This is a genomic window from Jiangella ureilytica (assembly GCF_004348545.1).
GTDB classification, from domain to species: Bacteria; Actinomycetota; Actinomycetes; order Jiangellales; family Jiangellaceae; genus Jiangella; species Jiangella ureilytica.
The window spans coordinates 1-57,534 of sequence record NZ_SMKL01000036.1 but is presented as its reverse complement, the minus strand read 5'-3'; the positions used below and the strand labels follow the sequence as shown (position 1 = coordinate 57,534).

Sequence of the window (57,534 nt, the reverse complement as noted above, 5' to 3'; positions counted from 1 at the left end):
CGCGAGGCCGGCGACGTCGCCGCGTGGAGCCGGCACGCCGAGGCCGCCGCCGACCTCGCACTCGAGGCCGGCGAGGACCGCGCCGCCGTCGTCCTGCTCACCGATCTGCTCACGGCCGCCGAGCACGATCCCGAGCACGAGCCGGAGCGCGAGGCGCGGCTGGCGCACAAGCTCGGCCAGGCCGCCACCTGGGGCGTCGCCGCGCTCGGCGAGCTGGCGCTGGCCGTCACGACGACCCTGGCCGCCGCGCTGGACCGGCTCGACCGGCCGGACCTGCCGGCCGACCGGCGCGGCGAGCTGCGGCTGCTGCTCGGCCGCCTCTGGCTGCAGCTGGGCGACTTCGACACGGGCATCGAGCAGGTCGAGGCCGCGGCCGGCGAACTGGCCGGGCGGCCCGAGCTGGCCGTGCGAGCGATGATCTCGCTGGCCCACCCGCGCGGGCAGGTCTGGCCGGTCACCCGGCACCGCGAGTGGCTCGACCGCGCGACAGCGCTGTTCCCGCAGGTCTCGGCCGAGGAACGGACCTGGCTCGCGGTCGATCGCGCCAGCGCGCTGCTGATGATGGGCGAGGCCGAGGGCTGGACGGCGGCGCGGGAGCTCGACGTCGCCACCGACAGCCTGTTCGAGCGCCGCCAGCTCGGCCGCTGCCGCATGAACGTCGGCCATACCGCGATCGGCTGGGGTCGCGACGCCGTCGCCCGGCGGCAGCTGGACGGCGCCGTCGAGCTGCTCGACGCCACGGGCTACCAGCGGCTGATGAACTCCGCGCTCATCACGCGAGCCAACCTCGACTGGCACGGCGGCGGCTGGGACGGGCTGGCCGCGCAGGTCACCGAGCTGGCCGGATCCGCCGACACGCTGCCCGAGGCGCTGCTCGAGGCGCGGATGATCCTCGGCCTGCTCGACCTCGCCGCCGGCCGCCGCGACGACGCCGCCGACCAGTTCCGGGTGGTCCTGGCCGAGTCCGTGCGGCGCGGCCTGGTCGATGTGCAGACCGGCCCGGCCGGCGCGCTGGGCCGGCTGTTCCTGGCCGACGACGCCGTCGACGACGCGCTGCGGGTCACCGAGCCGGCCATGGCGATGGTGGTCCGCAAGGGCATCTGGCTGTTCGCCACGGAGCTGGCGCCCGTGCACGCCGACGCGCTGGTGCGGTCCGGCCGGGCGGGCGAGGCGGCCGAACTGGCCGAGCGGTTCGCGGCCGGGCTGGGCGACCGCGCGGCGCCCGCGCCCCAGGCCGCGCTGCTGGTCTGCCGCGGCATCGTGGCCGGCGCGTCCCGCGACGACGGCGACCGCTCACGTGCCGCCGAGCTGTTCGGGGGCGCCGCGGCCGCATGGGCCGAGCTGCCCCGTCCCTACCAGGAGCTGCTCGCGCTCGAACGGCAGGGACTCGCGCTGCTGCCGGACGGTGCCGCGCTCGAGCTGCTCGGCACGGTGCAACGGCGGCTGCGCGATCTCGGCGCTCGCTGGGACGCCGACCGCGTCGCCCAGGTGCTGCGCTCGCACGGCGTCGACGTCGCGCGGGCCTGGCGGGGCGGGCGCCGCGGGTACGGCGACCAGCTCTCCCCGCGCGAGCTCGAGGTCGCCCTGCTGGTCGCTCAGGGCCGGACCAACCGGCAGGTCGCCGAGGCGCTCTTCCTGTCGCCGCGCACCGTCGACCGGCACCTCAGCGCCGCCATGCGCAAGCTCGGGGTGTCGTCGCGGACGGCGCTTGCGGTGGCGGTCTCGACCGACGCCGCAATGGACGATCCGGCATTGAATGGGTGATCCACCCACTCGCGAACCGGGCACCGCTGACCGACCGTGGCCTCATGCAGGACACCGAACCGTCCGGCCCCGCCGAGACCGGCCCGGAGGCCGCGCCCGACACCGTCCCTGCCGAGCCCGAACCGGCCGACGGCGAGCACTGGGAGCCGCTCTGACGCCGTCCGCCCGCGCATAAATGGGTGATTCGCCCAATCGCAACGGCCGGCGCCGTACGGGACGGTGAACGCACGGCGATCCCCCGCCGCGGAACCCCGCCGCCCGCCAACCCCGTCGGGCGGCGGGGCCGCGGCCCCGAGGAGACGAGGTCCCATGCCCCGCACGATCCTGTCCTGGCATCGCGCCCGCACCCGGCTGCTCGCCCCGATCGCCGCGACCGCCCTGCTGGCAGGGGCGGGAGCCGCGACGGCGCCGGCTGCGACCGGTGCGGCGCACGGCGCTGCGCCCGCCACAGCCACCGGGTCGGCCGCGACCGGCCACACGTACCAGCTCACCCTGTTGACCGGCGACGTCGTGGGCCTGCACGTCGCGCCCGACGGGCGGCAGGCGGCGTGGGCGCAGACGAACGCCACCGCCCGCCCGCCCCGGTTCGTCGAGCGCGACGGCCACGTGCTGGCGCTGCCGGACGAGGCCGTGCGCTACGTGCAGGACGGCGTGCTGGACGAGCGGCTGTTCGACCTCACCCACCTCGCCGAGTCCGGCTACCACGACCTCGCCCGCGACGACCTGCCGCTGCTGGTGTCGGCGCCGGACGGTCCCGGGATCCGCAGCGTGCCCGAGGCGCCCTCGGGCACCCGGGCCGAACGCGCGCTCGCCAGCATCGGCGCGCTCGCGGTGAGCGCGGCCAAGGACGACGTCCGCTCGGTGTGGGACGCCGTCGTGTCCGGCGAGGTCGGCCGGGTCTGGCTGAACGGCCGGGTCGGTGTCGCGCTGGACGAGAGCGTGCCGCAGATCGGCGCACCGGAGGCGTGGGAGCAGGGCCTCGACGGCACCGGCAGCACCGTCGCCGTCCTCGACACCGGCTGGGACCCCACCCACCCGGACCTCGCGGGCCAGGTGGCCGCGGCACACAACTTCACCGAGGACATCGACCCGGAGGGACAGACCGCCGTCGACGGCCAGGGCCACGGCACGCACGTCGCCGCGACGGTCGCCGGCACCGGGGCCGCGTCGGACGGCACCCACCGCGGCGTCGCGCCGGGCGCGGACCTGCTGATCGGCAAGGTGCTCGACGACAGCGGCTCCGGCTACGAGGACTGGATCATCGCCGGCATGGAGTGGGCGGTCGCGCAGGGCGCCGACGTCGTCAGCATGAGCCTGGGCACCGACTGGGCCAGCGACGGCACCGACGCCATGAGCCTGGCCGTCGACCGGCTCAGCGCCGAGTCCGACGCGCTGTTCGTCGTCGCCGCGGGCAACATGGGCCCGGCCGAGGGCACCGTCGGCTCGCCCGGCGCGGCCACCTCGGCGCTCACCGTCGGTGCCGTCGACAAGCAGGACCGGGCGGCCGGGTTCTCGTCGCGCGGCCCGCGGGTGGGCGACGGCGCCGTCAAGCCGGAGATCGTCGCGCCGGGCGTCGGCATCGTGGCGGCCCGGGCGGCCGGCACCGCCCTGGGCAACCTGCTGGACGAGCACTACACGTCGCTGAACGGCACCTCGATGGCCACGCCGCACGTCGCCGGCGCGGCCGCGATCCTGGCCCAGCAGCACCCGGACTGGGACGACCAGCAGCTGAAGCAGCGGCTGGTCTCGTCCAGCCTGCCGCTCGACGACGAGCCGGTGACGTTCCGCGGCGCGGGCCGTCTCGACGTCGCCGCCGCGGTGGGCGAGACGGTCGCCGTCGACCAGGGGGTCGTCGACTTCGGGCACCTGGCCGCGGACGCACCCGCGGTCAGCCGCACGCTGACGTACCACAACCCGACCGACCGGCGGGTCACGCTGCGCATCAGCGCCGAGGTCACGCGGCCCGGCGCCGGGCCCGGCCGGCCGGCGATGCGCGTGCGCAACCCCGTCCTGAGCATCCCGCCCGGCGGCAGCGCCGGCACCCGCGTCGAGGTGTCCGCCGAGGCCAGCACCGGCGGCAGCTACAGCGGGCAGATCGTCGCCCAGGACCCGCGCGACCGCGACACCGTCATCCACAGCGTCACGACGTTCACGATCCAGCGGCCGGTGCATGAGGTCACCGTCACGGCGACCGGCCGAGACGGCGCCCCGGCGACCGGCCCGGTCGACCTGTGGAACATCGAGACCGGTGAATGGGTGCGCCGGTTCATGAGCAGGGGCACCGTCACCGCCGAGGTGCCCGAGGGCGACTACACCGTGGTGACGGCCATCGAGGCCGAAGGCCCCGACCTCGCCGCCGACAGCGTCGTGCTCGCAGCGGAGCCCGAGGTCCGCGTCGACGGCGACCTCGCCCTGACCTATGACGGGCGCGACGGCGAGCCGGTCGAGGTGGTGACCCCACGCGACGGCGCGGACAACGGGTTCGACGTGATCTGGGAGCGCCGGGTCGGCGAGCAGTCGATCCGCGAGACCGTCGCCCAGAGCTGGGGCGGCACCGAGCTGTACACGATCGAGTCCGGTCCCGTCCGCACCGGCACGTTCGAGCTGACGACGACGTGGCTGCGCACCCAGCCGCTGCTCGAGGTCAGCCTGCACGGTGAGGACCTGCCGGCGCCGTTGCCCGCCACCCCGTCGGGCCCGTACACCGGCTCGGCGACGCTGCCGGTGGCCGACGCCGGCACCGGCACGGCAGCCGAGTTCGCCGCCGTCGACGCCCAGGGCGCGATCGTGCTGGTCACTCGACGCGGGGACGGCGCCGACACCACGGAGCAGCTGCAGCTGGCGGCCGCGGCCGGCGCGGCACTCGTGGTGCTGGTGGACAGCGGGCCCGGGCCGTGGCTGCCGTCGTTCTGGACCGCACCGCTGCCCGCCTACGCCGTCGACCGCGAGCTGGGCGCCCGGCTGCGCGCCGAGCTCGCCGCCGATCCCGGGCTGGAGCTCGACGTCACCGGCCGCAGCGACGCCGAGTACGCCTACCATCTCGTCTACACCGAGGACGGCCTCCCGGGCGGTGTCACGTACCAGGCGGACCACGCCGAGCTGGCCACCGTCGAGTCGGAGTACCGGCAGGTCTCGGAGCGCCAGGGCACGCGCGAGGGCTGGATCCCGTTCACCGGCAGCGCCAGCTTCGGCACGACGCTGGGCCTGCAACGCAACGGTCCGGTGCACCGCACCGAGTACCTGACCGCCGACGGCGTCGAGTGGCAGCGGTTCGGCCAGCCGCACCAGGAGTTCCTCAACATGTACTGGACGTGGTCGGCCATCGAGCCGTACACGGCCGGCAGCACCAGCGAGCAGCTCTGGTGGGGCCCCCTGACCGCCCCGGGCATGCCGGCGCTCACCGGCTCCGAGGAGTACGGCCTGCCCGCCGCCCGGTTCCGCGACGCCATCCGCGTATCACTCCCGCAGTACCTCTACGGCCCGTCGACCTACGGGTTCATCCAGGAGCAGATGGGTGACACGTCGGAGCTGGTGCTGCGCCGCGACGGCGTCGAGGTGGGCCGCGCGGCATGGTCGGAGGCGCAGTTCACCGTGCCGGGCGCCCCGGGGGACTTCGAGCTGTCACTCACGACGACGCGAGGCCCGGGCAACTTCTCGGACCTGTCGACGCGCACGGAGACGACCTGGGGCTTCCGGTCCGCGCGGCCCGAGGGAGACCGCGAAGTGCTGCCGCTGATCCAGCTGGCCTACGACCTGGAGGCCGGGCTGTACAACGAGGTCGCCGCCGCGGTGGCCTACCCGCTGGAGATCCGGCCCACCTATCCGGCGGGTGTCGCCGGGCCGGGCGGGTTCACCGCGACCGCCGAGGTGTCGTTCGACGACGGCGCCAGCTGGCGGCCGGTGCCGGTGACGGCGTCGGGCGATCTGCTGACGGCGCAGGTCCCGGCCGCCGACGGCGGGTTCGCGTCGCTCCGGGTGACCGTCACCGATGCCGGCGGCAGTACCGTCCGCCAGGAGATCGACCGGGCCTGGCGGGTCGGCGCGGCGTAGCCGCCGCTCCTGGCCGTGCCCGGCAGTGGGGTGTGCCGATCCCTCCCAGGCCCCCATTGCCGGGCACTGTCACGTGTGCCGTCGGGTCGGCTGCGCCCGCGGGTCGCCGGCGGGTGAGGTGTCAGTTCGTGGTGATCCGCAGGCTCATGCCCATGTGGCCGTCCTCGAGCTGCATCGACAGCCCGATGGCCTGCAGCGCCTCGATGGACTGCGTCTCGGCCTCGGTGAGGTTGCCGCCGGCGGCCGCGAGGACGTGCTCCTCGACGGCGTCGAAATCGACGTACAGGACGGCGTCGGCGTCGGTGCCGCCGCTGACCGCCGTCCGGTAGGCGTCGGTGTCGGCCAGGCCGCCGCCTTCGAGCAGCTGCGCCGCGTAGTCCTCGGAGGTGGCCAGGACGTAGCCGTCGTCGGTGGTCTGCAGCGGCAGGTCGTCGAGCGGCATGCCGTAGTCGGCCGCCAGGCCCTGCACCTTCTCCCACAGCTCGGCGAAGGCCTCGGGGTCGGTGACCACGCGTGCGCCGGCGTCGATGCTGGAGAAGTCGCCGTACTGGGCCAGCGCCTCGATGTCGACGTCGCTCGCGTCGACGGCGACGACGAGGTTCTCGCCGAACAGGGTGGCGAGGTCGTCGGGGAACACCAGGCCGGTCTGCTCCTCGAGCTGCGCCATCATCTCCTCGCCGTCGGGCAGCGACTCGACGCCCGCCGCCCAGCCGTCGCGGATGTAGTCGCTGGTGTGGCTGCTGCCCAGGAAGAGCGTGGTGGAGTCGGGCACGTCGGCCGCCACGCCGCCGCCGTCGACCGCCTGGTAGGCGCTGCCGGTGACGACGGAGGCCAGCTCGGCGTACCGATCGTCGAAGCGGACCGACATGGCGACGCCGCGGTACTGCGAGTCGATGAGGCCGCGCGCCGCGTCGATCGAGGACTGGCCGTTGCCGGACGCGCCGGCGCCGATGCCGAAGGCGCTGGCCGAGCCGTCGAACGCGTCGAACATCGCGGTGCCGGAGAACCATGCCGACGCGATGCCCTGCTCGCCGAGCAGGTCCATGGCCTCGATGAACTCGGCGTTGTCGGCCAGCGAGGAATCCGCCGCGGCGGCCGCGTAGGCGTCGGCGTTCTCCTGGGTGTCGGTGAGCAGCAGGTAGCCGTCGGCGTAGGCGCGCCCGATGGCGCCGGCCTCGTCGCCGGATCCGCCGCAGCTCAGGATGCGGTCCATGGCGGCCGTCGCGTTCTCCTGGTCGCCGGCCTGCAGCGCGACGACGTAGCCGGGCTCGCTGCTGTCGCCCGACGGCGGGAGCATGGCGGCGCCGACGCGCTCGCCCACCCACGGCTCGACGTCGGTGGCGAAGTCGATGTCGCAGCCGGTGGCCGACGCGAACTCGTCGATGAACAGCTCGCGCAGGTCGACGTTCTCGTCGGTGATGCCGGTGGCCTCGCTCAACAGCGGGAACTTCTGCAGCAGCCGGAACGCCTCGATCTTCTGCCCGGCGGACGGGTCGAGGTCGAGGCGGACGTAGCCGATGGCGTCGGCCGGCAGGACCTCGTGCGGCTGCGTGCCGCCGCCGTCGAGCGCCTGCCAGGCGAACACCGCGCCGGACCCCGCCACCAGGACGGCCGCCGCGATGCCGCCGGTGAGCAGGCCCCGGCGCTTGCGCGCCACGATGGCCGGCCCGTCCTCGGCGTCGTCGAGGTAGGCGAGCGGCCGTGTGGGGTCGGCGGACGGGGTGGCGTCGAAGGGCGCAGGGCCGGATGGCGGAGGCGGGACCGGGCCCGGTTCCTGCCCGTCCGGACCCGTGGGCGAGCCTGGGTACGACATGCCGACCTCCGCGTTTCCCCCGGTGAGATGCCGGACTCATGCCGACGGCGCCAGGGTAGCGGAAAGTCCGGATTGATGCCTTGTGTCAACGTGTCGACCGGGTGGCCGGCCGATGGCCGTCAGGTGGACCGCAGCTCGGGGAGCACCTCGTCGCGGTAGAAGCGGAAGAAGCCGTCCTGGTCCGGCCCGATCTGGTTCACGTACACCTCGTCGAAGCCGGCGTCGACGTACTGCGTCAGGAAGTCGCGATGGGTGCCGGCGTCCGGCCCGGCCGCGACGGAGCCGGCCAGGGTTTCGCGCGTGACCAGGGACGACGCCTGCATGAAGTGCTCAGGAGTGCGCAGCACCTGGGCGAGCTCGCCGGGCAGTCCCTGATTCGGCCAGCGGCGCAGCACGATGTCGAGGCCCTCGTCCGCACTGGGTGCGAAGCACACCTTGGCACCGGCCTGCTTCGGCTTGCCGGCGCCGCCCGCCGCCTCGAAGCGCTTCGCGGTCTCGGCATCGGGTGAGGTGGAGATGAAGCCGTCGGCGATGCGGCCGGCGAGGTCGGCGGCCTCCGGCCCGAACGCCGACATGTAGATCTTCGGCGGCTCGTCCGGGAGCGTGTAGAGCCGGGCGTGCTCCACGTCGTAGTGCGGCCCGCGGTGGGTGACCACCTCGCCCGTCCACAGCGCGCGCATGATCTCGACCGCCTCCTCGAGCATGTCGAGCCGCTGCTCGGCCAGCGGCCATGGCGCCCCCGTGACCTGCTCGTTCAGCGCCTCGCCGCTGCCGACGCCGAGAGTGAACCGGCCCGGCATCAGCGCGGCCGTGGTGGCCGCGGCCTGCGCGACGATCGCCGGATGGATCCGCACGGTCGGGCAGGTGACGGCGGTCGTGACGGGCAGCGAGGTCTCGAAGGCCAGTGCACCGAGCACCGTCCACACGAACGGCGCGTTGCCCTGCTCGTCGGTCCACGGGTGGAAGTGGTCGGAGATCCAGAGGGCGTCGAACCCGGCCTCCTCGGCCAGCGTCGCCTGCCGGATCAGCTCGCCGGGGTCCCAGTCCTCGGTGGAGAGGAAGTATCCGTAGCGCGTCATGGCTCGCCCATACCCACGACTCGCGTCCAGCATCGCCACAGGCGAACATGAGAACCGTTGTGCCAATGCTCCCGGGTCTCGTACGCACCACTTCTGAACAGTAGACTCGTCCCACGAACCTGACTCGCCCCGTTGTGGGGCGTTGGAGGAGAACGATGCAGGGAAACAACCCGATCTTCAGCCGGGCTGAGGGCTTCAACGGACGGCACGCGACCTATGACGCCGCCGCGCCGAGCGCTGAAGAACTGCAGAACATGTACGCCGCTCCGTCGGCGACGCCCGTGCAGACCGGGCGTATGACCTACGACGACGTCGTCATGAAGACCGGCATCACCTTCGCGGTGCTGCTGGCAGGCGCCGTCATCGGCTGGATGAACACGGGCCTGACCTTCATCGGTCTGATCGTCGGCCTCGTGCTCGGCCTGGTCAACTCGTTCAAGCGCAACCCGTCGCCGGTCTTGATCCTGCTCTACGCCGGGTTCGAGGGGCTGTTCGTCGGAGGCATCAGCAACTTCTTCGAGAACACCGCCATCTCGGGCCGCCCGCTCGACGGCATCGTCGCGCAGGCCGTGCTCGGCACGCTGGGCGTCTTCGCCGCGACGCTGCTGGTCTACCGCAGCGGCCGCATCCGGGTGACGCCGAAGTTCCAGCGCGGCGTCATGATCGCCCTGGTCGGTTACGCGATCTTCAGCCTGGTCAACCTGCTGTTCATGTGGTTCGGCTCGTCCGACACCGCCTTCGGATTCCGCGACGGCTGGTTCGGCGTGCTGATCGGCCTGTTCGCGGTCGGCCTGGCGTCGTTCTGCCTGATCCTCGACTTCGACTTCATCGACAAGGGCGTCAAGGCCGGGCTGCCGGCCAAGTTCGCCTGGACGGCGGCGTTCGGTCTCACCGTCACGCTGGTCTGGCTCTACATCGAGATCCTGCGGCTGCTCGCCATCCTGCGTGGTGAATGAGCGCCCGTACGTAGTACCCGACGCACACGCGAGCGGCCCGCCCCTGCGGCAAGGGGGCGGGCCGCTCGCGTTGGTGTCCGTCCGGCCGACGGGCCGGGGCCGCGTTCGGGCGCGGACGGACGTCGGTGGGCGTCCGTCTCAGGAACGCTGAAGGACGCTGCTCAGCCGAAGTTGCGGGCAGCGCGGCGCAGGTCGGCCTCGTGCACGATGGCCGTCGCATGGCCGTGCGCCAGGCCGTGCTCGTCGCGGAGCCATCTCACGCGGTCGTCGAACCTCAGGAAGGACGGTCCGGCCTCGAGGGCCTCGAACCACTCCGGGAGTTCTCGTCCGGTGACGCTGGGAACCCGGGCGAGGAGGTTGCGATGGGTTTCGTCGGAGTGGTTCAGGCTCATGGCTGCCTCCGAGGGCGATAGAGGTCTCCGTACATTCGACTGTGCCGCAGGACTCCCCTCGACACAACCCCTTCGGGCAAGACCATCGCCGGAACGGACCCGCTGTTGATCAGCAACGATGCAGGTCGGGCCCCTGCGGGACGTCAGCCGAGGCGCTCGAGGATGATCGCCATGCCCTGACCGCCGCCGACGCACATGGTCTCGAGCCCCAGGCTGGCGTCGCGGGTCTGCAGACCGTTGACCAGTGTCGTCATGATGCGCGCGCCGGTGGAGCCGAACGGGTGGCCGAGCGCGATGGCGCCGCCGTGCACGTTGAGCTTGTCGTAGTCGATGCCGAGCTGCCGCGCGCTGGGGACCACCTGGGCGGCGAACGCCTCGTTGATCTCGACCAGGTCGATGTCGTCGATCGTCAGGCCGGCCCGGGCCAGCGCCCGCCGCGAGGCCTCGACGGGGCCGAGCCCCATGATCTCCGGCGAGAGCGCTGACGCCGCCGTGGCGACGATGCGGGCCAACGGCGTCAGTCCGAGCTCGCGGGCCCGGGTGTCGGACATGATGACGACCGCCGCGGCGCCGTCGTTGAGCGGCGTGCAGTTGCCCGCCGTGACCGTGCCGCCGGGCCGGAACACGGGGTCGAGCGCCGTCAGCTTCTCCAGCGTGGTGCCCGGCCGCGGGCTGTCGTCGATGTCGACGACCTGACCGTCGGGCCGGGTGACGGGTGTGATCTCGCGGGCGAAGAAGCCGTCCTTGATCGCCCGCTCGGCGCGCGACTGCGACAGCAGCGCGAACTCGTCCTGGTCGGCACGGGTGACGCCGACGGCGGTGGCGACGTTCTCGGCGGTCTGGCCCATCTGGATGTAGATGTCCGGCAGGTGCCCGTCCTCGCGCGGGTCGTGCCAGGTGTCGTTGGTCTCGGCGTACCGGGCGGTCCGCGCCCGGGCCTCGCCGAACACCGGGTTCTGGGTGTCGACCGGATCGACGCCGGCGCCGCCGAACCCGGCGTAGCGCGACACGCACTCGACGCCGGCCGACACGAACACGTCGCCCTCGCCGGCCCTGATCGCGTGGAACGCCATGCGCGCCGTCTGCACCGACGAGGCGCAGAACCGGTTGACGGTCGCCGCCGGGACGCCGTCGAGCCCGAGCTGGACGGCGATGCGGCGGGCGACGTTGCCGCCCTGCTCGTCGCGCGGCTCCGCACACCCGACGTAGAGGTCGTCGATGGTGGTGGGGTCGAGGGCCGGGATCTGGTCGAGCGCCGCCCTGATGGTCGCGACGGCGAGGTCGTCGGGTCGCACGTCGACCAGCGATCCCTTGAACGCGCGCCCGATGGGCGACCGCGCGGTGGCGACGATGACTGCCTCGGGCATGGCGGGCTCCTTCGGCCGTGGTTACTCGTGGGTAACTCCAGGATACCCGTCGGCTGTCGGTGCTCGCGCGTCAGGTGGCCACCCACCCTGACGGGCGGGCACCCCACCCTGACGGGCGGGAACCGCACTCTCACGGGCGGGAACCCGCCGCCGTCCCGCCGTCAGACCCGCTCGGGCGCGTCGGGGAGGGGCCGCCGGCGGCGGTGGCGGAGCTGGACCCAGCGGCCGCGCGGACCGCGGGCCCGGCCGCCCACCGTCGCGGCCGCGACCTCGGTGCCGGCGTGGTCGGCGGCGGCGACCGCGGCGATCGAGATGGGCAGGACGCTGTCGCCGCGGACCATCTCGGGGGAGTCCTCGCCGGGCGCCCACAGGCCGAGCGCCCCGATCAGCGACGGCAGCGCGGCGGCGGCCGCGTGCGCGTAGCCGGCCGACGACGGGTGGAACTGGTCCTCGCTGAACAGCTCGCCGGGGGCGGCGGCGAACTCGGGCCCGAGGATCGAGCCGAGCGACACCGTCCGGCCGCCGGCCTCGACGACCACGAGGGTCTGGGCGGCGGCCAGCTGGCGGCTGGCGCGCCGGGCCAGCCAGCGCAGCGGCGGCCGGATGGGGCGGATGGTGCCGAGGTCGGGGCACGTGCCGACGACCACCTGGCACCCGGCGTCGCGCAGCCGGCGCACCGCCTGGTCGAGCAGCGCGACGGAGTCGGTGAGCTTGATCTGGTGGGTGATGTCGTTCACCCCGATGATCAGCAGCGCGACCTCGGGCTCGGCCACCAGCGCCTTGTCGAGCTGGTCGGCGAGGTCGGTGGTCTGCGCGCCGACCTGCGCGACGGTGGTGAGGACGACCGGCCGATGCGCGATCTCGGCCAGCCCGGCGGCGAGCAGCGCGCCGATGGTCTCCTCCGGCGTGTCGACGCCGTAGCTCGCCGCGGCGGAGTCGCCGATGACGACGAAGGAGAGCGGCGGGCCGTCGCCGCCGCCGTACACGCCGTCGGGGTCGGGCGGGCCGCCGAGCGGGCGGCCGGTGATGGTGCGCCGGGCCAGCTTCGCCTGCAGCCGGAGCAGCCCGTAGCCGGCGGCGCCGAGCAGGCTGAGCCCGCCACCCCCGTACGCGGCGGCCGCGGCGAGACGTCGTGCCGTCCGAGCGCTGACCATGCCGACCACGGTTCGACTCTAGCGAACCCTCGAGCGATCCTCTGGCAGTCCAGGGGGCTCGGCTAATGTCATCAACGTGGAGTACTACGAGAACGTCCTCGACCTCATCGGCGACACCCCGCTGGTCAAGCTGGGCGCCGTCGCCGCCGGGCTGCCGGCCACCGTCCTGGCCAAGGTCGAGTACCTCAACCCGGGCGGCTCGGTGAAGGACCGCATCGCCACGCGGATGATCGAGGACGCCGAGAAGGCCGGGCTCATCGGCCCCGGCGGCACCATCGTCGAGCCCACGAGCGGCAACACCGGGGTCGGCCTCGCCCTGGTCGCGCAGCGCAAGGGCTACCGCTGCATCTTCGTCTGCCCCGACAAGGTGAGCGAGGACAAGCGCAACGTCCTCAAGGCCTACGGCGCCGAGGTCGTCGTGTGCCCCACGGCGGTCGCGCCCGAGGACCCCGACTCGTACTACTCCGTCTCCGACCGCCTGGTCCGCGAGACCCCGGGCGCCTGGAAGCCCGACCAGTACTCCAACCCGGCCAACCCGCGCTCGCACTACGAGACCACCGGCCCGGAGCTGTGGAAGCAGACCGACGGGCGCATCACGCATTTCGTGGCGGGCATCGGCACCGGCGGCACCATCAGCGGCGTCGGCCGCTATCTCAAAGAGGTGTCCGGCGGAAAGGTGCAGGTCATCGGCGCCGACCCCGAGGGCTCGGTGTACTCCGGCGGCACCGGCCGGCCGTACCTCGTCGAGGGCGTGGGAGAGGACTTCTGGCCCACCACGTACGACACCGAGGTCTGCGACGAGATCATCGCGGCGTCCGACAAGGACTCCTTCGACATGACCCGGCGGCTGGCCCGCGAAGAGGGCCTGCTGGTCGGCGGCTCCTGCGGGCTGGCCGTCGTGGCGGCGCTGCGGGTGGCCGAGCGGGCCGGCCCCGACGACGTCGTCGTGGTGCTGCTGCCCGACGGCGGCCGCGGCTACCTCTCCAAGGTCTTCGACGACGCCTGGATGACGTCGTACGGCTTGCTGCCGCCGGTCGAGGGCGTCACCGTCGGCGACGTCCTGCGCGGCAAGTCCGGCGAGATGCCGGCGCTCGTCCACACCCACCCCGGCGAGAGCGTCGCCGACGCCGTCCACATCCTGCGCGAGTACAACGTGTCGCAGATGCCGGTCGTGCGGGCCGAGCCGCCGGTCATGGCGGCCGAGGTGGCCGGCGCCGTTGTCGAGCGCGACCTCCTCGACGCGCTGTTCACCGGCGCCGCGCACCTGACCGACCGGGTCGAGCAGCACATGTCGAAGCCGCTGCCCATGGTCGGCGCCGGCGAGGCCGTCAGCGCCGCCGTCGACGCCCTGCGCTCGGCCGACGCGCTCCTCGTGGTCGACGACGGCAAGCCGGTGGGCGTGCTGACCCGCACCGACCTCCTCGGCTACGTCGCGACGACCTGACACGCAGACCCGGCGGCGCTCAGACGATGAGCCCGCCGGTGACGCGGAGGTTCTGGCCGGTGATCCAGCGCGAGTCGGGCCCGGCCAGGAACGCCACCACGTCGGCGATGTCGGCGGGCCGACCCAGCCGTCGCAGCGCGGTGACCGACGCCGTCCACTCCAGTGCCTCGGGAGGGTTGGTGGAGCGGAGCAGTGCGGTGTCGACGGCGCCGGGCGAGACGGTGTTGACGGTGATGCGCCGCGGTCCGAACTCCCGCGCCGCGACGGCCGTGAACCGCTCGAGCGCGGCCTTGCTGGCGGTGTAGAGCGCGCCGCCGGGACCCGGAACGACGGTGTTGAGCGTGGAGATGTTCACGATGCGGCCGTCGTCGCGCATGGTTCGGCCGGCGTACTGCATGGCGAAGAACGGCGCCTTCGCGTTGATCGTCATGACGCGGTCGAAGTCGTCCTCCGTCACGTCGTCGATGGCCCGCGGCTCGCTGGCGGCGGCGTTGTTGACCAGGATGTCGAGGCCGCCGAGCCGCTCGGCCGCGGTGTCGAGCAGGGCGCGAACGGCGTCGAGGTCGCCCTGGTCGGCGCGGACGGCGTGAGCGGTCCCGCCCGCCCCGCGGACGGCGGCGACGACGGCACCGGCGGCCTCCTCGTCGTGGCGATAACTGAACAGGACACGGGCACCGTCACGGGCCAGCCGCTCGACGATGGCACGGCCGATGCCGCGCGACCCGCCGGTGACCAGAGCGGCCTTCGCGCGCAGCGGCATCAGGTCTCGTCCAGCACCATGGCGGTGGCGCCGCGGATCTCGACCACGCCGACCGTGTCGCCCGCCTCGAAGGTGGAGCGGCCGTCGTAGCTGCGCGCCGACCAGGTCTCGCCGGCCAGCTTGATGAGGCCGCCGTGGCCGTCGACGCGCTCGATGACGACGCCGTTCTGCCCGACCAGCGCGGCTGCTCCGAACGACGACGGCGTGGGCTTGAGCAATCGTTTCTTCGCGATGGGCCGCACGACGCCGAGCAGGGCGACGCTGACAACGACGGCCACCAGCAGCTGCACCAGGAACTCCGCGCCCAGGCCGGCGGCGACCGCGCCGCTGGCCGCGCCGATGGCCAGCATGAGGAAGAAGAAGTCGAGCGTCGTGAGTTCGATCGTCCCCAGGATGAGGGCGGTGCCGGCCCACGCCAGCACCCACGCGTGCTCGCTGAACCAGTCCCACATCGACTGCATGGCCGCAGTTTATTGATAACCGCCGCATTTGTGTCTATTGCAGCGATGGCGCGGTGTCGCGGGACCAGTCGCGGACGAATCGGGACATTGCCCCGCGAGCCGCCGGGGGACCGAGAAATTCCTGGTGAGAACCGTGATGTCGAGGTCGCGACGGGGACCGCTTCCGGTACCGTTCGCGGCGGTTCCGGGGTAGGGCGAAATCGGGTGGGGGGCCGTTCTCGAGCGCCGTCGTGCCGCTCCGGCGAACAGTGATCATCGAATGTGAATCCTTGCGCCGAATCGGAGAGAATCGTTGCGTTACCACCTGCGCCACAGCGTCCGCGCCGCGGGCGTCCTGCTGGCCACAGCACTGGCTGGTGCCGGTCTGCTCGGCACCGCCCAGGTCGCGTCGTCGGATGAGACTCCTGACACCGCGGTGAACCTGCTCGACCAGACCTTCGAGGCCCTCGACGTGCTGCCACGGATCGTCGGCGGCGAGCCCGCGGCCGAGGGCGACTACCCGTGGATGGTCCGTCTCGACATCGCCGGCGGACTGTGCGGCGGTGCCCTGTACCAGCCCGACCTGGTGCTGACGGCGGCTCACTGCGTCTCGCCGGGCACCGGCCCGAACACCGACATCACCGCGCTCATCGGCTCGGTCGACCTCGCCGGCGAGGACATCGTCGAGGTCGGCGGCAACCACGTCTGGTCGGCCAACGCCGAGGGCATCGGCGGCGGCTATCCGGACTGGGCGCTGATCCAGCTCGACGAGCCGGTCGAGGGTGTCCCGACCCTGCCGATCGCCACGACCGGCGAGTACGACGAGGGCGACTTCACGGTGGCCGGCTGGGGCGCCGACGCCGAGGGCGGCGACCAGCAGCAGTTCCTGCTCGAGGCCGAGGTGCCGTTCGTCGGCGATGCCGAGTGCCTGGCGTCCTACCCGGACGACGAGGGCTGGGGCTTCGTCGGCGAGATCGAGCTGTGCGCCGGCTACGCCGAGGGCGGCATCGACAGCTGCCAGGGCGACTCCGGCGGCCCCCTGTTCCGTGACGACGACGAGGGCGAGCCCGTCCAGGTCGGCATCGTCAGCTGGGGCAACGGCTGCGCCCGGCCGGACTACCCGGGCGTCTACACCCAGGTGAGCGCCGTCGCCGCGGCCATCGACGAGACGGCGGAGCTGCGCACCGCGCCGGAGGTCGACGCCACCTCGGCCGAGACCACCGTCGACACACCGGTGCGGATCGAGCTGTCGGGCACCGACCCGGAGGGCGACGACCTGGAGTTCAAGGTCTACGCGCCCGAGTTCGGTGAGCTGTCCTACGAGGACGACCCGGCCGTGCTGACCTACACCCCGGCGGCGGGCTTCGAGGGCGAGGACACGTTCTACGTCGTCGTCAACGACGGCAAGATCGACTCCGCGCCGGCGGCCGTGACGGTGACCGTCGAGGGCCAGCCGCCGACGCCGGAGCCGACCCCGACGCCGACGGAGGAGCCGACCGCCACCCCGACCGACGACCCGGGTGACGACGACGGCGACGGCGAGGAGCTGCCCGACACCGGTGCGGGCTCCGGCACGGGCATCGCGCTGGCGCTGCTGCTCGCCGGCGGTGCGGCCGCGGCGTTCGCGGCCCGGCGGCGGCTCGCGGCCCGCAGCTGACGCGGTCGGTCCGATGCGGTCCTGATCCACGCTGAACGACGGCGGTGACGCCCACTCCGGTGGTGCGTCACCGCCGTCGTTCTCGTGTGCGCCGCGCTGAGATCGGTCTGAGAACCGTATGAGAACATGATCCGCATGGGCTCCGGAGTGCGTCGTGCCGGTCATCGCGATCGGGGCCGGCGCCGGGTGCTACCCGCGCGCTCGGGCGGAGCCCGCGGTCGCCGGCTCGGCAGCCTGATCCTGGGCGTGGCCACCCTCGGCGCGGTCGGCTGGGCGGTGGTGCCCGACGGCGCCCCGGCTCCGCAGGGTGCCGCGCTCCCGCTCGCCGGCGAGCCCGCCGACGACGCCGTGGACGATTCTGCCGGCCCGTCCAAGACCGTCGTGGCGGTGCCCATCGAGCGGCCCGTCCCGAACCCGTCGGACGCCCCGGCCGTCACCCCGCCGCCGCAGATCGCCGCCACCGGACCCGGCACGTTCGCCGTCACGCCGGGGCAGAGCGGCCGGGCCGGCACCGAGGGCTCGCTGCTCACCTACACCGTCGAGGTCGAGACCGGGCTGCCGTTCGACCCCATCGAGGTGGCCGCCGTCGTCGACGCCACGCTGGCCGACCCGCGCAGCTGGATCGCCGACGGCCGGCACTCGTTCCAGCGGGTGCCCCACGGTGGCGACATCCGAATCCTCGTCGCCACGCCCGGCACCACCGACGAGCTGTGCGCGCCGCTGCGCACCCGCGGCGAGGTGTCGTGCCGCAACGGCCAGAACGTCGTCCTCAACGCGCTGCGCTGGGCGTCCGCCGTGCCGCACTACGGCGGCGACGTCGCCGGCTACCGCCAGTACGTCGTCAACCACGAGGTCGGCCACGCCCTCGGTGAGAGCCACGTCGACTGCCCCGCCCCCGGTGCCGTCGCGCCGGTCATGCTGCAGCAGACGTACGGCCTCGAGGGTTGCGTGGCCAACAGCTGGCCCTACCCCTGAGTCACCCGCTGGTGACGGCCGGGTACACCTGAGCCCCTCCCTGCCCACGTCGATCTTGGGGAAAGCGGGGAATCGATCGGACGACGAGGGCCGCAACTGCCCCCTTCCCCAAGATCGACGTGGAGGGGGCGGCACGCACGGCCTCCGGGCGGCAACGGAACGGCCCCGCGACCGGGGGTGGTCGCGGGGCCCGATGCGGTGAGGCGTCAGAGCGACGTGCCCGTGCCGACGGGGCAGGACACGCCCGTGCCGGCCAGGCCGCAGTAGCCGTTCGGGTTCTTCGCGTCGCTCAGGTACTGCTGGTGGTAGTCCTCGGCGTAGTAGAGCTCGCCGAGCGGCTCGACCTCGGTCGTGATCTCGCCGTGGCCGGCGCCCCGCAGCTTCGAGTCGTACGCGGCCCGCGCGGCGAGCGCCGTCTCGAGCTGCTCCGGCGACGTCGTGTAGACCGTCGAGCGGTACTGCGAGCCGATGTCGTTGCCCTGGCGCATGCCCTGGGTGGGGTCGTGCTCCTCCCAGAACGCCTTCAGCAGCGACTCGTAGCCGATGACGGCCGGGTCGAAGACCACCCGGACCACCTCGGCGTGCCCGGTGCGGCCGGTGCACACCTCCTCGTACGTCGGGTTCGGCGTGTAGCCGCCGGCATAGCCGACCGCGGTCGTCCAGACCCCGGGCAGCCGCCAGAAGATCCGCTCCGCCCCCCAGAAGCAGCCCATGCCGAACACGGCCTCCTGGAAGCCCGTGGGCGGCTCGGCCTCGATGGGGGTGCCCAGGACGGTGTGCGTCCCGGTCAGCGCGAAGGGACGGGTGTCACGCCCCGGCAGCGCCTCGTCCGGGCCGACCTTCCTCGTCTTCACCAAGCGATCGAACAGCGACATTCACATGCACCTCCATACACCTGAACAGCGCAGGGGCCCTGGGCGTTCCCGGGGACCGTCAGGCGACGGCGTCGACGGTGTCGGCTGCGGGCCTGCCGCCCGCGGCCACGGTCCGGAACGCCTGCTCGAGGGAGTCGACGGCGGCGGCGAGCACGTCCGCGGGGTGGGCGTACGGCAGCCGGAGCCGCTGCTCGAACGCGCCGTCGACACCGAAGCGCGGACCGGCCGCGAGCCGGATGCCGTGCCGCTCGGCCGCCACGACCAGCCGGCTCGACACCGGACGGCCGAGGTCGCACCAGAGCACCAGCCCGCCGGCCGGCACCCGGGCCCGCCAGGCCGGCAGTCGCGAGGCCAGCGCCGCGAGCAGTGCGTCGCGCCGGACCCGCAGCTCCGCACGCCGGGCCGGCAACAGGGCGTCGAGGCCACCCATCAGCTCCACCATCGCCAGCTGCTCGACCACCGCCGATCCCATGTCGACACCCGCGCGGACGGCCGCGAGCCGGCGGATGAGCGCGGTGCCGGCCCGCGCCCAGCCGATGCGCAGCCCGCCCCAGAGGGTCTTGCTGGCGCTGCCGATGGTCACCGTCAGGTCGCCGGGCAGGTAGGTCGCCAGCGGAGGCGGCACCGGCCCGTCGAGCGACAGCTCGGCCAGCGTCTCGTCGACGACGGTGAGCGTGTGGCCGCGGGTCAGCGCGGCCGCCAGCGCGCGTCGTTCGCCGTCGGACGCGAGCAGCCCGGTCGGGTTGTGGAAGTCGGGCATCAGGTAGGCCAGCCGGGGCGCGGTCTGCCGTACGGCGGCGGCGACGGCGTCGAGGTCCCAGCCGTCGTCGGCCAGCGGGACGGGGACCGCGCGAGCGCCGTGGCGGCCGATGGCGTCCAGCGCGTTCGGGTACGTCGGCTGCTCGACCAGCACGCGGTCGCCCGGGCCGGTGACCAGTTGCAGGACCAGCGAGAACGCATGCTGCGCACCGTTGGTGACGAGCACCTGCTCCGGCACGGTGGGCAGGCCGCGTGCCGTCAGCCGGTCGGCGACCGCCGCGCGCAGCTCCGGCAGCCCGAACACGTGGTAGCCGGAGCCGGGAAGATGCCGCGGCAGCTGGTCGAGCGCCGCGTCGAAGGCGCGGCGCACCTCGGCCGGTGCCTCCGGGGCGGCGTGCGCGAGATCGAGCAGGTCCGACCCGTCCGCCGCCCACGGCGTCCAGGTCGGTCCGGTGCGCGACGGCGGCAGCGCGGTTCGCGTGCCCGACCCCTGCCGGCTGACGGCGTACCCGCCGGTCCGCAGCTCGTCGTAGGCGGCCGTGACGGTCGTCCGGCTGACGCCCAGGGCCGTCGCCAGCTCGCGCTCGCCGGGCAGCCGGGTCTCCAGCGGCAGCCGGCCGTCGAGGACCAGCAGCCGGACGGCCGCCGCGATCCTCGCGTAGGCCGGGCCGCCGGTCTCGGACCAATCGCCGAGAAGCGTCGCCAGTTGCGGACCACTCACAGTGCGCATCAGGCCACTGTGGCACAAGTGGCTATGGATTCACAGGCCACCGGTGCCTGAGGATGGGGCGTGTGATGACACGACGCCTGATCCAGCTCTTCGCCGGCCTGCTGCTCTACGGCTTCAGCATGGCGCTGCTCGTCGAGGCCGGCCTGGGCCTCGACCCGTGGGACGTCCTTCACCAGGGCATCGCCGAGCGGACGGGGCTCACCATCGGCACCGTGGTCATCGCGGTGGGCGCGCTGGTCCTGCTGTTGTGGATCCCGCTGCGGCAGAAGCCGGGCATCGGGACCGTCGCGAACGCCATCGTCATCGGGCTGGTCGCCGACGCCTCCATCTGGCTGCTGCCCGCGCCGGACCCCATGGCCGCACGGATCGCCTTCATGGTCGCGGGCGTGGTGCTCAACGCCGTCGCCACGGCGGCCTACATCGGCGCGCGGCTCGGCCCGGGCCCGCGCGACGGCCTGATGACCGGCCTGGTCCGGCGCACCGGCCGGTCGGTGCGAGTGGTCCGGACCTCGATCGAGGTGACGGTGCTGGCCAGCGGCTGGCTGCTCGGCGGAACCGTCGGCGTCGGGACCGTGGCCTATGCCCTCGCGATCGGCCCGCTGGTGCACGCCCTGCTGCCGAAGTTGCAGGTCCGTGAGCCGATTCGCGTCGCTCCCGTGACCTCGGCGTCGTAGAGTCGCATGTCGTGCACGGATTCGAGACGCGAGCCATTCATGCGGGCCAGGACCCCGACCCTCGCACCGGGGCGGTCATCACGCCCATCTACGCCACCAGCACGTACGCCCAGGACGGCGTCGGCGGGCTGCGCGAGGGGTACGAGTACAGCCGCACCGCCAACCCCACCCGCACCGCGCTCGAGGAGTGCATCGCCGCGCTCGAGGGCGGCGTCCGGGGGCTCGCGTTCGCCAGCGGCATGGCCGCCGAGGACACCCTGCTGCGCGCGGTCCTGAAGCCGGGCGACCACATCGTCGTCTCCGACGACGCCTACGGCGGCACCTTCCGGCTGGTCAGCAAGATCGCCGAGCCGTGGGGCATCAGCTGGTCGGCGGCGCCGGTCACCGACACCGCCGCCGTGCGCGCGGCGGTCCGTCCGGAGACCAAGGTCATCTGGATCGAGACGCCGACCAACCCGCTGCTCAGCGTCGCCGACATCGCCGGCCTGGCCGCCGTGGCCCACGACGCCGGCGCGCTGCTCGTCGTCGACAACACGTTCGCGACGCCGTACCTGCAGCAGCCGCTCGCGCTCGGCGCCGACGTCGTCGTCCACTCGACCACGAAGTACTGCGGCGGCCATTCCGACGTCATCGGCGGCGTGCTGGTCGTGTCCGACGCCGCGCTCGGCGAGGAGCTCGCCTACCACCACAACGCCATGGGTGCCGTCGCCGGCCCGTTCGACGCCTGGTTGGTGCTGCGCGGGCTGAAGACGCTCGCCGTCCGCATGGACCGGCACTGCGACAACGCCGAGCGCGTCGTCCAGCTGCTCGAACGGCATCCGCGGGTCTCGCAGGTCCTCTACCCGGGCCTGCCCGGACACCCCGGCCACGACGTCGCCGTCAAGCAGATGAGCCGCTTCGGCGGCGTGGTCTCGTTCCGCCTGGCCGACGGCGAGCAGGCGGCGGTCGACGTCTGCGACCGGGCGAAGCTGTTCACGCTCGGCGAGTCGCTCGGCGGCATCGAGTCGCTGATCGAGCACCCGGGACGCATGACGCACGCCAGCGCCGCGGGCAGTCAGCTCGAGGTCCCGGGCGACCTCGTCCGGCTCTCGGTCGGCATCGAGACCGTCGACGACATCCTCGCCGACCTCAGCCAGGCCCTGGGCTGAGACTTTCCCCGGTGGCCCGGCGCCGAGTAGGTTGAGCCGTCGCCGTTTGGATCGGGGGAATGCATGAGCTACTACGACCACCCGGACCGGCAATGGGACACCGCCCAGTGGGCGCCCCAGCCGCCGGCCGGTGAGCCGTCCGGGCTGCGTGGCCTGCGCATCGCGCTGACGGTGTTGCTCGTGCTCGTCGCGCTGGCCGGCCTGCTGTCCGTCGTCGCGTTCGCCGGCCGGGTCGCCCTCATGGTCGACTACCTCGATACCGGGCTGCTCGATCAGTCCGAGGCTCAGAGCGCCGACGACTTCGTGAACGGGAGCGAGGTCATCTGGGGCCTGCTGTTCGTCGCGATCGTCGTGGTGTTCATCGTATGGCAGTACCGGCACGCGAAGAACGCCCGCCTCCTCGGCGCGGCCCAGGACGGCGTCGCGGGGCCCGGCTGGGCCATCGGCGGCTGGTTCATTCCGTTGGCCAACTGGGTCATCCCTGCGCGCAACCTCTACGTCACCGGCCGGGCCTCCGACCTCGAGGGGCAGCGGGCCGGCACCGGCGGGCGGGGTCCGGGCATCGTGATCGCGTGGGCCATCTGCTTCGGGCTCGCCGCCCTGCTCAGGGGCATCGCCAACGCCGCCCGGCCGATCGCCGGCGACCCCGACTTCGCCGAGCTGCTGCAGGCGTCCGACGCCTTCTCGCTGATCGCGCACCTCGGCCTCATCGTGGCGGCTGCCCTGGCCGTCGCCATGGTGCACCTGCTCACCTCGCGGCAGGAAGCGGCGCTCGCGACTCGGGCGTCGATGATCGGCGGGCAGCCTGCGTACGGCTCCTGGCCGGCTCCGCCCGGAGTTCCGTACGGCCAGCCGCAGTACGGGCAGCCGCAGCAGGGACCCCAGTGGGGACAGCCCCAGTACGGGCAGCAGGCCTACGGCCAGCCGCAGTACGGTCAGGAGCCCGCCGGTCAGCAGCCCTACGGCGACTCGCCCTACGCGCAGCCGCCCGCCGGTCAGCAGCCCCACAGCGACTCGCCCTACGCGCAGCCGCCGGCCGGCGGCGGGTACAGCCGGCCGTCGTACAGCCAGCCGTCGTACATCGAGCCGTCGTACGGCCTGCCCGCGTACGGCCCGCCGCCGTCCGGCCCGCCGAACGAGCAGCCCGTGCCGCAGGGCCAGAACCCGCCGCCGTCGCCGTTCGCGCCCGCCTCCGGCGGGTCGTCGTTCAGCCAGCCGCCCGCGGACGATGCCGCGCCGGCCGACCAGCCCTCGTCGAACGCCGACGGACCGCAGGCCCCGCCCGCACCCCCGCCGCCGGTGCCGCCGTCGTCAGCGCCCTGACGACCCGGGGGACACATGAGCTTCTACGACCAGCCCGACCACGGGCAAGGCGGCGTCGCCTGGGCGGCACCGCCCGCGCCCGAGTCGACCAGCCTGAGCGGCCTGCGGACCGCACTGACGGTGCTGCTCGGCGTCGCCGCCCTGATCGGCCTCGTCACCGTCGTCGCATCGGGGGTTCGCATCCGGGTCGTCGGCGACTTCATCGCCGGCAGTGCCGATGTCGAGCGGCTCGACGCCGCGGACGACCTCGTCGTGATCAGCGGCTGGCTGTGGATCCTGATCGTGCTGGCCATCGCGCCGGTGTTCATCGTCTGGCAGTACCGGCACGCCAGGAACGCGCGGGTCCTCGGCTCGACCTCGTGGGGGCCGGGCTGGGCGATCGGCGGCTGGTTCATCCCGATCGCCAACTTCGTCCTTCCGGTCCGGCAGCTCTGGGTGGCCAGCAAGTTCTCCGATCCACGGCAGAACGGCGCGGGCATCGTCATCGCGTGGGGTATCACGTGGGCCATCACCACCACGGTGTCGCGGGCCGCCGGCAGGCAGGAGACCAACACGCTCGAGGACTTTCGCTCGATGGACACCACCAGCCTCGTGGGCGGGGTGCTGGGCATCGCCGCGGCAGGGCTGGCGATCCTGATGGTCCGCGAGCTCACCCGTAAGCAGGAGACGATGCTGTCCGAGCGGCTGGCGCTGCTCGGCCGGCCGGCCCAGGCCGCCTGGCCGCCGCCGTACGGCCGGCAGCCGTCGCCGGCCTGGCAGCCGCACGCCGGGCCGGCGCCGTACCCGACGCCGCCGGTGAACCCGGTGACCCCGCCCGCCGGTCCGTCCCCGTTCGCGCCGCGCCCCGACACGGCACCGGGGAACCCGGGCGCACCCCGGACGCCGCCCGCCCCGCCGCCGGTGCCGCCATCGTCGACCCCGTGACACGCCGACGGCCGGCGGCCCCCCGGTGGGTCGCCGGCCGTCGCCGGCCGCAGGGAAGGGTCAGGAGTCGGCGGCCTTGCGCAGCGCCGGCAGCACCTCGGCGCCGATGCGCCGGATGGTGTCGGCCGGATCGGCGCTGGCCACCTGGATGGCCACGTAGTCGGCGCCGACGTCGGTCACCAGCGGCAGGTACGCCTCGGCGAGCTGGTCGAGGTCGCGGACGATCGTGTACTTGCTCAGGATCTCCTGGCGGTCCATGGCGTCGGCGCGCTCGCGCAGCACCGCGGGGTCGGCCACCTCGAGCCGGCCGGGCGCGCGCAGGCCGCGCATGGAGACCAGCGCTTCCCACGCCTCGTCGTCGTTCGCCGCCAGCACGACCCAGCGGGTCGCCATGACCGTGGTGTCAGCGCCTCGGGCCGTGGCCGCGTCGCGGTACGGGGTGATGATCTTCGCGACGGTCTCGGCGGGGTCCTTGACGCTGGTGATCAGGCCCTCGCAGGTCTCGCCGGCGAACGTCGCCGACTTCGGGCCGCCGGCGGCCATCCAGACCGGCACCCGTCCCGTCGGCGGGCTGTACAGCTTCGCCGTGCGGGCCTGGTAGAACTCGCCGTCGAAATCGAGCTTCTCGCCGTCGAGCAGGCCGTGCATGATGGTCAGCGCCTCGCGCATGCGCGCGATGCGTTCACCGTAGCCGGGGAACGCGTACCCCAGCGGCGCCTCGTTGATCGCCTCGCCGGTGCCGACGCCCAGGATGAACCGGCCGTTCGAGAGCCGGTCTACGGTGGCGGCGGCCTGCGCGATCAGCGCGGGATGGTAGCGGAAGAGCGGGGCCGTGACACTGGTGGCCAGCTCGACCCGGGACGTGGCCTGTGCGACCGCGCCGAACCAGGTCCAGACGTAGCTGGCGGCCGAGACGTCGTCGACCCAGGGGTGGAAGTGATCGGCCCCCGTGACCACGTCGAATCCCACCTGTTCGGCGAGGACGGCGTGCTCCAGCAGGACCTCGGGCTGGTAGGACTCATGGCTGCACAACCAGGCTAGTTTCACGGGATCACTCTATATCCAATATCTACGCGCGCCTAGATGGTCGCGCCGGGCATGGGGCTGGGGCGATCATAGGCACGCAGGTGACAGGATCGACCCCATGAGTACTGTCTCGATGGCAGACGTGGAAGCCGCGCGCGAGCTGCTGCGCGACGTCGTGCGGCCCACTCCGCTCGAGGACTCGCGCTGGCTGGCCGGACGGGTCGGCGGGCGGGTCCACCTGAAGTGCGAGAACCTCCAGCGCGCCGGATCGTTCAAGATCCGCGGCGCGTACGTGCGCATCGCGCGGCTGTCCGAGCAGGAGCGCGCCCGCGGCGTCGTGGCCGCCAGCGCCGGCAACCACGCCCAGGGCGTCGCGCTCGCGGCCAGCATGCTGCACACCAAGGCGACGGTGTTCATGCCCGAGGGCGCGGCCATCGTCAAGGAGAAGGCCACCCGGGCCTACGGCGCCGACGTGCGCTTCGCCGGCACCAGCATCGACGACGCCCTGCTCGAGGCGCGCGCGTTCGCGGCCGAGACCGGCGCCGTGCTCATCCACCCGTTCGACCACCCCGACATCGTGGCCGGCCAGGCCACCGTCGGCATGGAGATCCTCGAGCAGTGCCCCGACGTGCGCACCATCGTGGTCGGCACCGGCGGCGGCGGGCTGACGGCGGGCATCTCGCTCGCCGTGCACCACCTCAAGCCGGGCGTGCGCGTGGTCGGTGTCCAGGCCGAGGGTGCGGCGGCCTACCCGACGTCGCTGGCCGAGGGTCGGCCGGTCGCGCTCGAGCGGATGTCGACCATGGCCGACGGCATCGCGGTCGGCTGCCCCGGCGACGTCCCGTTCGACATGATCCGCCTGTACGTCGACGCCGTCGTCACCGTCTCCGAGGAGTCGCTGTCGCGGGCGCTCGTCCTGCTGCTCGAGCGGGCCAAGCTGGTCGTCGAGCCGGCCGGAGGCGCCGCCGTCGCCGCCCTGCTCGACGACCCCGCCGCCTACGAGCCGCCGGTCGTCGCCGTCCTGTCCGGCGGCAACATCGACCCGCTCCTGCTGTTGCGGGTCATCCGGCACGGCATGGCGGCCGCCGGGCGGTACCTGTCGCTGCGGGTCCGGGTGCCCGACGCGCCCGGCGGCCTGGCCCGGCTGCTGTCCGAGCTCGCCGCCGTCGACGCCAACGTGCTCGACGTCGTCCACGAGCGCACCGGGTCCACGCTGTCCATCGAAGAGGTCGAGATCGCGCTGCAGCTCGAGACCCGCGGGCCGGAGCACTGCGACCGGGTGCTGGCCAAACTGCGCGAGTCAGGCTATCCGGTTTCCATTTCTGGAGATTGAACTATCAATCCGTGAAGTCGACTTGACGTTCTGATAGATCCGGCGCCACCATGGAGGCATGAACACCCTCAGCGTGCGCGAGATCCTCGAGCAGGTGGCCGACGGCCGGCTCGACCCCACCCGGGCGGCCGTCCTGCTCGACCGGATCGAGGACGAGAAGGCCGGTGCGCCCGCCGATGCCGTGACGGACGATCCCGTCGACGCGTCGGTCTCCGCGACGGCCGCTGCTCCGGGGCCGACGGCGTCAGCCGCCGGTTCCGCCGGGGCCCGGTCCGCCGGTCCCGCCGGTGGGGCGGCCGGCCCGGTCACGCCGCAGCAGATCACCAGGGTGCAGGTGCGGGCCACCTCGCGGCGGGTGGTCATCGTCGGCGACCCCAGCGTGGCCACGGTGGCCGTGAACGGCCAGCACACCGTGCGGCGCGACGGGGCCGTCCTGCACGTCACCGGCGAGTCCGAACTGGTGCCCTCCGACGGCGCGTTCGTGCTGCTCGCGGGCGGGCGATGGCGCGACTTCGCCACCCGCCTGCAGAACCCCGGTCAGCTGCTCGACCTGCATGTGCGGGTCAATCCGGAGCTGTCCGTGGGCGCTGAGGTCATCGCCGGCTCGCTCCAGGTCGACCACGTGCCGGCGCTCGACCACGTCCGGGTCACGGCCGGCTCGCTGCGGGTGCGCGGCCTCGAGAGCCCGGTCGACCTGCTGGTCCAGGCGGGGTCCGCGCAGGTCGAGACCCGGCAGTTGGCCGGCCACTCGCGCATGCGCTGCGAGTCAGGGTCGCTGCAGCTCACCCTGCTCGAGGGGTCCGACGTCCGGATCCGTTCCGATGTCCAGCTCGGCCGGTTCCGCTCGGTGCCCGAGCGCACCGGGCGCGACCGCGACCGCGACATCGTCCTCGGCACCGGTGCCGCGGAGATCGACGCCGAGGTCGTCATGGGCGACGTCACCGTCACGCTGCCCACGGGCGGTGACCGGTGATCGGCGACTTCGGTCAGCACCTGCACCAGGCACCGTCCGACTGCCCGGTGTGCGGCGTGAAGCTGCACGTCACCCGGCTCGGGTGCGAGTCCTGCGGCACGGAGCTCTCGGGTCGGTTCGCGTCCTGCCCGTACTGTTCGCTGAACGCGCAGGACCAGAAAATCCTTGGCACGTTCCTGGTGTCGAGGGGCAACATGAGGGAGCTCGCGCGGGAGCTGGGCGTGAGTTACCCGACCGCGAGGCAGCGGTTCGCCGAGTTGCTCGAGCGGCTCGGGCTCGAGGCGCCGGCCGACCCGGGCGCGCTGCAGGCCGGCACCGTCGACCGCGAGGAGGTCCTGCGCCGGCTGGCCGCCGGCGAGCTCGACCTCGATGAGGCGACCGCACTGCTCAGCTGAGCCGTTTGATAATATCAGGCTCGACTTATATAAGAAGTCACCGGCAGTGGCAGCTGGTGGGTCGGTGCGTGCGACATCGTCGCGCCGACCCTGTCAGGGGCGCCTGCCACGATGCCTCCACCCAACAGGAGAGGACACCACCGTGAACGCCATCACCGCCGAGGGTCTGGTCAAGACCTTCGGCTCCGGGGAGAAGGCCGTGAAGGCCGTCGGGGGCGTCGACCTCGTCGTGCCCGAGGGCACCGTGGTCGGTCTGCTCGGGCCCAACGGCGCGGGCAAGACCACCACGGTACGCATGCTCACCACCCTGCTCGCGCCCGACGCGGGCCGGGCGGTCGTCGCCGGTCACGACGTCGTCAGGGAACCACAGGCGGTGCGGTCGAAGATCGGCCTGTCCGGTCAGTACGCCGCGGTCGACGAGAACCTCACCGGGCGCGAGAACCTCTGGCTGTTCGGCCGGCTCTACCAGCTGTCCAGCAAAGAGGCGTCGAAGCGGGCGGCCGAGCTGCTCGAGCAGTTCAACCTCACCGACGCCGCCGACCGCACGCTCAAGACCTACTCCGGTGGCATGCGCCGCCGGCTCGACCTCGCCGGCAGCCTCATCGTGCGGCCGCAGGTGCTGTTCCTCGACGAGCCCACCACCGGCCTCGACCCCAGCAGCCGGCTCGACCTCTGGGACGTCATCCGCGAGCGGGTGGCCGAGGGCTCGACCATCCTGCTGACCACGCAGTACCTCGAAGAGGCCGACGCGCTGGCCGACGACATCGTGGTCATCGACCACGGCGTCATCATCGCCCAGGGCACGGCCGACCAGCTCAAGGCCCAGATCGGCGGCGAGCGCATCGAGGTCATCGTGCACGACCCCGAGGCGCTCGGGAAGGCCGAGCAGGTGCTCAACCTCGGCAGCGGCGGGCAGTGCCTGCGCGACGACCACACGCGCAAGCTCACCGTGCCGACGCACACCGGCTCCAAGGGCCTCATCCAGGTCATCCGCGACCTCGACGAAGCAGGGGTCGGCATCGACGACATCGCATTGCGCCGGCCCACGCTCGACGACGTGTTCGTCAAGCTCACCGGCCGCCACGCCGAAGACGAGACGCAGGCCGAGACGGCCCAGGGGAGGGCATCGTGACCACCGACGTCGCGCCGACCGCGGCCGCGCCCAGCCGCGTCGGGCTCAACCAGGCGTTCGCCGACGCCATGACCATCACCTGGCGCAACATCCGGGCCGGCTGGCGGGTCCCGGACAACCAGATCTACATGTTCATCCAGCCGATCATGTTCGTGCTGCTGTTCGCGTACGTGTTCGGCGGCGCCATCAACGTGCCGGGCGTCGACTACGTCGACTTCCTCATGGCCGGCATCTTCGTGCAGACCATGGCGTTCGCCTGTGCGCCGGCCAGTGTCGGGCTCGCCGACGACATGCAGAAGGGCCTGATCGACCGGTTCCGCTCGCTGCCCATGGCGCGGTCCGCGGTCATCGCGGGGCGGGTCATCGCCGACCTGGTGAACCAGCTCATCGTGCTGGTCATCATGATCGTCTGCGGCTTCATCGTGGGCTGGACGTTCCACAACGGGTTCGGCCAGTTCCTGGCGGCGGTCGGGCTGCTCATGCTGTTCGCGTTCGCCATGCTCTGGGTCGGCGCGCTCATCGGCCTGTCGGTCGGCAGCCCCCAGGTCGCCGCGTCGGCCGGGCTCATCTGGCTGTTCCCGGTGGTCTTCATGTCCAACGTGTTCGTCGACCCGTCGTCCATGCCGTCGGTGGTCCAGGCGATCGCCGAGTGGAACCCGGTCAGCGCCATCGCGTCCGGCGCCCGCGAGCTGTTCGGCAACCAGAGCCTGGTCCAGTCCGAGGCCTGGCCGATGCAGCACCCGGTGGCGGCCGCGCTGCTGTGGTGCCTGCTGATCATCGCGGTCTTCGCGCCGCTGGCCGTGCGCAAGTACAAGAAGGCGTCCAGCAAGTAGCGCCTGCGGCCGAAACGACGCCGCCCGCCGGGTCCACGCGGGACCGGGCGGGCGGCGCCGCGTTCCGTGCGCCCCCGCGTCCCGCTGATCGCCGTACGTGTCGCAGTGGTCGCCCTGATCCCGTCGGTCTCAGAGGGCCCGGCTCGTTCCGCCGGCCGCAGCCCGCTCACCGCGCTGGTGGGCGTCCCCGCATCGCCACGCGGCCATGCCGAAGTCGATCGTGGAGTTTCTGCGGTGTCGATCGGGCATATCCGTCCGCAACTGCGCCGGGACTCCACGATCGACTCGGCGGGCGGGCCGGGCGGAGGTTCGACCGGTCCGCCCGACGCTCCGGCAGAAGCGACGCCGCCCGCCGGGTCCACGTGGGACCGGCGGGCGGCGTGTGCGCGTGGCGCGCCGGCGTCAGGAGCCGTAGGGCTTCGCGCTGACGACCTCGACGGTGATGGTGCTGCCGTTGGGCGCCTGGTAGGACGCCTTCTCGCCGACCTTCTTGCCGCTGATGGCGGCGCCCAGCGGCGACTTCAGGGAGTAGACGTCGATGTCGACGGAGTCGTCGAGGGAGGCGAGCTCGCGCGAGCCGAGCAGGAACCGCTCGACGTCGTCGTCGCCGTCGAACTTGATCTCGACGATCATGCCGGGCTCGACGACGCCGTCGTCCGGCGGCTCGCCGACCTGCGCGCGCTGGAGCAGCTGCTGAAGGGCGTGGATGCGGGCCTCCTGCTTGCCCTGCTCCTCCTTCGCCGCGTGGTAGCCGCCGTTCTCGGAGAGGTCGCCCTCGGAACGGGCCTCCTCGATCCGCTTCGCGATCTCGAGCCGGCCGGGTCCCATCAGGTGCTCGAGCTCCTGCTTGAGGCGGTCGTACGCCTCCTGGGTGAGCCAAGCAACGTTGTCGCTGGTAGCGGTCACGGCAACTGCTCCTCGGGTGTCTATCGGTCGCGCCGCACGCCGCGTGGGTGTGCTTCGCCGCCGGGCAATTCGCCCGGTCCAAGTGCTGACGGGGAAAGAACTAGGATACAAGCAATGTGGCAAGCCGACGATTGTCGCAGGTCAGCTGCGTGGTTCGCGGCGCGAAGGGCTCAGTCGGCCGGTGCGCAGCCGCGCAGTTCCGGCGCCACGCCGTCGCCCTCGAGGGGGATGTCGGCCGGGACCACCAAGTGCTCGTCCGGGCCGGCCGGCACCTGCAGCTCGAGCTGCCCCACGATGATGCGGCGCAGGTCGACGGCCACGAGGTCGCAGGTGACGGCCATGCCGGCGTCGCGGCGGATCTCGACGCGCGCCGTCAGCACGCCGTCGCGGGGCTCGTCCCAGCCGAGCAGCTCGGCGTCGAGCGTGGTGCCGCTGGAGCGCACGATCAGCCAGACCACGACGGCCGCCACCAGCGCGACGCCTGCCGCGACGCCGACGAGCACGCCGCGCGATTCGCGCCGGCTCCGCCGGCCGTAGCGTTCGGCCAGCAGGTCGCGCTGTGCGGTGTCGTTCTCGGCCATGCGGGAATGTCCCCAAGGGGCTGGACGCGTTGTTGTCGGTGTCGTGCGGCACCATTATCCCCGTCGGCGGCGGCCGCGATGAGCCGCCCCGTGCGGGTGGTGCGGTCTCGGGCAGCGGAGGCCGGCCGGTGGCCGCCGGCGCGCACACAGAGGTTTCCGACCGATGGGGTTTCCGGTGTCCGAGCAGCTGCGGCTGATGCACGTCCACGCTCATCCCGACGACGAGTCCAGCAAGGGGGCCGCGTCGACGGCCCGCTATGTCGCCGAGGGCGTCGACGTCCTCGTCGTCACGTGCACCGGCGGTGAGCGCGGGTCCATCCTCAACCCGAAGATGGACCGTCCCGACGTCCTCGCCAACATCACCGAGATCCGCCGGGAAGAGATGAACGCCGCCCGCGAGATACTGGGCATCCGGCAGGAATGGCTGGGCTTCGTCGACTCCGGGCTGCCCGAGGGCGACCCGCTCCCGCCGCTGCCCGAGGGCTGCTTCGGCCTCATGCCGGTCGAGAAGGCCGCCGAGCCGCTGGTCGAGATCATGCGCCGGTTCCGCCCGCATGTCGTCACCACCTACGACGAGAACGGCGGCTACCCGCACCCCGACCACATCATGTGCCACAAGATCACCGTCGCGGCGTTCGCCGCCGCCGGCGACCCCGCCCAGTACGCCGGCAGCGGCGAGCCGTGGCAGCCGCAGAAGCTCTACTACCACCACTCCTTCAGCCGCATGCGCCTGCTCGCCCTGCACGAGGCCATGGAGCAGCGCGGCCTGACCTCGCCCTACACCGAGTGGCTGGCCGAGTGGGACGGCGACAAGAGCTGGGACGACCGCGTCACCACCCGGGTCGAGTGCGCCGAGTACTTCCCGGTCCGCGACCGCGCGCTGCTGGCGCACGCCACCCAGATCGACCCCGACGGCTCCTGGTTCGCCGTCCCGCTCGAGGTGCACCAGCAGGCCTGGCCCACGGAGGACTACGAGCTGGTGACGTCGCACGTGCCCACGCAGACGCCCGAGGACGACCTCTTCGCGGGACTGCGGTGAGCACCATCGCCGCCAGCGGTGCCACAATGGAGGTCCGGGGGATGACACGAGGAGAGTCAAGGGTCTGATGGGCATCCTGCGAGCGGTGGCGCTCACCGCGGCGGAGACGGAGCCGGACAACTCCGAGATCGGCCCCGGCCTGTACGGCTTCCTGGTCGTCGTCTTCCTCATCCTGGCGCTGGTGATGCTCTACCGGAGCATGCGCAAGCAGATCCGCAAGGTCGACTTCGATCCCGAGGGCACCTCCGACGCCGAGCGCATGCACGGCCACCAGGAGCCGCCGGAGCGATGAGCGCCGGGTCGGCGGCCGTCGACACGCTGGTCGCGGTGCGCCGGGCCCGCGACTTCATCGACCGGAACTACGCCGATCCGCTCGAGCTGGCCGACATCGCGGCCGCCGCGGGCTACTCGCGGTTCCACCTGGTCCGGGCGTTCAAGGCCGCCTACGGCGAGACGCCGGGCCGCTACCTGCAGCGCCGCCGGGTCGAACGGGCCCAGGAGCTGTTGCGCGTGGCCGACCTCAACGTCACCGAGATCTGCCACGTGGTCGGCTTCACCAGCCTGGGCTCGTTCAGCCGGCTGTTCTCGGAGCTGGTCGGGGTGTCGCCGTCGCAGTTCCAGCGCGACGCGCACGCGGCCGGCGCGCCGCTGATCCCCGGCTGCTACATCCTCATGTGGGGCCGGCCGCTGCCGAGGCAGACGCCGAAGACAGCAACCACGGAGAAGCCCCCGGCGGCCCACCCCTCCTAACGTCGAGGACACCAAGCGATCGACCGACAGGGAGCCACGATCATGATCACCAAGCTGGGTGTCGCGACGGCGTACGTGAGCGACTACGACCAGGCGCTCGACTTCTTCATCACCAAGCTCGGCTTCGAGCTGCGCACCGACGTGACCATGGAGAACGGGTTCCGCTGGCTGACGGTGGGGCCGCCGGCCAGCCCGGAGTTCCAGCTGAACCTGACGGTGCCCGGCCCGCCCATGCACGACGAGGCCACCGCGGCCGCGCTGCGCGAGCTGATGGCCAAGGGCGCGCTCAGCGCCGGTGCCTGGAACACCGACGACTGCCGCAAGACCTTCGCCGAGTACACCGCCCGCGGGGTCGAGTTCATCCAGGAGCCGGCCGAGCGGCCGTACGGCGTCGAGGCGGTCTTCCGCGACGACTTCGGCAACTGGTACAGCCTCAACGAGCTCAACGACAAGGCCCTGGACCAGCAGGCGATGGCGGACGCCTTCGGCTCGAGCACGGAAACCCCTTGACGCATCGTGACCGGACTGTAACCCTGGGCGGGCTTGCGCCAGAGGATCAGCCTCACGGGGGGCGCTTGCGCGGGAAATCGGGGGGTTTCTCATGGTGCGTACGTCGCGTGCGCGAACAACAGCAGTCCTGGCCACCGGCGTTATCGCCGTGTCGGCGGTGTTGACCGCTCCGGCGGCGGTCGCGAGGGGCTCGTCCGAGCCGTCGCCGGTGGTGGAGCTCGACGGTCCGCGAGGAGTGGACGTCGACCACGCCGGCCGCATCGTGGTGAGCGAGGCCGACGGCACGGTCAGCATCGTCACCGATCGCGGCCGACACCCGAAGGTGCACGAGATCGGCTCCGTGCCGGCGGGCTTCCTCGCTCCGGCGGTGGCGGTCGGCCGGTCCGGCCGCGTGTACGCCCTGACTCCGGGCGGCGAGCCGGGCACCGGCGCGGCCACGCTCTACCTGCTCCGGCACGGCAAGCCCGCGAAGCCGATCGCGGACATCGCGGCCTACCAGCAGGACGACATCGACCCCTACAACATCGAGGGCGTGCCGGAGGAGTCGAACCCGTACGGGGTCGCCGCGCTGAAGGATGGCAGCGTCCTGGTGGCCGACGCCGCCGGCAACGACCTGCTCCGCGTGTACCCGGACGGCGACATCGTCACGGTCGCCCGGCTGAAGCCGCGCGTCGTCCCGGTGCCGGAAGAGCTGCCCGACGATGTCGAGGGAGAGCCGCTACCGCCGGCCGGGACGCCGATCCCGGCCGAGGGTGTCGCGACCTCGGTGACGGTCGGCTCCGACGGCTACTGGTACGTCGGCGAGCTGCGCGGGTTCCCGGCGACGCCGGGCACGTCGCAGATCTGGCGGATCAAGCCCGGCTCCGTCGATGCGGTGTGCGACCCGGAGCGGCCGAACCGGGGCGACTGCCGGCGCTTCGCCGACGGCCTGACGTCGATCGTCGACCTCGCGCCGGGCAGCAAGGGGAGCATCTACGCCGTCGAGCTGGTGACACAGAGCTGGTTCCAGTGGGAGCTCGGGATCGCCCCGCCGATCGGCGGCCTGTTCCGGGTCCGGCCCGGCGGCTCGATCAAGGAACTGGCGCCCGGCACGCTGACCCTGCCCGGCGGCGTCGACACCGCCTCGAACGGAAAGATCTACGTGACCGGGCCGATATTCGGGCCGGGTTCGCTCTGGCGCATCGGGTGAATTCACTATGGACGAGTAACCGGTTACATTGCGTGATGAGAAATGTGAATCCCCGTCATGCCTGCCGTCACAAGAAGGTGTTCTGAAGGCGTGTGTGAGTTCGCGTTGACAGCCCTGCCCCTGTGGGTGCATGCTCTGCGTTGGCCGAGGTCTACGCGGCGTACGCGGAGGCCACGGCTGGTCGAACTTCACGTGTGATGATCGATTGTCACAGGCCGGGGGGCACTCGCCCTTCGGTGTCGGACTCGCGACAACGTCGCGACGCTTCGATGCCGAAGGGCGATTGACATTTGTTGGTGTGTTCCCCGGAGCCTCACCCGGGCATTCTTGTATGGGGGCGGACGGATATGCCCGGTGCGCGGCGTCCTATCGCGCGGACCGCAATGGTTCTCCTGCTCGTGGCCGGCTCGGCAGGGGCCGCCGGCACGAGCGCGGTGGCGAACAGCAGCGGCAATCACCTCGTCGGCGGGTTCGAGATCGACGGCAACTTCTACGAGGGCTTCGCCAACGGGACCACGGCGACCGGTCCCGGCGGCGACCCGGTCGACTGGGGGAGTGCCGACATCTACCCCGACGGCGTCGACGTCGTCGGGGACCCGCTCGGCAGCACCGACGAGACGGTGTTCGACCGCGGCAGCAAGGAGAACGACCTCGCGTCGTGGAACGACGACGGGTCAGCGGCGGCGCCCGGCAAGGGCGACCTCGGCCGCGTGTACGTCACCGACCGCGTCGCCGGTGGCGACCAGTACCTGTTCGTCGGCTTCGAGCGCGGCACCGACAACGGCACGGTGCGCTGGTACGTCGAGCTGAACCAGCGTCCCAACACCGTCAACGACGAAGACACCGCGATCCCGGACCGCACGATCGGGGACCTGCGGGTCACCCTGTTCAACCTCGGCAGCCGGCCGATCCGGGTCGACGCCCTCGAGCGGTGGCGTGGCGACGGCTGGGTCTCCGCCGGCGCCACGAGCGCCGTCACGGTCCTGGCCAACGACTCCGACGTCAGCACGTCCAGCGACGAGTCCCCGCTCGCCACGGAGCAGTTCGTCGAGCTCGCCTTCGACGTGACGGACCTCTTCGGCGACGACGACCCGTGCGGCCTCGGCGGGGTCGCCGCGGTCTGGGTCCGCAGCGCTCCTGGCCTCAGCCCGTCGTCGGAGCTGAAGGACTACGTCACCGGTGCCGTCGACGCGCCGGCCCGCTGCGGTCCGCTGACCATCGAGAAGCACGACGCCGGCGGCGAGCCCTTGGGCGGCGCGACCTTCACCGTCGAGCCGAACCCGATCCCGGGCGCGGCCGGCCCCGGCTCGCTGACCATCACCGACAACGACGACAACGACGCCGACCCGGCCGATGGTGTCGTCGTCATCGACCCGGCACTGCCCGGCGACTACACGATCACCGAGACCGCGCCGCCGCCCGGCTACGTCCAGGAGACCGAGCCGCAGGACGTCACGCTCGGAAAGTTCGGCTCGGCTGCCGTCACGTTCGTCAACCGCCTCGGCACGCTCGCGTGGGACAAGCTCGACGCGGAGTCCGGCGACCCGGTCTGCTGCGCGACGTTCACCGTCGAGGGCACCGGCGGCGCGGCCGAGGGCACCTCGGTCACCGTCGTCGACAACGGCGAGAACGACGCCGACCCGGCCGAGGGCGCCCTCCTGGTCGAGGACCTCCCGACCGGCACGTACACCGTCACCGAGACCGAGGCGCCCACGGGCTACGACCTGCCGGAGAACCCGGTCCGCGACGGCATCGTCGTCGACCAGGACGCCCCTGACGCCACCGTCGGCGAGCCGTTCGAGGACCCGCGGCTGCTCTCCGAGCTGGCGGTTCTCAAGCTCGACGCCGACACGCAGCAGCCGGCCGCCGGCGCCGTCTTCGAGCTGTACCTCGACGACCCCGCCGACGGCGTCGCGGACGCACCCGGCGGCGACACCCTGGTCGGCGACTGCACCACCGGCGACGACGGCACCTGCACCATCGGCGACCTCGCCTGGGGCACCTACTACTGGTACGAGGCTCAGGCGCCGGCCGGCTACGAGCTTCCCGCCGACCGGATCAGCGGCATGACCACGATCGACCGCGACAACGCCGGTGGCGACCTCCCGGTGTCGACGCTGACCGACCGGCAGCTCCGCTCGACGCTGCTGATCATCAAGAAGGACGCGACCACCCACGACAGCCTGGCCGGCGCCCGCTTCGTGGTGCGACGCGACGACGGCGACGGCGTGTTCGACCCCGGCGACGACCCGGTCGTCGATCCGCCCGGTGAGGTCGTCACGGACGGATTCGGCGGCGCAACCGTCACCGGACTGCTGTTCGGGACCTACTGGGTGGAGGAGACGGCCGCCCCGACCGGCTACGAGCTGCCGGTCCCCGCGCACACCGGCCCGTACACCTTCGGCCCGGACAACGCGGGCGACGTGATCTCGTTCATCGTCGAGAACGAGCAGAGGCTCACCGACCTGTCGGTGCTCAAGCTCGACGGCGGCTCCGACAGCCCCGAGCCGCTGGCCGGAGCCACCTTCGAGCTGTACCTCGACGACGACACCCTGGTCGGCGAGTGCACCACCGGCGACGACGGCCTCTGCACCGTCACCGGCCTGGGCTTCGGGACGTACTACTGGCTCGAGACCGCCGCGCCGCCCGGGTACGACCTGCCCGACGACCCCTCCAGCGAGCTCGTCACCATCACCGCCGAGAACGCCGGCACCCAGCTGGAGCCGCTGGCCTTCTCCAACCCGCGCACGCCGGGCACGCTCACCGTCCTCAAGCTCGACGCCGCCGACGACGCACCGCTGGCCGGCGCGCAGTTCGACCTGATCGATGAGGACGGCGACACCCTCGCGGGCAGCTGCACCACCGGTGACCACGGCACCTGTTCGATCGGTGACCTCGGCTTCGGCACCTACCACTGGGTCGAGACCGCGGCGCCGCTCGGCTACGACCTGCCCGACGACGTCACGAGCGACTCGATCGTGGTCGACGCCTCCACCGTCGACGAGCCGGCGCGGTTCGAGATCCGCGACCCGCGGCTGCGCTCGGAGCTGTCGGTCCTGAAGGTCGACGCGTACGACGCGACGGCGCTCGCCGGGGCCGAGTTCGAGCTGCGCGCCGGCGACGCCGACGGCGACGTCGTCGGCACCTGCACCACGGGCGACGACGGCACCTGTACCGTCGGCGACCTCGGCTTCGGCAGCTACGTCTGGGTCGAGACCGCCGCGCCGCAGGGCTACGCGCTGCCCGACGACGCCACCAGCGACCCCGTCGTCATCGACGCGTCGAACGCCGGCGGCGAGCTCACCCGGGTCGTCGTGCACGACCCACGACTGCTGTCGGAGCTGAGCGTGCACAAGGTCGCCGAGGACACCGGCGAGTCGCTGCCGGGCGCCGTCTTCGACCTCGTGCTCGAGGGCGACGACGACATCGTGGTCGGCACCTGCACCACCGGCGACGACGGGCTCTGCTCGGTCGGCGACCTCGACTTCGGCGACTACCACTGGGTCGAGATCACCGCGCCCGACGGCTACCTGCTGCCCGGCGACGTCACCACCGAGACGATCTCGATCACGGCCGGGAACGCCGGCACCGACATCGCCGCGGTGACGGTCGTCGACCCGCCGGCCGACGAGCCGCCCACTGCGTCGCCCACTGCGTCGCCCACACCGACCCCGTCGCCGACGGAGCCGGGCCCGTCGCCGTCGCCCGCCCCGGGCGAGCCGGGCGAGCCGGACCTGCCCAACACCGGTCTCGGCGACCCGCTCCGGCTGGTCGCGCTGGTCGCGGCCGCCCTGCTCGCCGCCGGCGCGGCGGTGCGGCGGCGGGCACACCGCACCTGACCGGGGAAGCCTAGGCCGACAGGCGATCTCGGGATGCAGCGCGGGCGCGCGTGACCACGTCTTCGTGCCGTTCACGGTGATCTCGACGAACCGGATCGCCTGGTCATCCTGGCGCCCCAACGCTCGGCCCTTCGTAGCATTCATGCCCGGCTCTGAGGAGGATGATAAGGCCGGTTCGGCGAACAGGTCGGAGAGCCGCTAGGCATCCGGCGACGCCGATCCGGAGTGCTTCGCTCGAGGTGGACTTCAGTTCGTGTCGACCTCGGCTTCGTCACCGGTGTCGTCAACTTCTTCGTCGTACTCGGCAGCCAGCTCATCGACGTCGGCAGGGGCTTCCTCGCGCTGGGGCTTCTTGCCCATCGCTGCCTCAATGAGGTCAAGGAGGAAGCCCTTTCGGTGAGCGAAGTGAGCTTCGAAGTTGTCCGAGCGAAGCGCCTTGGCGTTGATACCGTGCGTCTCGATGATGGCGTCAACCACATCATCAGTGAGTCCGGACTTCGATTTGACGCGGTTCAGGTACTTGGTCGGAGCTTCTCCGCCGATCGAGCGGTTGGTGTCAGCCGCCAGCGGCGTCTTGTTAACGACGCAGTTGTAGAGCAACGCGTCGATGCCGTTCGTCTTGCTCCACTTTTCGGGGAAGATGTGGTGGATGTCGGTCTTCAGCGACGTGTACTGCACCTTGTTGAAGGTAACGTCCTTGATCCAGTCCTTCGCGCCCTCGGCGATCAGCAGCGCGTAGACACCTTTGTAGGCCGCAGCCAGCCGGGTCTTCAGCGTGTAGAGACGCTTCTCCTGGAAGATCGCGTCAGTGACGGTGATCGGCTCGCCGCCCTCTCCCTTGGCCCACTCGGGGACTTGCTCCACGTCGCGAGCGAACCGCGTTTCCGTGGTGCTGCCATAGAGTTCGCCCAAGACGCCACACCAGTACCACTGGCGGATTCTTCGGTTGATGCTGTGATAGTCGGCCTCATCGCCGAGAATGACCCGGATCACGGCAAGGGGAACGAGTTGTGGCGGGTAGGGGACGAACTTCTTGTCGAAGATGTACTGGTTGGCCAGGAACACCGCCGTCCACTCGAACGCGTCGACCAACTTGTCGCGCCACTCCAGATAGTCGTCAAGCGTGATCCGCAGGATGTCCTCGCGCCGGGCCGACACGGCCGGCCTCCGTTCGGCGGTGCTCTCGCGGTTGCGCTTGCGCGTCGCGAGCAGCGTCACGGCCTGGAGGAAGTCGGTGCTCCGTACCGTCTCCAGCGCCGACTCCTTCTTGAACCGCTCATGGATTGCCTGCCAATCGTCGTTGAGGCGGAAGTCTTCTCCGTGCTGGGCGAAATAGTCGGCGTTGCCGGCAAAGGTGGCGGTCAGCAGCTCGAAGACGTTGAGTGGGACGCCGCCGGTGTTGACCTTCTCGAAGACCGTGGCGACCGCTGACTTACTGGTGTCCTTCTTCAACTGGATCGCCGGAATCTGGTAGTTCGCCGACGGCTTGAGGATGCGGTTGGTGAACCGCTCGGCGAGATCCTTGTCCGCAAGACCGTTGACCCAGGCTGCGCCATCCCAACCGGAGTAGAGAAGCCGAAGCGGAAACCACGCCTCCCTCTGCTCCAACTCCGGGGTGCTGATATCGAAGACGATGTTGCGGTCGAAATTGGTCTTGATCTTCCCGTCGTGCGGTATGGACTTCACAGCCTCGTCGATGGCCTCATCTCCTTCGATGGCGGCACGCATGTCGACGTAGTAGCGGCGCTTGATGAGCTTGCCCTTAGCATCCTTCGTTTGAACGATGCCGGTACCCGTCAGCGCCTGCGTCAGGGACGTGAGGCGCTGTTGGCCATCGAGGAGTAGGAGCTGCGGCTCCTTGTCTGGTGGAACAAAGGTCCCCGTGATCGCCTTGGGCTTGAATCGCACCTGGTCGTTGCCGGTTTCCAGAAGCATCACGGCTCCCATAGGGTGACCGCGCAGGACGGTGACCAGCAAGGACCGGATGCGATCGTCCTCCCACTTGTACTCGCGCTGGAAGTCGGGGAGCTGGAGATGGCCAGAGGTCGTCCACTCCAGGTACTCGGACAGCGGTGGTTGCGGTGTCTCGAAGCCCATCGGGTGCACTTCCTCGTTATCGTCGGCGATGCGACCATCGGCCGCGAGAGCCAATCCTGCCAGTCGTCGCTGTCACGAATCGGATGCGCCGGGGCAAGATCGTGGTGCGCGGCACGTGCACAGTCGCGAGACAGCCAAGGCTTCAGACTACGTTCTGCTGCTCAAGCCCGGACTGTCTCTGGCAGTGGCCGAGGCCCCCGACACCCCCAGCTCTCAGCGCAGGCATGCAACGGGCGCTGTTGCATGCGGACCGTCTCCACATGTCGTCGTGGTCGGCTCCAATGGAGACGGCTGCCTCGTTCACGACCGCGTCCCTCATAGGCTGGGAGAGGGGCGGAAGCTCACCGCCGCCCTGCTCGTGTATCACTCCCGTCTATCACTTTGACCCAGCGCGATAGACACGCCATACGTCAGGAGTCAGAGGTATGTCGAACCGCCTCCGCGACGCTCGTAGCCCGTACCTCCTGCAACACGCGGACAACCCCGTGGACTGGTGGGAGTGGGGCGACGAGGCGTTCGCGGAGGCGCGCCGCCGCGACGTGCCGGTCCTGCTCAGCGTCGGGTACGCGGCCTGCCACTGGTGCCACGTCATGGCGCACGAGTCGTTCGAGGACGAGCGGGTCGCGGCCTACCTCAACGCGCACTTCGTCGCCGTCAAGGTCGATCGCGAGGAGCGGCCCGACGTCGACGCCGTGTACATGGAGTCGGTGCAGGCGCTCACGGGGCAGGGCGGCTGGCCGATGACGGCGTTCCTCACGCCCGAGGGCAAGCCGTTCTACGCGGGCACCTACTTCCCGCCGCAGCCGCGGCACGGGTTGCCGTCGTTCAGCCAGCTGCTGCAGGCCGTCGACGACGCGTGGACGCAGCGGCGCGGCGACGTCACGGAGTCGGCCGACCGCATCGGCCAGGCGCTCGGCGGGGTCGCGCAGGTCGCGGCCGGTGACGGCCCGCCCGCAGCCGCCCGCCTCGACGCCGCCGTCGCCCGGCTGGCCGCCGAGTTCGACCCGGCGGCCGGCGGCTTCGGCGGCGCGCCGAAGTTCCCGCCGTCCATGGTGCTCGAGTTCCTGCTGCGCCACCATGCGCGCACCGGCGACCCGCGCCCCCTCGCGATGGCCGAGACGACCTGCGAGCGCATGGCCCGCGGCGGCCTGTACGACCAGCTCGGCGGCGGGTTCGCCCGCTACAGCGTCGACGCCGGCTGGGTGGTGCCGCACTTCGAGAAGATGCTGTACGACAACGCGCTGCTGCTGCGCGTCTACACCCATCTCTGGCGGACCACGGCGTCGGCTGCGGCCGCGCGGGTGGTGCGCGAGACCGCCGGCTTCCTCCTGCGCGAGCTGCGCACGGCCGAGGGCGGCTTCGCCAGCTCGCTCGACGCCGACTCGCCGCCGGTGGCCGGCGCCGCTCCGGTCGAGGGCGCGTTCTACGTGTGGACGCCGGACCAGCTGCGCGAGGTGCTCGGCGACGACGACGCCTCGTGGGCGGGGGAGCTGCTGGCGGTGACGCCGTCCGGGACCTTCGAGCACGGCGCGTCGACGCTGCAGCTGCCGCGCGACCCCGACGACCCCGGACGCTGGGAGCGGGTGCGCGGCCAGCTGTTCGACGCGCGGCTGCCGCGGCCGGCGCCGGGGCGCGACGACAAGGTCGTGGCCGCCTGGAACGGCCTGGCCGTCGCGGCGCTGGCCGAGGCGGGTGCGCTGTTCGACGAGCCGGCGTGGGTCGAGGCGGCGGTCGCGGCCGCCGACCTGCTGGTCCGCCTCCACCTCGACGAGCGGGGCCGGCTGGTCCGGGTCTCGCGCGACGGCGTCGCCGGGGGCCACGCGGGGGTGCTCGAGGACTACGCCGACGTCGCCGAGGGGTTCCTGGCGCTGGTCGCGGTCACCGGCGACCCGGTCTGGCTGTCCTTCGCCGAGCAGCTGCTCGACGGCGTGCTGGCCCGGTTCACCGATCCCGCCGGCGGGTTCTTCGACACCGGCGACGACGCCACCGATGTGCGGCTCGCGGGTCTGCGCCGGCCGCAGGACCCCACCGACAACGCCACGCCGTCGGGCTGGTCGGCGGCGGCCGGCGCGCTGCTCGCCTTCGCCGCGTACACCGGGTCCGCGCGCCACCGCGACGCCGCCGACGACGCGTTGCGCATCCACGACGCGCTGGCCGAGCGAGCGCCCCGGTTCGCCGGCTGGGGGCTGGCGGTCGCCGAGGCGCGGCTCGCAGGGCCGGTCGAGGTCGCCGTCGTCGGGCACCGCGACGACGTCCGCACGGGCGAGCTGCACCGGGCGGCGCTGCGCTCGACGTCCCCGGGGGCGGTCGTCGTGGCCGGCGACCCGGACGACCCCGCGGCCGCCGCGGTGCCGCTGCTGCGCGACCGGTCCGCGGTCGGCGGCGCGCCGGCGGCCTACGTGTGCCGCAACTTCGTCTGCGAGCTGCCGACGACGGACGCCGCGGCGCTGGCCCGGCAATTGGGGTGATGCCCGGGCGGTTGATGAGAACACGCTCACCCCGTCCTCATCCGCACCCCACGCGCGGCCGCGAGGGTGGTGCGGATGAAGCGGATCACGGCGGTGGTTGCGTGAGGCACCCGCACCATGCCCGCCCGGTCGACCGCGTCCGGCACCCGGATCGGCTGACCCATCCCGTCACCGGCACCGACCTCACGGTGCGCCGCGCCTGGCCGCACGACGACTGGCACGTGCTGCTCGAGTTCGAGACGCCGGGCGGCGGGCGGCTGGCCGGGCAGTGGTTCGCCGACGCGATCCGCCGGGCCGAGGTGTTCGCCGCCACCCGCGGCGCCCTCGACCTACCCGGCCACGGGATCGTGCTGCACCCCGACGGCGCCGACCGGCGGCTGACGGCGTTGTCCGGGCTGGCGTCATGGCCGGGCAGCCGGCTGCTGGCGCACCGGCCGGAGCAGCGGGCGGTGGTGCGGCTCGGCGGCGAGGGCGACGTGTACTACGCAACGGTCGTCCGGCCCGGGGTCGACGCCGATCTCGGCCGCCGGCTCGGCGGGCTGGCCGGGCTGCTGCACGGCACGGCCACGCTGCCCTCCGTGCAGGACTGGCCCATCGGCGACGGCGTCCTGGTGCTGTCCGCGCTGCACGGGCCGACGCTGGCCGCTGCGGGCGCGACCCGGTCGGTGGCCGTCGGCGAGCTGGGGTCGGCCTGGCAGCGGCTCGGCACCGCGCTGCGGCTCCTGCACGATGCGCCGCGGGTGCCCGCTCTGACCGGGGCCGGCACGCACGACGCCGCGGCCGAGGTGGAGCTGGCGACCCGCTGGCTCGGCCCGGCCGCGGAGTACGGCCTGCTGCCGCCGGTCGACGTCGACTCGCTGCTGGCGGACCTGTCCGCGGGGGCGCCCGGGCCGGCCGGGCTCGGCTGCCCCGACCTCAGCGACGCGCAGGTCGTGGTGGGCCCCGACGGCGGCATCGGGCTGTTCGGGCTCGAGGCGGTCACCGTCGGCGAGCTGGCCCGGAGCGTGGCGAACCTGCTGGTCCGCATCGAGCTGCGGGCCACGCGGGGCGAGCTGACGCCGTCGCGGGCCCGGGCGGCACGGACGGCGGTGCTGGACGGGATGCGGCCCGACGAGGCGACGCTGGCGCGGGTGCCGGCGTATGCGCGCGCGGCCCGGCTGCGGCTGGCAGCGGAGTACGCGTTCCAGCCGCGCTGGCGGGGGCTGTCGCGCGGGCTGCTCGCGGCCGCTACGCCGTGAGCGGACAGCCCTGGTTCGTTGCTGTGTAATTCTGTAATCATCGCAACATGAGCAAAGCCACCACTGACACCGTGGAGCGGATCCGCGGCTGGCTGACGGGCCGGCTCCCGGACGACTGGTTCGAGGGCCCGCTCGAGGTCACCGTCGACCGCGAGGAGATCACGGTCGTCGGCCGCATCCCGGCCCCGGCCACCGAGGACGTCTCCGACGTCGAGCGCGAGGCGGCGCTGTCCGGCCGCATCAGCGCGTTCCGCGAGTCCACCCGCGAGCGGCGTATCGAGATCGCCCGCGAGCTCGAGCACCGCAGCGACCGCAAAGTCGCCTGGGGCGTCGACTGCGGTGACCGGCGCGAGCTGTTCACCCGGCTGGCCGCCCCCGTCATGACCCGCCTGCGGCAGCCGGAGCGTCAGGTCCTCGACACCCTGGTCGAGGCCGGGGTGGCGCGGTCCCGCTCCGAGGCGCTGGCCTGGTGCGTCAAGCTGGTCGCGAAGAACGCCGACACCTGGCTCGCCGACCTGCGCGAGGCGCTCACCCACGTCGAGGAGGTCCGGGCCACCGGCCCCGGTACCGACTGATCAGCGCACCGGCTGCCGGAAGAACCGTGGCGAGCGGCGCCCCGCGAGCCTCGTCGTCAGGTCACCGACGACCCCGAGTACGCCGCACACCGTCAGCGCCACCGTCACCGGATTGACCCAGCCGGGCACGTACTGCTCGGCCAGCGAGCCCGACGAGCAGGTGGCACTGAGCCGGAACGGCGCCTCGGTCGTCCTCCGGACATGATCGTTCGGGCAGAGGTCGTCGATGTCGAACCACGGGACGTAGACGGCGGACGCGTAGGAGAAGACGCGCGCCGCGGCACCGACCGCGGCAACGCCGACGGCGCGAGCACGTCGCGGGCAGGCCCGGTCCGCACCACGAGCCGCCCGTAGCGCCCCGGCACGACGGCGCCGATCAACGTCGCGAGCAGCGCGGTCAGCGGCACGCCATGACGACCAGCACGAACACGAGGTCGCGCCGGGACTCGTCGTCCATGCGGCCCCGGGGTCAGGTGGCGGCGACGGCGCCGACGCCGAAGGCGGCCAGCCAGATGCCGACGTGGTGACTGGCGAAGCCGGCCAGCGTGAACGCGTGGAAGACCTCGTGGTACCCGAACCAGCGCGGCGACGGGTTGGGCCGCTTCATCGCATAGGCGACGGCGCCGAGGGTGTACATGAGCCCGCCGACGATGATCAGCGTGGCCACCGCCGGGCCGCCGTAGGCGGCGAACTCGGGCAGCCAGAACACCGCCGCCCAGCCCAACGCCACGTAGATGGGCACGTACAGCCAGCGGGGCGCGCCGGCCCAGAACACCCGGAACAGCACCCCCAGCAAGGCACCGGCCCAGACCAGCCAGAGCAGCACCGTCGCGTCGCTCTCGGGCAGCACCAGCAGGGTGAACGGCGTGTACGTGCCGGCGATGATCAGGAAGATGTTGGCGTGGTCGAAGCGCCGCAGCACGGCATGCGCCCGCGGCGACCAGTGGCCGCGGTGGTACACGGCGCTGATGCCGAACAGCAGTGCGGCCGTGACGGTGTAGATGGCGGCGCTGACCCGCACCTGGGTGGTCGGCGCCACGACGATCAGCACGGTGCCCGCGAGCACGGCCACCGGGAACGTCCCGGCGTGCAGCCAGCCGCGCAGCCGGGGCTTGACGGCGGCCACCGCCTCGCGCACCTGATCGTCGAACGTCATGACCTCCACGGTACTGCGTTTCGCACCGTGGGGGACTTGCGCGGCCTGTGACCTCGCGCCGGGCGTTGGCCGTGCATTCACCGCACATGGGGCGCGGGAGAGTACTCTCTGGCGGGGAGAAGGGGACATCCGGGGAGCAGCCACGACGCTGGAGGTGCATCGGTCGATGGGTCTGTCCGACCTGGTCTACCGCATCTACGAGAAGCGCATCCAGCGGCACCTCGACCGCGGTCGGTTGCCGCAGCACGTGGCCGTGCTCATGGACGGCAACCGCCGCTGGGCGCGGGCCCTCAGCGCGCCGACCTCCAGCGGCCACCAGGCCGGCGCCGAGAAGGCGCGCGAGTTCCTCGGCTGGTGCGACGAGCTCGGCGTCCGCGTCGTCACGCTGTGGATGCTCTCGACCGACAACCTCAACCGCCCCGAGGACGAGCTGATCCCGCTGCTCGGCATCATCGAGGACCTCATCGACGACATCGCGGCCATCGGTCGCTGGCGGGTGTACCCCATGGGCGCGCTCGACCTGTTGCCGCCGCGCACCGCCACCGTCATCAAAGAGGCGGCCGACCGCACCCGCGAGATCGACGGCATGCACGTCAACGTCGCCGTCGGCTACGGCGGCCGGCGCGAGATCGCCGACGCCGTCCGGGCGCTGCTGCACGAGCACGCCGCCCGCGGCGCCTCGGTCGAGGAGGTGGCCGAGGTGGTCACCGCCGAGGGCATCGCGGCGCATCTCTACACCAAGGGCCAGCCCGACCCCGACCTCGTCATCCGGGCCAGCGGCGAGCAGCGGCTGTCCGGCTTCATGCTCTGGCAGAGCGCGAACTCGGAGTTCTACTTCTGCGAGGCCCTCTGGCCCGACTTCCGCCGGGTCGACTTCCTGCGCGCACTGCGCTCCTACAGCGAACGCGAACGCCGCTACGGCCGCTGAGTCATCAGCGCCATGAGGGCACTGTCACGCCGGCCGCTGACGTGGATTGACGGGGTCGCCGCACCGCGGATCCTCGATGAGCACGGGTCGGTGCGCCGGAAGCGCGGACGCTAGGCGGCCACCGGGTCGCGGCCCAGGAAGGCGAGCAGCCGCGAACCGGGGGCGCCGCCGTCGGGCACGGGGAGGGGTGGCGCGAACCGCAGGGGCCGGTCGGCGTCGTCGACGAGGAAGGGCGACACCGACAGCAGGCGCAGCGCGAACGACGGCGGCAGCGGCCGGTCGGCGCCGCAGGCGCGCGCGATGTCCCAGCCGTGGACGGCGATCTCCAATGCTCCGGTGACGGCGACCGCTCGTGCGGTGAGCTGCCGGTCGCCGACGGCGACGAGGTCCGGCCCGTCGCCGGCGGCGCAACGGCCGATCAGGATGCGGGCCCGTTCACGCAGCGTCCCGGCCGGATCGATGGTGTCCTCGGCGGGTCCCGGAGCGGCGACCCGGCCGGCCGCCGTCGCCTCGATGAGCGCGAGCAGCGAGTCGTCCAGGTGCCGCAGCAGCGCGCGCAGGTCCCAGCCCGCGCACGGGGTGGGACGCGACAGCAGCGCCGGCCGGACCAGCGCCAGGCTGCCGGCGGCGTACCCGAGGGCACGCTCCAGCAGCTCCGGCGCATCGGCCGGCGGGCCGGTCATGGCAGGGCGTCCGGCAGCCCGAACAGCGGGAACAGGCTCAGGTCGAAGAACTGGCCCACGTGCGAGATGCCGGCCGGGCCGGCCGTGACGACCTGGATCGCGAACGGACGGTGGACGCCGTCGGCGCCGCGCAGGTACTGGGCGAGCGCCGGCTGGCCGTTGGCGGAGATGCGCACGATGCGCAGGTCGCCGGGGGCCTTCATGGGGCACTGGACGAGGATCAGCTCGCCGATGTCGGCCGACCCGACGAACCAGGCGGCGAACGGCGGCATCTCCCAGACCGCGTCCTCGGTGAGCTGGCGCACGATGGCGTCGACGTCGTAGTTCTCGAAGGCGGTGACGTAGCGGTCCAGCAGCTCCCGGGTCTCGGGCGTGAGCGGCTCGACGGCGTCGTCCGGGGACGGCGCGACCCTGTCGAGCTGCGCGTGTGCCCGCTGCAGCATGCTGTTGACCGCCGCCGGCGACGTCTCGAGCAGGTCGGCCACCTCGGCGGCCTTCCATCTCAGCACGTCGCGGAGCACGAGCACGGCTCGCTGCCGCGGCGGCAGGTGCTGCAGCGCCGCGACCAGTGCCAGGCGCACGCTCTCGCGCGAGGTGACGACGGTGGCGGGGTCGACGCCGTCGGCGTTGTCGGCGCCGATGGCGACGTCGGGCAGCGGCTCCAGCCACGGCACCTCGGACCGCTCGATCAGGTCGCCGGCCGGTTCGGTGCTGGGCCCGCCGAGGCCGGTGGGCATCGGCCGGCGGCCGCGGCTCTCGAGCGCCGTCAGGCAGGCATTGGTCGCGATGCGGTACAGCCAGGTGCGCAGTGACGAGCGGTCCTCGAACCGGTCGTACGCGCGCCACGCCCGCAGATAGGTCTCTTGCACGAGGTCCTCGGCGTCGTGGACCGAGCCGAGCATGCGGTAGCAGTGCGCGAGCAGCTCGCGCCGGTAGGGGTCGGCCAGCTGCTGGAAGTCGCCCCGCGGCTCGCCGGTGGTCGTCGTCTGCACCATCGCCTCCCTGGTCCTGTGCCGACCCTATGCCGCCGACGGCGTCCGCCGCGGCGCCGTCGTGGTCGCCTCGGGGGTGCGCCGCCGCCACAGCAGCGCGACCGCCGCCACTGCGCCGAGCACGGTGAACCCGGCCGCCACCAGGAACCCGGTCTGCGCGCCCGCCGTCAGTGCGGTCAGCGGATCGGCGCCGCCCGCGGCGAGGTCGTCGGCCCGTGCGACGGCGACGGAGGTGAGGGTCGCGACACCGAGCGTGGAGCCGATGGTGAACGACGTCTCCTCCAGCCCGGACGCGAGCCCGGACTCCGACTCCGCGACGCCGGCCAGCGCCGCGATCTGCGACGATACGAACGCGCCGCCCATGCCCAGGCCGAAGACCAGCAGGCCGGCCAGCAGGTCGCTCGCGAACGAGCCGTCGGCGGAGACCCGGCTGAGCAGCAGCAGCGAGATGCCGAGCACGACCATGCCGCCGAGCGCGACCGGCCCGAACCCGGCCTTCGTCACCACATGCTGGCTGAGCACGACGCTGCCGATCGACGCCACCGTCATGACCGCCACCGCCGACCCGAACTGCAGGGCGGTGAAGCCGAGCACCTGCTGTGCGTAGAGCGTGACGAGGATGAGCATGCCGTCGACCGCGATGCCGGCCACCAGGACCACCAGGTTCCCGCCGACCAGCGTGCGCGACCGGAAGATCCGCAACGGCACCAGCGGCGCCGGCGCGCGCGCCTCGATCCGCACGAACAGCGCGCCCAGCGCCAGCGCGCCGGCGAGCAGGAGCGCCGTCCGCGCCGTCGGGCGGCCGGACTCCGCGGCGTCGAACATCGTGTAGACGAACAGCGCCAGCGCCGCCGTCACCGTCACCGCGCCGGCCAGGTCGAAGCGGCGCGGAACGTCGCGGTCGCGGCTCTCGGGCAGGAGGACGGGGCTCAGCACGAGGACGAGCACGCAGACCGGCACGTTGACGAAGAAGATCCATGACCAGCCCAGGCCGTCGGTCAGAAGGCCGCCGAGCAGCAGCCCGGCGGTCGCGCCGACACCGCCGAGCCCGCCCCACACGCCCAGGGCCCGGTGCCGGTCCGGACCCTCCGGGAACACCGTCATCAGCAGCGACAGGCCGGCCGGGGTCAGCACCGCCGCGCCGACGCCCTGCAGCGTCCGCGCGGCGATGAGCAGCTCAGCCGACCACGCCAGCCCGCACAGCAACGACGCCGCAGCGAACACCGCGACAGCGGCCATGAACACGCGGCGCCGGCCGAGGAGGTCGGCCAGGCGCCCGCCGAAGAGCATCAGCCCGCCGACCGTCACGCCGTACGCCGTCACCACCCACTGGATGCCCGCCGCCGAGAAGTCGAGGTCGTCGGCGATCGACGGCAGGGCCGTGAACACGCTGGTCGAGTCGAGCACGCCCATGAAGAAGGCGGCCGCGACGACGGTGAGCGCGAGCCAGCGGCGATTCGTCGTCGCCGTCACGTCGCCTCCGGGGTCGTGTCCTGGCTCGACGAGGCGAGCTGCGCCTTGTGCTCCTCGCTGATCTGGATGAACTGGACATAGTTGCCGTCCGGGTCGACCGCCGTGGCGAAGAGGCTGCCGTCGCGGTCCTCCAACGGCGCCAGCCAGGTCACGCCCATCTCGTCCAGCCGGGCCACGACCGCGCGGGCGTCGTCGACGTCGAAGTTGAGGATCATGCGCGCGGGCTCCGGGTTCGCCGGCCCGACGTCGTCGCGCTGGTCGATCATCAGGTGGAAGTCGCCGTAGCGCAGGATCCGGTAGGTGTCGACGCGCGCGTCGTCGGCGGGGGTGACCGCCGCGGCGTACCAGGCGCCCAGCCGGTCCGGATCGGCGCTGGACAGCAGCATGCTGGCAAGGGTGGGGCCGCTCATGGTGTCTCCTCGGGTCGGGTCTCTCACAAGGACAGACCCGGCGAGCGGCCGAGAGTCATCGGTCCCGGCGCTGTCGGTGCCGCCTGGTTGACTGGCGGCATGAGTGATCGAGACATCCTGGTCCTCGGCGGCACCGGCACCATCGGCCGGCGGCTCACCGCGCGGCTGCGCGATGCGGGGGCGTCGGTAAGGGCGGCGGCACGGCGGGGCGACGTCCGATTCGACTGGTCCGCACCGGCCACGTGGGGACCCGCGCTCGACGGTGCCGACCGGCTGTACCTCATGGCACCCGACGGCGTCGGGGTCGACCCCGCGTTCGTCGAGCAGGCGGCCGGCTCCGGCGTACGGCGCATCGTGCTGCTGTCGAGCCGTGGCATCGAGGCCATGGGCGACCAGCGACTGCTCGACGCCGAGGCGACGGTGCGCGCGTCCGGCGCCGAGTGGACCATCCTCCGCGCCGACTGGTTCGACCAGAACTTCGACGAGGGCTTCTTCCGGCCGGCGGTGCTGGCCGGCGAGCTGGCCATGCCGCTCGGCGACGTGCGGTACTCGTTCGTCGACGCCGGCGACATCGCGGCGGTGGCGGCCGCGGTGCTCTCCGACGACGGCCACGGCGGGCAGGTCTACGACGTCACCGGGCCGCGGGCGCTCTCGTTCGGCGAGGCCGCGAGCATCATCGGCCGGGTCGCCGGACGCCCCGTCCGCCACCTCGGGTCCGACGGCGACTACCTCGCCCAGCAGCAGGCGCTCGGGGTGCCGCGCGAGGCCGCCGGCGGTGCGCTCGCCGCGTTCGCGGCGCTCCGCGAGCAGGGCGACGCCGAACCCAGCGACACCGTCCAGCGGGTCGGCGGCCAGGGACCGCTGTCGTTCGAGACCTACGCCGCCGGGGCGGCCGCGACCGGCGCCTGGAGCGACTGAGCGCCTCCCCGGGGCACCGGCGGCTTCACGGCTCGGGATCGCCGCCCGGGCGCTGGACCGACCCGACGACGCGGATGCCGTACTGGTCCAGGACGTAGGTCGTGTGGATGTGCTTGCCCGCATGGCCACGGGCTGCCTCTTCGGCGTTGCCGTACGACGTGAACTCGCGCCCGGACCTGTGGCAGGTCGGGCAGTGGGCTCGGTAGGCCGGCGCGAAGCGCTGCTCGGGTGCTTCGTTCGCCGGGCTCATGCGCCGTGCACCTGTGCCGTGAGCATCTCGTCCCCTCAGATCGCCAGTGATCCCCCGCGGATCGGCCGCGCGTGGTGGATCACCCGGAGCGGCGAGTGGCGCCGGTCCGCTGCACCGGCGCGGCGGGCGTGGTCAGCGACCGGCCCAGATAGGTGCTGAGTGCGGCGTGTACCGAGCACTCGCCCTGCCGCGACCCGGGGTGCCAGCGCCGCGACTTGGTACGGCAGATGGTGCAGTTGCCGTCGGCGTCGACGCGGTGCAGCTGCTGGAGCTGGGCGACGCCGCTGAGCAGGCGCAGCAGCCGCTCCGACGAGTCGCGGTCGAGGACGGTGTCGCCCTCGAGCAGCTGCCCGGTCAGGCTCTCGAGCTCGTTGCCGATGGCCCGGTACCGGGCCGGCGTGCCGCTGTCCGGCGTGGCCGCGCCGGGCGCCGGTGCCACGGGCGGTGGCTCCGTTGCCAGGGGATCGTCGAACTCGCCGGCCTTCGCGCCGTCGACGAACGCCGTCATCTCGTCCTGCGTGAAGATCAGCGCGGGGCCGTCGGGGTGACGGGAGTTGCGCACCGCGATGGTGCCGGTGGGCAGCGGGGCCACTTCCACGCAGTTGCCCTGCGCTCCGCTCTTGCTGCTCTTGCGCCAGACGGCATGGGGGATGTCCGAAGCCGTCACACCGTTGACGATCGTGTCCATGCCGCTCATCTCCCAGGGCGTCGACCGGTCCGATGCGTGCACTTGCCGGTGCAGACGAATCTAGCACGGTGCGCGTGCATGTGCAGATGCACGCCATATTCCCGTCGTATCAGTTGCGCGACAGCCGTGCGAGCCGCGCAACGAAAGTGGATCATGCGCCGACGGCGTGGGCGCTGCGTGATCTTCGTGGCTGCTTCGCGCCCGGCGTGCATGGCGCACCAGTGATCATGGGTGCACTCCGTACGCGCGCGTACGGAGGAGAGGACCGTGGGCGAGCGGCCCGCGGGCGCGCCCGCTCAGATCTCGGCGCGGAGCTTCGCCAGCATCTGGCGGCTGTCCTCGGGCGTCTCGGCGTCGACGGCGAGACGGTCGAGCACGCGGCCGTAGGTCTCGACCTCGTCCATGCGGTCGAGGTAGAGCGCGCCGGTGAGGTGCTCGATGTAGACGAGCGTGGGGAGCTCGTTCTCGGCGAAGCGGAGCATGGTGAAGGCGCCCTCGGCCGCGTTGGAGTTGCGCTCGTAGGTGACGATCTGCACGGTGATGTGCGGCATGCTGCTCGCCTCGAGCATGGCGGTGAGCTGCGCGTCGAGCACCTTGCGGCCGCCGACTGGGCGGTGCAGCACCGACTCGTCGAGCACCACCCACAGGTGCGGCGCGCCCGGGCGGGCGAGGATGCGCTGCCGGCGCCTGCGCACGTCGATGCGCTGCTCGATGTCGTCGGTGGCGTACTGCGGCCGCCCGTGGGTCATGACGGCGCGGGCGTAGTCCTCGGTCTGGAGCAGTCCGGGAACGAACTGGTGCTCGTAGGACTGGATGAGCGACGCCGACTCCTCGAGTCCGACGAAGTCGTTGAACCACCCCGGGATGACGTTGTTGTAGCGGTGCCACCAGCCTTGCTGGTTGGACTGCTTGACGAGGTCGAGGAAGGCCTCGCGCTCGATGGGGTCGTTGACGCCGTACGTGGTGAGCAGGTCGGCGACGTCGCGCTCCTTGAACGAGACCTTGCCGGCCTCGAGGCGGCTCATCTTCGACTCCGACGCGCGGATGGTGAAGCCGGCGTCGGCGCGCGACAGCTCGGCGGCCTCGCGCAGGCGGCGCAGCTGGGCGCCCAGGACCATGCGGCGTGCGGTGGGCGCGCTGGTACGCGCTTCGGCCGGGCTGTTGCCCGTCGCCTCGCCCGTCATGTGCGCCCTCCTTCGTCGGCCGAGCCTGAGCCGGCCGCAGACCCCATCATCTTAGGGAGCCTTCGCTTCATGATCCAGGCTGACGTGCGGGATGAGGGCGACCCGTGCGCTGTCGGTGCAACGCCATTGCGCCGATGATCAACCAGACCTACGCTATGGGCGATCGATTCCCCGGGTCTAGACCAAGGACTGATCAATGCCTGATGCTCCTCGAGCAGCCCGTGTGCCCGTCGGTGTGGACCCGAACCGCGCGAGCATCGCTCGCGTGTACGACGCGTTCCTCGGCGGCACGGACAACTACGAGATCGACCGCGAGGTGTTCCGCCGGGTCGCCCAGGCCGCGCCCGAGGCACGCGACCTCGCCATCGACAACCGGGGCTTCCTCATCCGGGCTTGCCGGTTCCTGGCGTCCCGGGCGGGCATCAAGCAGTTCCTCGACTGCGGGTCCGGCCTGCCGACGGCCGAGAACGTGCACCAGGTGGTCCAGCGCGCCGACCCGGAGACGCGGGTCGTCTACGTCGACAACGACCCCGTGGTGCTGGCGCACGGCCGGGCGCTGCTCGAGGAGAACGCCTACACCCACTTCGTGTCGGCCGACATCTTCGAGCCGCAAGAGGTGCTCGAGAACCCGGTGGTGCGCAAGCATCTCGACTTCTCCGAGCCGATCGGCTTCCTGCAGTTCGGCACCCTGCACCACTTCGAGGGCCCGAAGGACGGCCCCGCCGAGCTCATGAAGACCTACATCGACGCGCTGCCCACTGGGTCCTACGTCGCGATCTCGCACTTCCTCGACCCCGAGAACCAGTTCAGCAGCGTGGCGCGGCACATGGAGGAGCACTTCCGGGGCAGCCCCATGGGCTCCGGGACGTTCCGCACGAAGAACGAGATCGTCGAGCTGTTCGACGGCCTCGACCTCATCGAGCCGGGCGTCACGAAGTGCGCGGAGTGGTGGCCCGACGGCCCCCAGCTGACGCCGCTGAGCCAGGCCCAGGAGTGCATCGCCGGAGGTGTCGGCGTCAAGCGCTGACCCGGCCGGCACTCGTACCCGACCCCGTACCCGCGCGAAGATCGTGCGGGTACGTCCATGTGCGGCGCCGATCGTCCGGCCGCGGCGGCGCCCGGCGAAACACATCGTTCACGGGCCGTTAAGGCGTGTCCTATCGCTGTGATCCTGCCTGGCGGTAATCTGGGCAGTGGCGGACGGTGGGTAGCCGGCCGCTCGGGAGGCCCGTCCTACGTGCTGACACCATGGCGCGAACGGAGGGCCGGCACCCGGCCCAGTGGGCTCGGTCCCGGCACTCCGCGCGACACAGACGCCTGATCCGTCAGGGTGCATTCAGGCGTGAGGGAGACGGACGTGGCCGCTTCCAAGAACCAGACCCCCCGTCGTCGCACCACCCGGCAGGAGCCGGCTCGCCGCACCTACGTCCTCGATACGAGCGTGCTGCTGGCCGATCCCTACGCGATCCTCCGCTTCGCAGAGCACGAGGTCGTCCTGCCGATCGTGGTGATCACCGAGCTCGAGGCCAAGCGCCACCATCCAGAGCTGGGGTACTTCGCGCGAGCGGCATTGCGGCTGCTCGACGAGCTCCGGGTGGAACACGGCCGGCTCGACGACCCCATACCGGTGGGCGACGACGACGGCACGGTCCGCGTGGAACTGAACCACACCGATCCCGAGGTGCTGCCGGCCGGTTTCCGGCTCGGCGACAACGACTCCCGCATCCTCGCGGTGGCGCGCAACCTGGCCGCCGAGGGCCATGACGTCACGCTGGTCTCCAAGGACCTCCCGATGCGGGTCAAGGCCTCGTCGGTCGGCCTGCACGCCGAGGAGTACCGCGCCGAGACCGTCATCGAGTCCGGCTGGACCGGCATGGCCGAGCTCGAGGTGGCGGGCAGCCTGCTCGACGAGCTGTACGAGAACGGGTACGCCGACCTCGAGCAGGCGCGCGACCTGCCCTGCCACACCGGTCTGGTGCTGCACAGCGAGCGCGGCAGCGGGCTGGGCCGCATGACGCCGGACAAGCGGATCAAGCTGGTCCGCGGCGACCGCGAGGCGTTCGGGCTGCACGGCCGGTCGGCGGAGCAGCGCATCGCGCTGGATCTGCTGCTCGACGACGAGATCGGCATCGTCTCCATGGGCGGACGGGCCGGCACCGGCAAGTCGGCGCTGGCGCTGTGCGCGGGGCTCGAGGCGGTCATGGAGCGCCGGGTGCACAAGAAGGTCGTCGTGTTCCGGCCGCTGTACGCCGTCGGCGGCCAGGACCTCGGCTACCTCCCGGGCAGCGAGTCCGAGAAGATGAACCCCTGGGCGCAGGCGGTCTTCGACACCCTCGGCGCGCTGACCACTCAGGACGTCATCGACGAGGTGGTCGAGCGGGGCATGCTCGAGGTGCTCCCGCTCACCCACATCCGCGGCCGGTCGCTGCACGACTCCTTCGTCATCGTCGACGAGGCGCAGTCGCTGGAGCGCAACGTGCTGCTCACCGTCCTGTCGCGCATCGGCAGCAACTCCCGAGTCGTCCTCACCCACGACGTCGGGCAGCGCGACAATCTCCGCGTGGGCCGGCACGACGGCGTCGTCGCGGTGGCCGAGAAGCTCAAGGGCCACCCGCTGTTCGCCCACGTCACGCTGACCCGCTCGGAGCGGTCGCCGATCGCCGCTCTGGTCACCGAGATGCTGGAGCGCATGCCCGGGTGAGCGAAGTCTCATCTGGTTGATTCGTCAGCTATATCCGGAGCTCCCGCGTCACCCGCCGGCAGGCGGGGTGGCGCGGGAGTTCCCGCTGTTCAGCGCGGTGGGCGAGGCCTGGACGACGGCGTCGGCTGCGGCTTCCGCGGATGGCCACGACGGCTCCGCGGAGCGTCACGATCGCCCGTGTGACACGCCGGTGAGTTGGCAGAGGTCACGATTCCATTGCAAGGTGTTGGGGCCCTACAGGAAGGTATGCCCCCTCGTGCATCGAAGACGCAGGCGTCTGCGCCGGGTCTCCGTCGGACTCGGCATCCTCGCATCGATCACCGTCCTCGCCACCCTCTTCACGGGGTGGCTCGTCGATTCCACCGGCTCCGCGACCACCGCGCTGAGCGCCGAACGGCATCAGCAGCTGGCACTCCCGGAGGTCGGCGCCAAGGCCCAGGCCCCGGAGAAGCCGTCGCTCGAACGCGACCTCGCCGCTGCCGCCGAGGCCCAGGTGCAGGCCGAAGAGGCCGCGGCCCAGGCCAAGGCGGAAGCCGAGGCGAAGGCCAAGGCCGAGGCCGAAGCGGCCGCCGCCGCGGAGGCCGCCCGCCGGGAGGCGGCCGAGCAGGCCGCCCGGTCCCTGGAGCGGGCCATCGACGACCCCCAGTCCGCGGCCCGCACGCTCATGGCCGACTACGGCTGGGGCGACGACCAGTTCCAGTGCCTGGACAACCTGTGGACCCGCGAGTCCAACTGGCGGCACACGGCCGAGAACCCGTCGTCCGGCGCCTACGGGATCCCGCAGTCGCTGCCGGCGAGCAAGATGTCCCGGTTCGGCGACGACTACCGGACCAACCCGGTCACCCAGATCGAGTGGGGCCTCTGGTACATCGAGGGCCGCTACGGCGACCCGTGCGGTGCCTGGGCGCACTCGGAGTCCGTCGGCTGGTACTGAGGCCGGACCGGAATCCCCCGCACAGACGGCGAACCCCCGTCACCGCAGC

50 protein-coding genes (1 of these 50 only partly in view) are annotated in these 57,534 nt (G+C 72.3%); 29 read left to right on the top strand and 21 right to left on the bottom strand.

What is annotated here, in order from left to right; translation table 11 throughout:
- Window positions 1-1,764 carry the 3' portion of a helix-turn-helix transcriptional regulator gene (locus E1212_RS16805; protein WP_162605516.1) on the top strand. 1,182 nt of this gene lie to the left of the window's left edge, so only the last 1,764 of its 2,946 coding nucleotides appear in the window; the start codon falls outside the window, past its left edge; the stop codon is at window positions 1,762-1,764.
- 309 nt (window positions 1,765-2,073) lie between these two features.
- Entirely contained in the window at window positions 2,074-5,814 is a 3,741-nt protein-coding gene (locus E1212_RS29520) for a S8 family serine peptidase (protein WP_162605515.1), read from the top strand.
- Window positions 5,815-5,935: 121 nt separating this feature from the next.
- Here the strand turns inward: E1212_RS29520 and E1212_RS16790 are convergent, their stop codons facing one another.
- Together E1212_RS16790 and E1212_RS16785 are read right to left on the bottom strand one after the other, a co-directional pair.
- Window positions 5,936-7,627, bottom strand: a complete 1,692-nt coding sequence (locus E1212_RS16790) for a DUF3352 domain-containing protein (RefSeq protein WP_131984470.1) — start codon at window positions 7,625-7,627, stop codon at window positions 5,936-5,938.
- A 119-nt stretch (window positions 7,628-7,746) separates the two neighbouring features.
- Window positions 7,747-8,706 (bottom strand): TIGR03557 family F420-dependent LLM class oxidoreductase, encoded by a 960-nt coding sequence (locus E1212_RS16785; protein ID WP_131984468.1) that lies wholly within the window; start codon window positions 8,704-8,706, stop codon window positions 7,747-7,749.
- Between the two features lie 155 nt (window positions 8,707-8,861).
- Here E1212_RS16785 and E1212_RS16780 point away from each other — a divergent pair, with 155 nt between their 5' ends.
- Window positions 8,862-9,662: a Bax inhibitor-1/YccA family protein gene (locus E1212_RS16780; protein WP_131984466.1), complete on the top strand. Its 801-nt coding sequence runs from the start codon at window positions 8,862-8,864 to the stop codon at window positions 9,660-9,662.
- Between the two features lie 161 nt (window positions 9,663-9,823).
- On the opposite strand, the gene E1212_RS16775 is transcribed toward E1212_RS16780, so the two are convergent.
- The 3 genes from E1212_RS16775 to E1212_RS16765 all read right to left on the bottom strand — a co-directional run bounded on the left by E1212_RS16775 (window position 9,824) and on the right by E1212_RS16765 (window position 12,575).
- Window positions 9,824-10,054, bottom strand: coding sequence for a DUF4287 domain-containing protein (locus tag E1212_RS16775; protein ID WP_131984464.1), 231 nt, complete (start codon window positions 10,052-10,054; stop codon window positions 9,824-9,826).
- Between the two features lie 143 nt (window positions 10,055-10,197).
- Entirely contained in the window at window positions 10,198-11,421 is a 1,224-nt protein-coding gene (locus E1212_RS16770) for an acetyl-CoA C-acetyltransferase (protein WP_131984462.1), read from the bottom strand.
- Between the two features lie 161 nt (window positions 11,422-11,582).
- A complete protein-coding gene (locus E1212_RS16765) occupies window positions 11,583-12,575 on the bottom strand; it encodes an SGNH/GDSL hydrolase family protein (RefSeq protein WP_131984486.1) in 993 nt (330 codons plus the stop codon).
- Window positions 12,576-12,651: 76 nt separating this feature from the next.
- Between E1212_RS16765 and E1212_RS16760 the strand changes: the two genes are divergently transcribed.
- Entirely contained in the window at window positions 12,652-14,019 is a 1,368-nt protein-coding gene (locus E1212_RS16760) for a cystathionine beta-synthase (protein ID WP_131984460.1), read from the top strand.
- A gap of 19 nt (window positions 14,020-14,038) precedes the next feature.
- Here E1212_RS16760 and E1212_RS16755 read toward each other — a convergent pair whose 3' ends face one another.
- Window positions 14,039-14,779: an SDR family NAD(P)-dependent oxidoreductase gene (locus tag E1212_RS16755; protein ID WP_131984458.1), complete on the bottom strand. Its 741-nt coding sequence runs from the start codon at window positions 14,777-14,779 to the stop codon at window positions 14,039-14,041.
- Window positions 14,779-15,240: an NfeD family protein gene (locus tag E1212_RS16750; RefSeq protein WP_203416929.1), complete on the bottom strand. Its 462-nt coding sequence runs from the start codon at window positions 15,238-15,240 to the stop codon at window positions 14,779-14,781. The genes E1212_RS16755 and E1212_RS16750 overlap by 1 nt, the downstream gene beginning before the upstream one ends.
- Window positions 15,241-15,532: 292 nt before the next feature.
- Here E1212_RS16750 and E1212_RS16745 point away from each other — a divergent pair, with 292 nt between their 5' ends.
- Both E1212_RS16745 and E1212_RS16740 read left to right on the top strand, forming a co-directional pair.
- Window positions 15,533-16,876 (top strand): trypsin-like serine protease, encoded by a 1,344-nt coding sequence (locus E1212_RS16745; protein ID WP_131984456.1) that lies wholly within the window; start codon window positions 15,533-15,535, stop codon window positions 16,874-16,876.
- A gap of 246 nt (window positions 16,877-17,122) precedes the next feature.
- Window positions 17,123-17,851 carry a DUF3152 domain-containing protein gene (locus E1212_RS16740; RefSeq protein WP_162605514.1) on the top strand — a complete coding sequence of 243 codons (729 nt, stop codon included), beginning with the start codon at window positions 17,123-17,125 and terminating at the stop codon, window positions 17,849-17,851.
- Between the two features lie 206 nt (window positions 17,852-18,057).
- On the opposite strand, the gene msrA is transcribed toward E1212_RS16740, so the two are convergent.
- Both msrA and yczR read right to left on the bottom strand, forming a co-directional pair.
- Window positions 18,058-18,726, bottom strand: coding sequence for a peptide-methionine (S)-S-oxide reductase MsrA (gene msrA, locus E1212_RS16735; RefSeq protein ID WP_131984452.1), 669 nt, complete (start codon window positions 18,724-18,726; stop codon window positions 18,058-18,060).
- Window positions 18,727-18,784: 58 nt separating this feature from the next.
- A complete protein-coding gene (gene yczR, locus E1212_RS16730; RefSeq protein WP_131984450.1) occupies window positions 18,785-20,215 on the bottom strand; it encodes a MocR-like transcription factor YczR in 1,431 nt (476 codons plus the stop codon).
- Between the two features lie 65 nt (window positions 20,216-20,280).
- Here yczR and yczE point away from each other — a divergent pair, with 65 nt between their 5' ends.
- From yczE to E1212_RS16710, 4 genes are all read left to right on the top strand, one after another.
- A complete protein-coding gene (gene yczE / locus E1212_RS16725) occupies window positions 20,281-20,889 on the top strand; it encodes a membrane protein YczE (protein WP_203416928.1) in 609 nt (202 codons plus the stop codon).
- An 11-nt stretch (window positions 20,890-20,900) separates the two neighbouring features.
- Complete coding sequence (locus E1212_RS16720) at window positions 20,901-22,037, top strand: cystathionine gamma-synthase (RefSeq protein WP_131984446.1); 1,137 nt, start codon at window positions 20,901-20,903, stop codon at window positions 22,035-22,037.
- A 63-nt stretch (window positions 22,038-22,100) separates the two neighbouring features.
- On the top strand, window positions 22,101-23,360 hold the full coding sequence (locus tag E1212_RS16715; RefSeq protein ID WP_131984444.1) for a DUF4328 domain-containing protein: 1,260 nt from the start codon (window positions 22,101-22,103) through the stop codon (window positions 23,358-23,360).
- Between the two features lie 15 nt (window positions 23,361-23,375).
- Complete coding sequence (locus E1212_RS16710; RefSeq protein WP_131984442.1) at window positions 23,376-24,284, top strand: DUF4328 domain-containing protein; 909 nt, start codon at window positions 23,376-23,378, stop codon at window positions 24,282-24,284.
- 60 nt (window positions 24,285-24,344) lie between these two features.
- On the opposite strand, the gene E1212_RS16705 is transcribed toward E1212_RS16710, so the two are convergent.
- Window positions 24,345-25,331 carry an LLM class flavin-dependent oxidoreductase gene (locus E1212_RS16705; protein ID WP_131984440.1) on the bottom strand — a complete coding sequence of 329 codons (987 nt, stop codon included), beginning with the start codon at window positions 25,329-25,331 and terminating at the stop codon, window positions 24,345-24,347.
- A 97-nt stretch (window positions 25,332-25,428) separates the two neighbouring features.
- Between E1212_RS16705 and ilvA the strand changes: the two genes are divergently transcribed.
- The 5 genes from ilvA to E1212_RS16680 all read left to right on the top strand — a co-directional run bounded on the left by ilvA (window position 25,429) and on the right by E1212_RS16680 (window position 29,976).
- On the top strand, window positions 25,429-26,643 hold the full coding sequence (gene ilvA / locus E1212_RS16700) for a threonine ammonia-lyase (protein ID WP_131984438.1): 1,215 nt from the start codon (window positions 25,429-25,431) through the stop codon (window positions 26,641-26,643).
- Window positions 26,644-26,701: 58 nt separating this feature from the next.
- Window positions 26,702-27,616, top strand: a complete 915-nt coding sequence (locus E1212_RS16695; protein WP_131984436.1) for a hypothetical protein — start codon at window positions 26,702-26,704, stop codon at window positions 27,614-27,616.
- Entirely contained in the window at window positions 27,613-28,011 is a 399-nt protein-coding gene (locus tag E1212_RS16690; protein ID WP_131984434.1) for a DUF2089 domain-containing protein, read from the top strand. Before E1212_RS16695 ends, E1212_RS16690 begins: the two co-directional genes overlap by 4 nt.
- 142 nt (window positions 28,012-28,153) lie before the next feature.
- A complete protein-coding gene (locus E1212_RS16685) occupies window positions 28,154-29,143 on the top strand; it encodes an ATP-binding cassette domain-containing protein (protein ID WP_238992372.1) in 990 nt (329 codons plus the stop codon).
- Window positions 29,140-29,976 carry an ABC transporter permease gene (locus E1212_RS16680; RefSeq protein WP_238992371.1) on the top strand — a complete coding sequence of 279 codons (837 nt, stop codon included), beginning with the start codon at window positions 29,140-29,142 and terminating at the stop codon, window positions 29,974-29,976. Before E1212_RS16685 ends, E1212_RS16680 begins: the two co-directional genes overlap by 4 nt.
- A 402-nt stretch (window positions 29,977-30,378) precedes the next feature.
- Here the strand turns inward: E1212_RS16680 and greA are convergent, their stop codons facing one another.
- Together greA and E1212_RS16670 are read right to left on the bottom strand one after the other, a co-directional pair.
- On the bottom strand, window positions 30,379-30,882 hold the full coding sequence (gene greA, locus E1212_RS16675; RefSeq protein WP_131984430.1) for a transcription elongation factor GreA: 504 nt from the start codon (window positions 30,880-30,882) through the stop codon (window positions 30,379-30,381).
- A 170-nt stretch (window positions 30,883-31,052) separates the two neighbouring features.
- Window positions 31,053-31,463 carry a DUF4307 domain-containing protein gene (locus tag E1212_RS16670; protein WP_131984428.1) on the bottom strand — a complete coding sequence of 137 codons (411 nt, stop codon included), beginning with the start codon at window positions 31,461-31,463 and terminating at the stop codon, window positions 31,053-31,055.
- A gap of 175 nt (window positions 31,464-31,638) precedes the next feature.
- Here E1212_RS16670 and mca point away from each other — a divergent pair, with 175 nt between their 5' ends.
- The 6 genes from mca (at window position 31,639) to E1212_RS29515 (ending at window position 38,790) form a co-directional block, all read left to right on the top strand.
- A complete protein-coding gene (gene mca, locus E1212_RS16665; RefSeq protein WP_131984480.1) occupies window positions 31,639-32,502 on the top strand; it encodes a mycothiol conjugate amidase Mca in 864 nt (287 codons plus the stop codon).
- A 67-nt stretch (window positions 32,503-32,569) separates the two neighbouring features.
- Complete coding sequence (locus E1212_RS16660) at window positions 32,570-32,794, top strand: hypothetical protein (RefSeq protein WP_131984426.1); 225 nt, start codon at window positions 32,570-32,572, stop codon at window positions 32,792-32,794.
- Window positions 32,791-33,252 carry a helix-turn-helix transcriptional regulator gene (locus tag E1212_RS16655; protein ID WP_131984424.1) on the top strand — a complete coding sequence of 154 codons (462 nt, stop codon included), beginning with the start codon at window positions 32,791-32,793 and terminating at the stop codon, window positions 33,250-33,252. Before E1212_RS16660 ends, E1212_RS16655 begins: the two co-directional genes overlap by 4 nt.
- A 42-nt stretch (window positions 33,253-33,294) precedes the next feature.
- Window positions 33,295-33,762 carry a VOC family protein gene (locus E1212_RS16650; RefSeq protein WP_131984422.1) on the top strand — a complete coding sequence of 156 codons (468 nt, stop codon included), beginning with the start codon at window positions 33,295-33,297 and terminating at the stop codon, window positions 33,760-33,762.
- Between the two features lie 148 nt (window positions 33,763-33,910).
- A complete protein-coding gene (locus E1212_RS16645) occupies window positions 33,911-34,951 on the top strand; it encodes a ScyD/ScyE family protein (protein WP_203416926.1) in 1,041 nt (346 codons plus the stop codon).
- 383 nt (window positions 34,952-35,334) lie between these two features.
- Entirely contained in the window at window positions 35,335-38,790 is a 3,456-nt protein-coding gene (locus E1212_RS29515; RefSeq protein WP_162605512.1) for an MSCRAMM family protein, read from the top strand.
- A 246-nt stretch (window positions 38,791-39,036) separates the two neighbouring features.
- Here E1212_RS29515 and E1212_RS16635 read toward each other — a convergent pair whose 3' ends face one another.
- Window positions 39,037-40,941 (bottom strand): GmrSD restriction endonuclease domain-containing protein, encoded by a 1,905-nt coding sequence (locus E1212_RS16635; RefSeq protein ID WP_203416925.1) that lies wholly within the window; start codon window positions 40,939-40,941, stop codon window positions 39,037-39,039.
- A 371-nt stretch (window positions 40,942-41,312) separates the two neighbouring features.
- On the opposite strand from E1212_RS16635, the gene E1212_RS16630 reads away from it, so the two are divergent.
- From E1212_RS16630 to E1212_RS16620, 3 genes are all read left to right on the top strand, one after another.
- The gene (locus tag E1212_RS16630) at window positions 41,313-43,355 is read left to right on the top strand and encodes a thioredoxin domain-containing protein (protein WP_131984418.1); all 2,043 of its coding nucleotides are present in this window, start codon (window positions 41,313-41,315) and stop codon (window positions 43,353-43,355) included.
- A 101-nt stretch (window positions 43,356-43,456) separates the two neighbouring features.
- Complete coding sequence (locus tag E1212_RS16625) at window positions 43,457-44,593, top strand: hypothetical protein (RefSeq protein ID WP_131984416.1); 1,137 nt, start codon at window positions 43,457-43,459, stop codon at window positions 44,591-44,593.
- A 47-nt stretch (window positions 44,594-44,640) separates the two neighbouring features.
- Window positions 44,641-45,168, top strand: a complete 528-nt coding sequence (locus E1212_RS16620) for a hypothetical protein (protein WP_131984414.1) — start codon at window positions 44,641-44,643, stop codon at window positions 45,166-45,168.
- A gap of 469 nt (window positions 45,169-45,637) precedes the next feature.
- Here E1212_RS16620 and trhA read toward each other — a convergent pair whose 3' ends face one another.
- The gene (gene trhA, locus E1212_RS16615) at window positions 45,638-46,324 is read right to left on the bottom strand and encodes a PAQR family membrane homeostasis protein TrhA (protein ID WP_203416924.1); all 687 of its coding nucleotides are present in this window, start codon (window positions 46,322-46,324) and stop codon (window positions 45,638-45,640) included.
- Window positions 46,325-46,490: 166 nt separating this feature from the next.
- Here trhA and E1212_RS16610 point away from each other — a divergent pair, with 166 nt between their 5' ends.
- Complete coding sequence (locus E1212_RS16610) at window positions 46,491-47,252, top strand: isoprenyl transferase (RefSeq protein ID WP_131984410.1); 762 nt, start codon at window positions 46,491-46,493, stop codon at window positions 47,250-47,252.
- Window positions 47,253-47,362: 110 nt separating this feature from the next.
- Here E1212_RS16610 and E1212_RS16605 read toward each other — a convergent pair whose 3' ends face one another.
- Genes E1212_RS16605 through E1212_RS16590 form a run of 4 tightly spaced genes read right to left on the bottom strand, consistent with a single transcriptional unit; the run spans window position 47,363 to window position 50,810 of the window.
- Entirely contained in the window at window positions 47,363-47,935 is a 573-nt protein-coding gene (locus E1212_RS16605) for a TIGR03086 family metal-binding protein (RefSeq protein WP_131984408.1), read from the bottom strand.
- Window positions 47,932-48,930, bottom strand: coding sequence for a sigma-70 family RNA polymerase sigma factor (locus E1212_RS16600; RefSeq protein WP_131984406.1), 999 nt, complete (start codon window positions 48,928-48,930; stop codon window positions 47,932-47,934). The genes E1212_RS16605 and E1212_RS16600 overlap by 4 nt, the downstream gene beginning before the upstream one ends.
- 24 nt (window positions 48,931-48,954) lie before the next feature.
- Window positions 48,955-50,400, bottom strand: a complete 1,446-nt coding sequence (locus tag E1212_RS16595) for an MFS transporter (protein ID WP_131984404.1) — start codon at window positions 50,398-50,400, stop codon at window positions 48,955-48,957.
- Window positions 50,397-50,810: a VOC family protein gene (locus E1212_RS16590; RefSeq protein ID WP_131984402.1), complete on the bottom strand. Its 414-nt coding sequence runs from the start codon at window positions 50,808-50,810 to the stop codon at window positions 50,397-50,399. The genes E1212_RS16595 and E1212_RS16590 overlap by 4 nt, the downstream gene beginning before the upstream one ends.
- Window positions 50,811-50,909: 99 nt before the next feature.
- Here E1212_RS16590 and E1212_RS16585 point away from each other — a divergent pair, with 99 nt between their 5' ends.
- Complete coding sequence (locus tag E1212_RS16585; RefSeq protein WP_131984400.1) at window positions 50,910-51,728, top strand: NAD(P)H-binding protein; 819 nt, start codon at window positions 50,910-50,912, stop codon at window positions 51,726-51,728.
- Between the two features lie 25 nt (window positions 51,729-51,753).
- Here the strand turns inward: E1212_RS16585 and E1212_RS16580 are convergent, their stop codons facing one another.
- The 3 genes from E1212_RS16580 to E1212_RS16570 all read right to left on the bottom strand — a co-directional run bounded on the left by E1212_RS16580 (window position 51,754) and on the right by E1212_RS16570 (window position 53,850).
- Complete coding sequence (locus tag E1212_RS16580; protein WP_131984398.1) at window positions 51,754-51,978, bottom strand: hypothetical protein; 225 nt, start codon at window positions 51,976-51,978, stop codon at window positions 51,754-51,756.
- Window positions 51,979-52,057: 79 nt separating this feature from the next.
- Window positions 52,058-52,666 carry a DUF397 domain-containing protein gene (locus E1212_RS16575; protein ID WP_131984396.1) on the bottom strand — a complete coding sequence of 203 codons (609 nt, stop codon included), beginning with the start codon at window positions 52,664-52,666 and terminating at the stop codon, window positions 52,058-52,060.
- A 296-nt stretch (window positions 52,667-52,962) separates the two neighbouring features.
- Entirely contained in the window at window positions 52,963-53,850 is an 888-nt protein-coding gene (locus tag E1212_RS16570) for a helix-turn-helix domain-containing protein (RefSeq protein WP_131984394.1), read from the bottom strand.
- A gap of 196 nt (window positions 53,851-54,046) precedes the next feature.
- Between E1212_RS16570 and E1212_RS16565 the strand changes: the two genes are divergently transcribed.
- The 3 genes from E1212_RS16565 to E1212_RS29510 all read left to right on the top strand — a co-directional run bounded on the left by E1212_RS16565 (window position 54,047) and on the right by E1212_RS29510 (window position 57,485).
- Entirely contained in the window at window positions 54,047-54,877 is an 831-nt protein-coding gene (locus E1212_RS16565; RefSeq protein ID WP_131984392.1) for an SAM-dependent methyltransferase, read from the top strand.
- A gap of 330 nt (window positions 54,878-55,207) precedes the next feature.
- Window positions 55,208-56,551, top strand: coding sequence for a PhoH family protein (locus tag E1212_RS16560; RefSeq protein ID WP_131984390.1), 1,344 nt, complete (start codon window positions 55,208-55,210; stop codon window positions 56,549-56,551).
- Window positions 56,552-56,807: 256 nt separating this feature from the next.
- Window positions 56,808-57,485: an aggregation-promoting factor C-terminal-like domain-containing protein gene (locus E1212_RS29510; protein ID WP_162605511.1), complete on the top strand. Its 678-nt coding sequence runs from the start codon at window positions 56,808-56,810 to the stop codon at window positions 57,483-57,485.
- The last annotated feature ends 49 nt before the right edge of the window (window positions 57,486-57,534 follow it).

Coding starts and splice junctions, on each gene's coding strand:
- E1212_RS16755 (WP_131984458.1), bottom strand. CDS start 14,779: ATGCCGCTGCGCGCGAAGGCCGCTCTGGTCACCGGCGGGTCGCGCGGC.
- E1212_RS16605 (WP_131984408.1), bottom strand. CDS start 47,935: ATGACCGGCCCGCCGGCCGATGCGCCGGAGCTGCTGGAGCGTGCCCTC.
- E1212_RS29515 (WP_162605512.1), top strand. CDS start 35,335: ATGGTTCTCCTGCTCGTGGCCGGCTCGGCAGGGGCCGCCGGCACGAGC.
- E1212_RS16580 (WP_131984398.1), bottom strand. CDS start 51,978: ATGAGCCCGGCGAACGAAGCACCCGAGCAGCGCTTCGCGCCGGCCTAC.
- E1212_RS16750 (WP_203416929.1), bottom strand. CDS start 15,240: ATGCAGTCGATGTGGGACTGGTTCAGCGAGCACGCGTGGGTGCTGGCG.
- yczR (WP_131984450.1), bottom strand. CDS start 20,215: ATGCGCACTGTGAGTGGTCCGCAACTGGCGACGCTTCTCGGCGATTGG.
- E1212_RS16610 (WP_131984410.1), top strand. CDS start 46,491: ATGGGTCTGTCCGACCTGGTCTACCGCATCTACGAGAAGCGCATCCAG.
- E1212_RS16695 (WP_131984436.1), top strand. CDS start 26,702: ATGAACACCCTCAGCGTGCGCGAGATCCTCGAGCAGGTGGCCGACGGC.
- E1212_RS16600 (WP_131984406.1), bottom strand. CDS start 48,930: ATGGTGCAGACGACGACCACCGGCGAGCCGCGGGGCGACTTCCAGCAG.
- E1212_RS16670 (WP_131984428.1), bottom strand. CDS start 31,463: ATGGCCGAGAACGACACCGCACAGCGCGACCTGCTGGCCGAACGCTAC.
- trhA (WP_203416924.1), bottom strand. CDS start 46,324: ATGACGTTCGACGATCAGGTGCGCGAGGCGGTGGCCGCCGTCAAGCCC.
- E1212_RS29520 (WP_162605515.1), top strand. CDS start 2,074: ATGCCCCGCACGATCCTGTCCTGGCATCGCGCCCGCACCCGGCTGCTC.
- E1212_RS16710 (WP_131984442.1), top strand. CDS start 23,376: ATGAGCTTCTACGACCAGCCCGACCACGGGCAAGGCGGCGTCGCCTGG.
- E1212_RS16650 (WP_131984422.1), top strand. CDS start 33,295: ATGATCACCAAGCTGGGTGTCGCGACGGCGTACGTGAGCGACTACGAC.
- yczE (WP_203416928.1), top strand. CDS start 20,281: ATGACACGACGCCTGATCCAGCTCTTCGCCGGCCTGCTGCTCTACGGC.
- E1212_RS16565 (WP_131984392.1), top strand. CDS start 54,047: ATGCCTGATGCTCCTCGAGCAGCCCGTGTGCCCGTCGGTGTGGACCCG.
- E1212_RS16715 (WP_131984444.1), top strand. CDS start 22,101: ATGAGCTACTACGACCACCCGGACCGGCAATGGGACACCGCCCAGTGG.
- E1212_RS16780 (WP_131984466.1), top strand. CDS start 8,862: ATGCAGGGAAACAACCCGATCTTCAGCCGGGCTGAGGGCTTCAACGGA.
- E1212_RS16585 (WP_131984400.1), top strand. CDS start 50,910: ATGAGTGATCGAGACATCCTGGTCCTCGGCGGCACCGGCACCATCGGC.
- E1212_RS16570 (WP_131984394.1), bottom strand. CDS start 53,850: ATGACGGGCGAGGCGACGGGCAACAGCCCGGCCGAAGCGCGTACCAGC.
- msrA (WP_131984452.1), bottom strand. CDS start 18,726: ATGTCGCTGTTCGATCGCTTGGTGAAGACGAGGAAGGTCGGCCCGGAC.
- E1212_RS16590 (WP_131984402.1), bottom strand. CDS start 50,810: ATGAGCGGCCCCACCCTTGCCAGCATGCTGCTGTCCAGCGCCGATCCG.
- E1212_RS16620 (WP_131984414.1), top strand. CDS start 44,641: ATGAGCAAAGCCACCACTGACACCGTGGAGCGGATCCGCGGCTGGCTG.
- E1212_RS16660 (WP_131984426.1), top strand. CDS start 32,570: ATGGGCATCCTGCGAGCGGTGGCGCTCACCGCGGCGGAGACGGAGCCG.
- E1212_RS16765 (WP_131984486.1), bottom strand. CDS start 12,575: ATGGTCAGCGCTCGGACGGCACGACGTCTCGCCGCGGCCGCCGCGTAC.
- E1212_RS16575 (WP_131984396.1), bottom strand. CDS start 52,666: ATGGACACGATCGTCAACGGTGTGACGGCTTCGGACATCCCCCATGCC.
- E1212_RS16770 (WP_131984462.1), bottom strand. CDS start 11,421: ATGCCCGAGGCAGTCATCGTCGCCACCGCGCGGTCGCCCATCGGGCGC.
- E1212_RS16785 (WP_131984468.1), bottom strand. CDS start 8,706: ATGACGCGCTACGGATACTTCCTCTCCACCGAGGACTGGGACCCCGGC.
- E1212_RS16630 (WP_131984418.1), top strand. CDS start 41,313: ATGTCGAACCGCCTCCGCGACGCTCGTAGCCCGTACCTCCTGCAACAC.
- E1212_RS16655 (WP_131984424.1), top strand. CDS start 32,791: ATGAGCGCCGGGTCGGCGGCCGTCGACACGCTGGTCGCGGTGCGCCGG.
- ilvA (WP_131984438.1), top strand. CDS start 25,429: ATGAGTACTGTCTCGATGGCAGACGTGGAAGCCGCGCGCGAGCTGCTG.
- E1212_RS16790 (WP_131984470.1), bottom strand. CDS start 7,627: ATGTCGTACCCAGGCTCGCCCACGGGTCCGGACGGGCAGGAACCGGGC.
- E1212_RS16775 (WP_131984464.1), bottom strand. CDS start 10,054: ATGAGCCTGAACCACTCCGACGAAACCCATCGCAACCTCCTCGCCCGG.